The organism is Streptomyces sp. NPDC031426 (assembly GCF_055581585.1).
In genome coordinates, this window is the sequence record NZ_JBVIJE010000016.1 from 57,672 (window position 1) to 115,342 (window position 57,671).

Here is a 57,671-nt window from a genome sequence, read left to right on the forward strand (position 1 = left end):
TTCCGTCGCGGTGCGGGTGGGGTGGGCCGCGGTTCGGCCGGTCGCGGCGTGGTCGTCGACCCGGCGCAGGAGCTCCTCCGTGCGGGCCGCCGCCTGCTCGCGGTCGTAGGCCAGCAGCAGCCGGCAGTCCTGGCCGTGCCCCGGCCGCACATGCGGGAGCCAGCCCAGCCAGGACCACTCGGCCGTGCGCTCCTCCACGGGGCGCGAGCGGTCGGCGCTGATCAGCACGATCTCCAGCAGGTCGGGCGAGTGCAGCGCGGCCAGCTGGGCCAGCACCGCGCGGGTCAGCCCGGACAGCCGGGGGCGCGGACCGGCCAGGCCCAGCGCGCCCGCCTCGCGCAGCGCCGCCGTCACGGGCACCGCGGGCACCGGGCCGGAGCCGTCCGGCGCGCTCCGGTCCGCCGTGCCGAGCCGCACGGTCAGCGTCTCCGGATGACCGGGCCCGCGCTCCCACAGCCGGGACCCGGGACCGAGTGCCGCCAGCAGCAGTGCGGCCGGATCCGGCCAGGTCTCGGGCTGCTGCGGCGCGGTGGCCGCCGGGCCGGTGACGGCACGGGTGTCGGTGCCGTCGTAGGCCTCGGGACCGGTGGACTGCTCACCACGCGCACCGGCCAGCCGGCGCGCCCAGGCGCCGAGGCCACGCCGGCGTGCGCCCTGCGCGGCGTCGATGCCGCGGAGGGGAGTGGCCTTGCGCCCGCTGTCCAGCGGCTCCCCGTCCGCCTCCCCGACTCCGAAGCGCCCCGCGTGCGTGTCTCCGCCGGAAGCGGAACCGGACGCGTTCTCGATCCGGGGCGCCCCGCTCTGCCCCGGCACCACGGCCGACCCCCGCCGATGCTCCTGGCCCCCACTGCCCGAGGTCCCCCAGCCACCCGAGCCGTAGCTGTGCTGCCCGATCCCGGAGGCGCCTTCGGCACTTACGGACGTCGGTCCGCTCACACCACTGTCACCGGCAGTCGCCGAGGGCGCGTCACCCCCACCGGGGCCACCCGCACCCGGCAACGCGTCCCGCACGACCCGAAGGCACCCCTCACCGTCGGCGACCGTCCGTGCTCCCGGTCCCACGGACGGAGCAACCCGAAGCGCCGACTCCCCGATCCGCAGCAAGCCCCCGGCAGGGACCCGCACCGGACGCTCGCTCACCGGCACCCCGTCCAGCGTCGTGCCGTTCGTGGAGCCGAGGTCGGCGACCGACACGCGCCCGTCCGCGCCGACCGTGACCGCGCAGTGCAGCCGGGACACGTCGGGGTCGTCCAGCGGCACGTCCGCGTCGGCCGAGCGGCCCACCGTTATCCGGCCGCCGTGCAGGAGATGGACCCCGCCCGCGTCCGGGCCCGCGACGACATGCAGCTGGGTCGGCGCGTCGTCGAGTTCGGGATGCGGCTCGGCGGCCGCCGGGGCGCCCAGGGACAGCACCGCGCCGTCGACCAGCGGAGGCTCGCCGAGGGTGCGGCGGCGGGGGTCGAGCCGCTCGGTGCCGGCGTACAGCACCGGCGCGCCGCCGGTGTCGCGTCCCTCCCCGGTGACCGCGCCGGCCAGCGCCGACGCGACCGCGGCCAGGTCCGTGCCCGTGGGCGCCGTGACCAGCACGTCGCGGCTCGCGGCGCGGCCCCGCTGCGGGGGCGGGCCCAGCGGGTCTACGACGGTCAGCCGGATCTGCATCGGCGTCAGCGGTCCCTTCTGCGCGGGTCTGCGCGGGACGGACTTCCCCCCACCCCACACGAGCACGTCGGCCAGTACTGGAAGGCATCCTCGCACCTGCCACTGACAACGCGCCCGGGACCCGGCACGAAGTGATCTTGATTGGTCGGCTCTGCCCCCAAAAGTGCCTGACCAGTGGCGCACGGGCGATCACTTGAGATCGGTCACGTCCGGCTTCGGCAACCAGGAGACCGGGAAGCGCGTCTTTCCGTCGACACGTGGTGCCGACGAGGGCGGCACTACAGTGGTCCGGAGCAACCGGAACGACAACCGGAACGCAGGCAAGCAAGCATCAGCAAGCAGCAGGGAGCGCGTGACGTGCGGCCAGTCGGCAGCAAGTACCTGCTTGAGGAGCCGCTCGGACGCGGCGCCACAGGCACCGTCTGGCGTGCCCGCCAGCGCGAGACCGCGGGCGCCGAGGCGGCCGTACCCGGGCAGCCCGGCGAGACGGTCGCGATCAAGGTCCTGAAGGAAGAGCTGGCGAGCGACCCGGACATCGTGATGCGTTTCCTGCGCGAGCGCTCCGTCCTGCTCCGCCTCACCCACCCGAACATCGTCCGGGTCCGCGACCTGGTCGTCGAGGGCGATCTGCTCGCCCTGGTGATGGACCTCGTCGACGGCCCCGACCTGCACCGCTACCTGCGCGAGAACGGCCCCCTCACACCGGTCGCCGCCGCGCTGATGACCGCGCAGATCGCCGACGCGCTCGCCGCGAGCCACACCGACGGAGTCGTCCACCGCGACCTGAAGCCCGCCAACGTGCTGCTCATGCAGGCCGGCGGCCAGATGCACCCGATGCTGACCGACTTCGGCATCGCCCGCCTGGCAGATTCCCCGGGCCTGACCCGCACCCAGGAGTTCGTCGGCACGCCCGCGTACGTGGCGCCGGAGTCCGCCGAGGGCCGCCCGCAGACCTCCGCCGTGGACATCTACGGCGCCGGCATCCTGCTGTACGAGCTGGTCACCGGCCGCCCGCCGTTCGCCGGCAGCACCGCGCTGGAGGTGCTGCACCAGCACCTGAGCGCCGAGCCGCGCCGCCCCTCCACCGTCCCGGACCCGCTGTGGACGGTCATAGAGCGCTGCCTGCGCAAGAACCCCGACGAACGGCCCAGTGCCGAGAACCTGGCGCGCGGCCTCAGGGTCGTCGCCGAGGGCATCGGCGTGCACGCGAACGCGGCGCAGATCGCCGCCGCCGAGGGCGTGGGCGCGCTGCTCGCACCCGACCCGGCCCCGACCGCCGTCCCGGGCGTGCCCGGCGCCGCCGACCCCACCCAGGTGCTGCCGAACACCGGCCCCCAGGGCGCGTACGACCCCAACGCCGCGACCAGCGTGCTGCCGCACACCGGCGGCCCCGCCGGCGCCGCCGACCCCACCGCCGTACTGCCGAGCACGGGCGCGGCGGACCCGACGGCGGTGCTGCCGAACACCGGCCCGCAGGGGCAGCAGCCCGAGCAGCCGCACCCCTGGCAGACCCAGCTGCGCGCCGCCCGCGACCGCAACGAGCAGACGCAGATCCAGTACCTGTCCCCGGAGGACGACCCGCTGCACCACCGGCCCCAGCGGCAGGTGGCCCGTCCTCAGCAGCCGCCGCGGCAGGCCCCGCAGGCACGCCCGCAGCAGCCGCGTGGCCGGCAGCAGGGGTACCAGCAGGGGTACGGCTATGCGCCGCAGCAACAGCCCCAGCAGTACGCCCCGCCGCAGGCGCCGCAGCGGTACGCGCCGCCCGCGCCGGAGCCGCAACGGCCCGCGCGCGAGCCCCGGGCGCCCCGTCAGCGCAGCGCCAACCCGATGAAGATCCCGGGGCTCGGCTGTCTGAAGGGCTGCCTGTTCACGATCGTCATCCTGGTCGTGGCGAGCTGGATGATCTATGAGCTGACCCCGGTGCACACCTGGATCGGCCAGGGCCGGAGCTACTGGCACGAAGTGAGCCACTGGGTCGGCCAGGTGAGCAAGTGGGCCAAGGATCTCGGCGGTTCCTCAGGCGGCGGCAACTGACCGCACGCACGCGTGGCGGCCGATCGCGCGAACGCCCGGTGAACGACCGCGAGTTTGCGGATTTGTCGACACCTGGCGGGTGATTTCCGTCTCCGCGGTGAAGGTTGGCTCCTCGGACGCGTAGTTTTGTCGGCAACACGCGTCTGGTAGGAGCAGTCTTGGCACGGAAGATCGGCAGCCGGTACACCGCGAACCAGATCCTCGGGCGGGGCAGCGCCGGCACGGTGTGGCTGGGCGAGGGGCCGGAGGGTCCCGTCGCGATCAAGCTGCTGCGCGAGGACCTCGCCTCCGACCAGGAGCTCGTCGGACGCTTCGTCCAGGAGCGCACCGCGCTGCTCGGCCTGGAGCACCCGCACATCGTCACCGTGCGCGACCTGGTGGTCGACGGCAACGACCTGGCCCTGGTGATGGACCTCGTGCGCGGCACCGACCTGCGCACCCGGCTGGAGCGCGAGCGCCGGCTCGCCCCCGAGGCGGCCGTGGCGATCGTCGCCGACATCGCCGACGCGCTGGCGGCGGCCCACGCGGCCGGGGTCGTCCACCGGGACGTCAAGCCCGAGAACGTCCTCCTCGACATGCAGGGCCCGCTGGGTCCCGGTGGCTCCCACCCCGCCCTGCTGACGGACTTCGGCGTCGCCAAGCTGATCGACTCGCCGAAGCGGACCCGGGCCACAAAGATCATCGGCACGCCGGACTATCTGGCCCCGGAGATCGTCGAGGGCCTGCCGCCGCGCGCGTCCGTTGACATCTACGCCCTGGCGACGGTCCTGTACGAGCTGCTCGCGGGCTTCACCCCGTTCGGCGGAGGCCACCCCGGCGCGGTCCTGCGCCGCCATGTCACCGAGACCGTCGTACCGCTGCCCGGTATCCCGGAGGAGCTGTGGCAGCTGATCGTGCAGTGCCTGGCCAAGGCGCCCGCGTCCCGGCTGCGCGCCTCCGAGCTGGCGGCCCGGCTGCGGGAGCAGCTGCCGACGCTGGCCGGACTGCCGCCGCTGGACGTGGACGAGCCGGAGCTCTCCGAGGGCGCGGCGGAGGAGGAGCCGGGGCCGGCGCCTGCGCATGGTGAGCCGGCGCGACGGCGGGGCGCGGTGTCGCTGGTGCCGGGCGCCAAGCCGGACTCCAACCGGGACACGCACACCTCGATGCGGGTGCCGGGGCCGGACGAGCTCGCGGGCGGCGCGCACGGGACCGCTCGCGCCCCCCGGGCCAGCGGTGCGCCCCGGCCGGGGTCGGCCCGGCACAGGGCCGCGGTGCGGCGGCGCCGGGTGACTCTGGGAGTGGCCGGAGTGGTCCTGGCCGCCGTCGTGGGCGTCGGCGCGTGGCTGGCGTCCGCCGACGGGGACTCGGACACCCCGCAGAACACCCACAGCACGTCGACGCCGTGACCCACCCAGGGGGGCGACCGCGGTACCGGGTGCAGCCCGGCCGAGGTCGGTTGCCACAGCCGTTACGCTTGAAGGCGTGGCAGTCGTCGATGTATCCGAAGAGCTGAAGTCCCTCTCCTCGACCATGGAGTCGATCGAGGCCGTCCTGGACCTCGACAAGCTGAGGGCAGACATCGCCGTGCTCGAGGAGCAGGCGGCCGCGCCGTCCCTCTGGGACAACCCGGACGAGGCGCAGAAGATCACCAGCAAGCTCTCCCACCTCCAGGCCGAGGTCAGGAAGGCGGAGGCGTTGCGCGGCCGGATCGACGATCTCGCCGTCCTCTTCGAGATGGCCGAGGAGGAGGACGACCCCGACACCCGCGCCGAGGCCGAGTCCGAGCTGACCGCGGTGCGCAAGGCGCTGGACGAGATGGAGGTCCGGACGCTGCTCAGCGGTGAGTACGACTCCCGTGAGGCGCTCGTCAACATCCGCGCCGAGGCCGGTGGCGTCGACGCCGCCGACTTCGCCGAGCGACTCCAGCGCATGTACCTGCGCTGGGCCGAGCAGCGCGGCTACAAGACGGAGCTCATCGAGACGTCGTACGCCGAAGAGGCCGGCATCAAGTCGACCACCTTCGCCGTCCAGGCGCCGTACGCCTACGGCACCCTCTCCGTCGAGCAGGGCACGCACCGCCTCGTGCGCATCTCGCCCTTCGACAACCAGGGCCGCCGCCAGACGTCCTTCGCCGGTGTGGAGGTGCTGCCCGTCGTCGAGCAGTCCGACCACGTCGAGATCGACGAGAGCGACCTCCGGATCGACGTGTACCGCTCCTCCGGTCCCGGCGGCCAGGGCGTGAACACCACCGACTCCGCGGTCCGCATCACCCACCTCCCCACCGGCATCGTCGTCTCCTGTCAGAACGAGCGGTCGCAGATCCAGAACAAGGCGACGGCGATGAACGTCCTCCAGGCCAAGCTGCTGGAGCGCCGCCGGCAGGAGGAGCAGGCCAAGATGGACGCCCTCAAGGGCGACGGCGGCAACTCCTGGGGCAACCAGATGCGTTCCTACGTTCTGCACCCGTACCAGATGGTCAAGGACCTGAGGACGGAGCACGAAGTGGGCAACCCCGAGGCCGTGTTCAACGGTGAGATCGACGGGTTCCTGGAGGCCGGTATTCGCTGGCGCAAGCAGCAGGAGAAGTAGCTTTGTCGACATCACAACTGCCGCCCAGGAGGCGGCAGTTGTCTTTTGTCTGGGTTTTACATCACACTCACAGGCTTCAACTCGCTACAAACGCCCCCCGATGGGACATCACGCCCGCAACGGCCTTGACGTTGCTTTGAAAAATCGGAAGGGTGAAGTGCGGCATGCGTACTCAGGGGGCGCATGTGAACCGGGGGAATGAGTTGACGCGGACTTCGTCGCCGGCTGCCTCCCGTCGATCACGGCAACGCCCCATGCGCGCCTCATTGACGAACAGCTACTGGGGGTAGCAACCATATGACGAAGAAGACGCGGATCCGGGTCGCGCGGATAGCCGCCGGCGCCGTGATCGCGGCCGGTGCGTCACTGACCGCGGCCGGCGCGGCCTCCGCCCTGGACCTCAATGTCCAGGCGGGCCCGATCAGCCTGGGCGCGCACACGAACGGCGAGGGCGACGGCGGCACCGACGGCGGTGCCGGGGGCTGCGACCTCGGCGTCTGCACCACGACCGGCGGCACCACCACCGGCGGAACCGCGACTGGTGGCACCACCGCCGGCGGTACCACGACTGGTGGCACCACCGGCGGCGACGCCACCACTGGCGGTGACACCACCGGCGGTGACACCACCGGCGGTGACACCACCGCCACCGGCGGCGACAACGGCACCGGCGGTGACGTCACCATCGGCGGCGTCATCGGCGGCGGCGACTCCAACGGTGGTAACACGAACGGTGGCGACAACGGCACGGGCGGTGACAACGGCACCGGCGGCACCTCCACCACGGGTGGCGGCACCACGGGTGGCGGTAACGGCACCGGCGGCACCTCCACCACGGGTGGCGCCAGCACGGGCGGTGGCAACAGCACCGGCGGTTCCGGCACCACGGGTGGCGGCAACTCCGGCGGCTCCTCCAGCACGGGCGGCAGCGGCACCGGTGGCTCCTCCAGCACCGGCGGCAACAACGACACCCCGCAGGGCGGCGGCAACGACAATGCCTCGCAGGAGGAGGGGTCCTCGACCCTCACCGACACCGGCTCCGACACCCAGGCGCAGGGCGGCGGCAAGCAGCTCGCCGAGACCGGTGCCGGCCAGACCGCGTTCCTGGTCATCGGCGCCGCGACGATGATCGCCGGCGGTATCGGCTTCCGCGTCCTGCCGCGTCTGGTCAACGGCCGGGGCGGCGCGGCCGCCTGAGCGTAGCCGTACGGTCACGCAGCGCGCGCGATGCGCACACCGAAGGGCCCGGAGCCTGACGCTCCGGGCCCTGACGGGTTTCTGAGGCTTTTCTCACGCGGTCGTTCTGATGGCACGGCGTCTTACGCGGTCTGATGCGCCAGCAGCGCCACCGCGGCGATCAGCACCGCCAGCAGGGCGATCAGCGCCATCGGGTTCACCCCGCCGAGGAAACCCTCCTGCTGCAGCCGCTCGCGGTTGGCCCGGCACACCGGGCACCGGCCCTCGCTCACGGGCGCCGCGCAGTTCGCGCACACCAACCGGTCGTACGTCATGCGCTCGCCCTCCTCGCACCGGCCATCACTCGTACAACGCTCACGGGAACCAGAACGTTCCCCCCTCCACTGTGCCAGGTTCCCGACGAGCTTGCGCGGGGCCTCGGAGAGCCGAGAGAGAGCAGCTGTCGGTACAAAAACGTACAAGCCTTACCCAACCTCGACCTGCGACTGCACTTGCGCACCCGGTTCGCGTATGGTCACGCTCATCTACCCCCGGCGACCCGTGGTGCATCCGTGATCCGATTCGACAACGTCTCCAAGGTCTACCCCAAGCAGACCCGCCCCGCGCTCAGGGATGTCTCCCTGGAGGTGGAGAAGGGCGAGTTCGTGTTCCTCGTGGGGTCCTCCGGCTCCGGAAAGTCCACCTTCCTGCGGCTGGTCCTCCGCGAGGAGCGGTGCAGCCACGGACAGGTGCACGTGCTGGGCAAGGACCTCGCGCGCCTCTCCAACTGGAAGGTGCCCCAGATGCGCCGCCAGCTGGGGACGGTGTTCCAGGACTTCCGGCTCCTGCCGAACAAGACCGTCGCGGAGAACGTGGCCTTCGCCCAGGAGGTCATCGGCAAGTCCCGCGGCGAGATCCGCAAATCCGTGCCGCAGGTGCTCGATCTCGTCGGGCTCGGCGGCAAGGAGGACCGGATGCCCGGTGAGCTCTCCGGTGGTGAGCAGCAGCGCGTGGCCATCGCGCGGGCCTTCGTCAACCGGCCCAAGCTGCTGATCGCCGACGAGCCCACCGGCAACCTCGACCCGCAGACCTCCGTCGGCATCATGAAGCTGCTCGACCGCATCAACCGGACGGGCACCACGGTCATCATGGCGACGCACGATCAGAACATCGTGGACCAGATGCGCAAGCGCGTCATCGAGCTGGAGAAGGGCCGCCTCGTCCGCGACCAGGCCCGCGGCGTCTACGGCTACCAGCACTAAGCAAGTTCACGACGGAAAGGCTCGACAAGACGCCATGCGCGCCCAGTTCGTCCTGTCGGAGATCGGTGTCGGTCTCCGCCGCAATCTGACGATGACCTTCGCCGTCATCGTCTCCGTCGCCCTGTCCCTGGCGCTCTTCGGCGGCTCGCTGCTGATGAGCGACCAGGTGAGCACCATGAAGGGCTACTGGTACGACAAGGTCAACGTCTCGATCTTCCTGTGCAACAAGCACGACGCCGACTCGGACGTCAACTGCGCCAAGGGCGCGGTGACCGAGGACCAGAAGAAGCAGATCCTCTCGGACCTGCAGAAGATGCCGGTCGTCGAGAAGGTGGCGTACGAGTCGCAGGACGAGGCGTACAAGCACTACAAGGAGCAGTTCGGCAACTCCCCGCTCGCCAGTTCGCTCACGCCGGACCAGATGCAGGAGTCGTACCGGATCAAGCTCAAGGACCCGCAGAAGTACCAGGTGATCGCGTCCGCCTTCAACGGGCGCGCCGGTGTGCAGTCCGTGCAGGACCAGAAGGGCATCCTGGACAACCTCTTCCAGCTGCTGAACCTGATGAACCGGGGCGCGCTCGGCGTGATGGCGATGATGCTGATCGTCGCGCTGCTGCTGATCGTCAACACCGTGCGCGTGTCGGCGTTCAGCCGTCGGCGCGAAACCGGGATCATGCGCCTGGTCGGTGCCTCGGGCTTCTACATCCAGGCGCCGTTCATCGCCGAGGCCGCGGTCGCCGGCCTCATCGGCGGCGGCCTCGCCTGTGTGGCCCTGGTGGTCGGCCGGTACTTCACCATCGACCACGGCATGGACCTCGCCCACAAGCTGACTCTCATCAACTTCGTGGGGTGGGACGCGGTGTTGACCAAGCTGCCGCTGATCCTCGCAACGAGCGTTCTCATGCCGTCACTTGCCGCGTTCTTCGCGTTGCGCAAGTACCTGAAGGTGTGACGCATGCCAAGAGGGCCGTACGGGCATCCGCCCGTACGGCCCTTCGCGTTGTCCTAGACTCACCGCCATGTCGGGCCGAGGACTCACCGCAACGCCAGGCCGAGACCTGTTCGGTCAGCCCCGCCGCGTCAGCCGCGGGGCCGCCCTGACCCTGGTCTTCGCCGGCGTCCTGGTCACCGGCGCCGCCACCGGTTCCTTCCCGGAGCCCGACGCCACCGCGCGCAGGTCCGTCGCCGGGCCGGCGCCCACGGCCACCGGGCACGAGGACGTGCAGAAGGCAGCCGCCGAGGCGATGGCCGACGGCAAGTCCCCGATGGAGGCCGCCGAGCGGGCCGTCAGCCGCAGCGGGGACCGCTGGGGCGCGGTGTACTCGGAGGGCCAGTACCAGGAGTTCCAGGAGGCCCTCGACGGCCGCTACACCGGCGTCGGCCTGTGGGCGCGGCGCGAGCGGGACGGCCGGATCGAGGTGACCAGGGTGCAGCCCGGCTCGCCGGCCGCGGCGGCCGGGATCCGCAAGGGGGACCGGCTGCGCAGCGTCGACGGCAGCAAGGTCGACGGGCAGCCGGTCACCGAGGTCATCTCCTTACTGCGCGGCGACGCCGACGACGCGGCCGCGGGCACGCCCGTCACCCTGGGCCTGCAGCGCGGCACGCGCGCGTGGACCGAGACCTTGCACCGGGCCAGCCTGTCCACCGACTCGGTGACCGTGCGCCGGCTGCCCGGCGGGGTCACCGTCATCAGGATCGCCGCGTTCACCAAGGGCTCCGGCGCCGCCGTCCGCGCCGCGGTGCGGCAGACCCCGGCCGACGACGGGATCGTCCTCGACCTGCGCGGCAACTCCGGCGGCCTGGTCACCGAGGCGGTGGACACCGCCTCCGCCTTCCTCGACGGCGGCCTGGTCGCCACCTACGACGTCAAGGGCGCCCAGCGCTCGCTGCACGCCGCGCCCGGCGGCGACACCGCCCGGCCCCTGGTCACCCTGGTCGACGGCGGCACGATGAGCGCGGCCGAGATGCTCACCGGCGCCCTGCAGGACCGGGGCCGCGCGGTGGTGATCGGCTCGCGCACCTTCGGCAAGGGCTCCATCCAGATGCCGACGACGCTCCCCGACGGCTCGGTGGCCGAGCTCACCGTCGGCCACTACCGCACCCCGTCCGGCCACGCGGTCGACGGCCGGGGCATCACCCCCGACCTGGACGGGGGCCCGCAGGCCCTGACCCGGGCCGAGACGGTGCTCACCGGCCTGGGCGACGCCTCGTAGCCACTCGTAATCGGCTGTACGCACACCCCCTGTGTGGTGCGAAAATGGTCGGCACTATGGCTAAGGAAAAAGGGCGCAAGCTGATCGCGCAGAACAAGAAGGCGCGGCACGACTACCACATCCTCGACACCTACGAGGCCGGACTGGTCCTCATGGGCACCGAGGTGAAGTCGCTGCGCCAGGGCCGGGCCTCGCTGGTCGACGGCTTCGTGCAACTGGACGGTCACGAGGCGTGGCTGCACAACGTGCACGTCCCCGAGTACAGCCAGGGCACCTGGACCAACCACAGCGCCCGCCGCAAGCGCAAGCTGCTGCTGCACCGCGAGGAGATCGACAAGCTGGAGTCCAAGTCCCAGGAGACGGGTCACACGATCGTGCCCCTCGCCCTGTACTTCAAGGACGGCCGGGCCAAGATCGAGATCGCGCTGGCGAAGGGCAAGAAGGAGTACGACAAGCGCCAGACCCTGCGTGAGAAGCAGGACCGGCGCGAGGCGGACCGGGCGATGGCGGCGGTGCGCCGGAAGCAGCGGGGCTAGTCCCCCCGGCGAGGGGAATACGCTGGCGTCGACCTGCGTTGTTCCCGTACGATGGCACCAACACCGGACGGGGACGCCCGGTGTGCACATTGAGAAATCAACATGGGGATGATCGGTTTCGACAGCGGCTGTCGAAGCAGGGGAAGCGTGTCGAGGAAGCGGCCATGATCTCGTAAACCACAGGCCGAAAAAAATAATCGCCAACACCAAGCGCGATTCCTTCGCCCTCGCTGCCTAAGTAGCGACTTGCGAAGTGTCAGCCCGGGGCTGTTCCCGACCCGGATCCTGGCATCAGCTAGGGAACTAAACCTTGATCCCGGTCACGGGGTGAAGAGGGAAACCAAACAGTGACTGAGCCCGTCGGCGACTTGTTCGCGTGATCGCCGGGGCCGAGAAAAGCGAAGCGAACTGCACACGGAGAAGCCCTGATTCCGCACCGTTGGACGCGGGTTCGATTCCCGCCATCTCCACGACGTCCCTCCGGGGGCACCCCATGTGGGCAACGGCCCCGTCGCTTTCGAGCGGCGGGGCCGTTGTCATTCCGGCGGCACCCCGCCCGCGCGGGTGAGCGAAGCCAACCCGAGGGCAACAGCCGCGCCGGCCGCCGGTACGGCGTACGCGGCCGTGGGGGAGAGGCGCTCCGCCGCCCAGCCCCCCGCCGCCGAGCCGCACGCGATGCCCGCCAGCAGCCCCGTCACCATCAGGCTCATGCCCTCGTTCAGCCGGTCGGCCGGGGTACGCCGCTGGACCAGCGTCATCGCCGTCACCATGGTCGGCGCCGTCGCCATCCCCGCCACCAGCAGCGCACCCGCCAGCACCCACAGCGAACCGTCGACCCCGGCGGCAGCCCACGGCAGCGTCATCAGCACGGCCATCCCCGCCAGGCAGTGCCCCAGCCGCACTCCCGTCGGCTTCAGCGCGCCGTACCCCAGGCCCGCCGCGCACGACCCCGCCGCCTGCAATGCGAGCACCGCGCCGGCCGCCGTGCGGTGACCCTGCGCGTCGGCGTAGGCGATGGTGACGACCTCCATCGAGCCGAACACCGACCCGGTCGCGGTGAAGCAGGCCAGCAGCGGCGGGATGCCCGGGCTGCGCAGCGGCGAGGGCGCCTGGGAGCGGGCCCGCGGCGGCGGCTCGGTGGCCCGCTGGGCGGTGAACAGCAGCATGCCGGTGAGCAGCAGCACCGCGCCTGCCAGCGTGCCCGCCTCCGGGAAGAAGGTGCCGGTGAGGAAGGAGGCCAGCACCGGGCCGAGCATGAAGCACAGCTCGTCGGCGGCCTGTTCGAAGGAGTTCGCGGTGTGCAGCGCGCCGGGGTCGTCGCGCAGCAGATGGGCCCAGCGGGCGCGGGACAGGCCGCCGATGTTCGGGGTGGCCGCGGTGAGGGCGTAGGCGGCGAACAGGGTCCAGTCCGGGGCGTCGTAGCGCACGCACAGGAGCAGGGCCAGGCTGCCGAGCACGGAGACGAGCGTGGCCGGTACCGCGATCCTGGCCTGCCCTCGGCGGTCGACGAGCCGGGCGATCCAGGGCCCGGCCAGCGCGGTCGCCGCGAGGCCGGTCGCGGTGACGGCACCGGCCAGGGCGTACGAGCCCCGCGAGCCGGCGATCATCACGACGGCGCTCACGCTGAACATGCCCATGGGCAGCCGGGCGAGAAGGTTGCCGGTGGTGAAGGCGCGGGCGCCGGGGAGCGAGAGGAGGCGGCGGTAGCCGCTGGTGGTGGATATGACCGAGGACATGGGTCCACCCTCGCCGTGAGTGGATCACCCGGTCCAACACCTTCTCGGTGCCGATTCACGCACCTGCGTTGTAAGTTCACGGACATGCCCGTCCCCGCCGACATGGAGCCCCGTCTGCTGCGCGCCTTCGTCGCCGTGGCCGAGGAACTGCACTTCACCCGCGCCGCGGCCCGCCTGTACGTCGCCCAGCAGGCGCTGAGCCGGGACGTGCGGCGGCTGGAGCGGGAGTTGGGCGCCGAGCTGTTCGTGCGGACGACCCGGCAGGTGACACTGACCCCGGACGGCGAACGGCTGCTCCCGCATGCCCGGCGGGTGCTCGCCGCCCAGGACGACCTGCTCGCCGCCTTCGCCTCCGGCCGGTCCCGCCCGCTGCTGGTGGACCTCAACTCGCCGGGCCTGGCCACCGGCCGCCGCGTGCTGCACCGAGCCCGCGAGCTCGCCCCCGACTGCGAGCTGATGGCACGCTACGAGAGCGGCCTGACCCGGGCCGCCGCCGAAGTGCTGGCCGGCCGGCTGGACGCCTCCTTCGGCCGTTTCGCCGGCCTCGACCCGGCGCTGCGCTCCGGCCTCGGACAGCAGCCCGTCCGCTACGAGCCGATGGCCGTCGTACTGCCCGAGGACCATCCGCTGGCCGCCCGCGCCGAGGTGCCGCTGGCCGCGCTGGCCGGCGAGACCGTGTACGCCGGCGCCGGGAACCCGCGCACCCTGGAGTGGACCGACCTGGCGACCCGGCTCTTCGAGGGGCGCGGCATCCGGCTCGCCGCGCCGCTGCCGCTGGCCGTCGGGGACGAGGAGTTCGAGCGGATCATGGCCAAGAACCGGCATCCGGTGCTGGCTGTCGTGGATTTTCCAGCGCTGCCCCGCACGGTGCGCCGGCCGCTCGTCGATCCCGTCCCGCTGTCGCCGGTCTCCCTGGTGTGGCGGAAGGGGCTGGTCCATCCCGGGCTGGACGCGCTGCGCCGGGCGGCGGCAGAACTCGCGGCGGCGGAGGGGTGGCTGCGGCGGCCGGCCGGCGGGTGGATTCCGGCCACTGATGAGGGCGTGATGAGGGGGTGACCAGCGGCTGGAAGTGATGCCTGGCCGTCACCGGTGCAGCACGTGCGCTACATTCATGGCCCGAGCGCAGAGTGGTATTTGGGGGCGCTCGAACCAGGGTGGGGGCGTGTTTCGGTCGACGGTGCTCGGGCCGTCAGCGCACCCGGAACTGTCCCGTGGGGGGAAGTGCGCGCGTGAACAGGTGGCCAGAAGACGCCCAACCGGAGGGTCCGAGAACCGCACCCGCGGAGGCGCCCCCGAGGGCGGCCCGGGGCGGGACCCCGGCCGTGCCGGAGCCCGGCAGCGCTCAGGGCGAGGCGACCGTTCCGGACACCGATTCGCACACCGATGTGGTTCCGGGTGCCGGAGAGGCTCCAACGGGTGGCGCCGCCGACGGCGACGCGAAGTCCGAGTACACCGAAGCCGTGGAGACCGTGGACACCCTGGACGGCGAGCGGGTCGTCGAGACCGTGGGCGCCGAGGGTGCCGAGTGCGCTGTGGGCGGCGAGGTCGGTGAGGTCGGTGAGGTCGGTGAGGTCGGTGAGGTCGGTGAGGTCGGCGAGGACGCCGAGGAACCCGAGGACGCCGAGGAACCCGAGGACGCCGAGGAAGCCGAGGTCGGCGAGGAAGCCGAGGACGCCGAGGCCGCCCTGGTGAGCGCCGAGCGGCAGGATCCGGAAGCCTCCGCAGAGCCCCCGGCCCGCGAACCCGTGCACACCCTCCCCGACGTGACCGTCCAGTTGGCCCCGGTCGGGCCCGGAAAGACGTCGCCCGGATCCGCCACGAAAGCACCGAGTGCCGGCGGCGATGGCGGTGACGGGCCGGTCTTCGTCGACGCGTCCGGTCGCCGTGGACGGCGTTTCCGGCGGCTCGGCATGGCCGTCGCCGTCGCCTGCGCCGGCTACGCCGCCGTCATCGCCGCGACCCTGCTGTCCGGCAACTCCACCGCACCGTGGCTGCCGGTGCCCGGCCAGGGCGACGACAAGCCGGCCGGCCAGAGGCACACCTCGCCGCACCCCAGCGCCTCCTCCGCGCCGAGCCTGTCCGGTCCCCGCGCGGTGACCGGGACAGGTGTCCCCGCATCGGTGGGCGCCACCGCCGTACCCGCTGCCGGTTCGTCCAGCCCGGCGCCCGGTGGCTCGGCAGCCGCCACACCCACGGCCGGTGCCTCCGCCACCGCCATGCCGAGCGGTCCCGGGGACTCCCCGTCCGCGTCGGCTCCGTCGCCGGGCACCTCCCCGACCGCCTCCGGCCCCGGGTCCACCGCCGGCGCCTCCGCGTCCCCGACGCCCAGCAGGCGCACGCCTCCCGGTCGGGCCCGGCACTCGCACCCCCCGCTCCCGCTCTGACTCGCCAGGGAAACAACCTCTGATGGCTTCGCGTTTCCGCGACGGCCGTACCCCGTCATCGGTACGGCGCCCCCGACTGCCACTGCGCTATCTGCTCCCCGTCCTGGTGCTGTGCGCGACCCTGGCGATGCTCATGCTGCGTGGCTACGTGCACAGCGAGATCCTCGCGGACCACCGCATCCGGTCCGGGGCCGCGCAGGACAAGGTGCCGTCGAAGATCGTCGACGGCGGCCCGGTCATCGACACCCGGGACGGCGCCGTCACCAGCCTGCGGATACCGGACCACCGGATCGTGCTCACCTTCGACGACGGCCCCGACCCGACCTGGACGCCAAAGGTCCTCGACGTCCTCAGGAAGCACCACGCGCACGCGGTCTTCTTCGTCACCGGCACGATGACCTCGCGCTGTCCGGACCTCGTCCGGCGCATGGTGGCCGAGGGCCACGAGGTCGGCGTGCACACCTTCGACCACCCCGACCTCTCGTACCACTCCAGGCAGCGCATCGACTGGGAGCTGTCGCAGAGCCAGCTCGCGCTCGCCGGTGCGGCCGGCATCCGCAGCTCCCTGTTCCGGCCGCCGTACTCCTCCTTCGCGGACGCCATGGACGACGCGTCCTGGCCGGTGACCGAGTACGTCGGCAGCCGCGGCTATCTCACCGTCGTGGACGACATCGACAGCGAGGACTGGCGCAGGCCGGGCGTGGCCACGATCATCCGCAACGCCACGCCGCACGGCGGCAAGGGCGCGGTCGTCCTCATGCACGACTCGGGCGGCGACCGCCACCAGACGGTCCAGGCGCTCGACCGGTACCTGTCCCGGCTCCAGCAGCAGGGGTACGCCTTCCAGACCGTCACCGAGGCGCTGAAGGCGCCGAGCGCCGACACCCCGGTCACCGGCCTCGACCTGTGGAAGGGCAGGGCCTGGATCTTCCTGGTGCGGGCGTCGGACAGCGTCACCGGTGTCCTCGTCGCCGGTCTCGCGGTCGTCGGCGTCCTCGTCCTCGCCCGCTTCGCCCTGATGCTGCTGCTGGCCGGCGTCCACGCCCGGCGCACCCGGCGCCGGGACTTCCGCTGGGGCGGGGAGCCGGTCACCGAGCCGGTGTCGGTGCTGGTTCCGGCGTACAACGAGGCCAAGTGCATCGAGAACACGGTCCGTTCGCTGATGCGCAGCGAGCATCCGATCGAGGTGCTCGTCGTCGACGACGGCTCCACCGACGGCACGGCCGGGATCGTCGAGGCGCTGGACCTGCCGAACGTCCGGGTGATCCGGCAGGTCAACGCGGGCAAGCCGGCCGCGCTCAACCACGGCATCGACAACGCGCGGTACGACCTGATCGCGATGATGGACGGAGACACGGTCTTCGAGCCGTCCACGGTCCGTGAACTGGTGCAGCCCTTCGCCGACCCGTCCGTCGGCGCCGTCGCCGGCAATGCCAAGGTCGGCAACAAGAACCGGCTCATCGGCGCCTGGCAGCACATCGAGTACGTGATGGGCTTCAACCTCGACCGCCGGATGTACGACATCCTGCGCTGCATGCCGACGATCCCCGGCGCGGTCGGCGCGTTCCGCCGCTCGGCGCTGCGACGGGTCGGCGGGATGAGCGACGACACGCTCGCCGAGGACACCGACATCACGATGGCGCTGCACCGCGACGGCTGGCGGGTCGTCTACGCCGAGCGCGCCCGCGCCTGGACCGAGGCGCCCGAGTCCGTCCAGCAGCTGTGGTCGCAGCGCTACCGCTGGTCGTACGGCACCATGCAGGCGATCTGGAAGCACCGCCGGGCCCTGTTCGAGCGGGGTCCCTCCGGCCGTTTCGGCCGGGTGGGCCTTCCCCTGGTGTCCCTGTTCATGGTGGTGGCCCCGCTGCTGGCGCCGCTGATCGACCTCTTCCTCGTCTACGGCCTGGTCTTCGGGCCGACCGGGAAGACGATCGTGGCCTGGTTCGCCGTCCTCGCGGTGCAGGCGGTCTGTGCGGCCTACGCCTTCGCCCTGGACCGCGAGCGCCTCACCCCGCTGCTCTCGCTGCCCCTGCAGCAGATCCTCTACCGCCAGTTGATGTACGTGGTGCTCCTCCAGTCCTGGATCACCGCGCTCACCGGTGGCCGGCTGCGCTGGCAGAAGCTGCGCCGCATGGGCGGCGTGGCCGCGCCCGGTCCGCCGCGGGACCTCTCATCCCCGCTCCGGCCGGGGTGAGAGCAACGTTCCCTTCCGGTCACTCACAGCCACAGGGCCGGAAACGCGCCCTCCCTACCTTCGGGCTCAGTCGGTCGATGGCAGGTCGACGGCAGACCGAGCAGCCGGAGCCCCCGTGGAGGCGTGATGACAGCCCCAGCCCCAACAGCCCCAACCCGTCGCAGTGGCCGCTGGATCGAGCGCTGGGACCCGGAGGACGAGGGATTCTGGAAGGCGACCGGGCAGCGGACCGCCAACCGGAACCTTTGGTTCTCCGTCCTCTCGGAGCACATTGGCTTCTCGGTCTGGACCCTGTGGTCCGTCCTCGTCCTGTTCATGGGCCCGCAGTACGGACTCACGCCGGCCGACAAGTTCCTGCTGACCTCGATGGTCACCCTCGTCGGCGCGGTCGTGCGGGTCCCCTACACCTTCGCGGTGGCCGTCTTCGGCGGCCGCAACTGGACGATCATCTCGGCGAGCCTGCTGCTCATCCCGACGATCGCGGCCTTCGCGGTCATGACACCGGGCACGTCCTTCGGCACATTCCTCGTCGTCGGCCTGCTGGCCGGCATCGGCGGCGGCAACTTCGCCTCCTCCATGACCAACATCAACGCCTTCTTCCCGCTGAGGAAGAAGGGCTGGGCGCTCGGCCTGAACGCGGGCGGCGGCAACATCGGCGTGCCCGTCATCCAGCTCGTCGCCCTGGCGGTCATCGGCGCGAGCGGCGGCCCGCGGGTCCTGCTGGGCATCTACATCCCGCTGATCGTCGTGGCCGCGGTGCTGGCCGCCCTCTTCATGGACAACCTGGCTTCCGTGAAGAACGACACCGGCGCGGCCAAGGACGCCGCCAAGGACGCCCACACCTGGATCATGTCCTTCCTCTACGTCGGCACCTTCGGCTCCTTCATCGGCTACAGCTTCGCCTTCGGCCAGGTCCTGACGATCCAGTTCGGCCGCACCCCGCTGCAGGCGGCGTACCTCACCTTCATCGGCCCGCTGCTCGGTTCCCTGATCCGCCCGCTCGGCGGCCGGCTCGCCGACCGTTTCGGCGGCGCCCGCATCACCCTGTGGAACTACGTCGCCATGGCCGCCGCCACCGCCGTCCTCATCGGCGCGAGCCGGCAGAAGTCGCTGCCGCTGTTCGTGTCCGTCTTCGTCGTCCTGTTCGTGCTCAGCGGGCTCGGCAACGGCTCGACGTACAAGATGATCCCGGGCATCTTCCAGGCGAAGGCCCTGGCCAAGGGCCTGGAGGGGGAGGCCGCGGTGGCCTACGGCCGCCGCCTCTCCGGTGCCTCCATGGGCCTGATCGGCGCGGTCGGCGCGCTCGGCGGGGTCGGCATCAACCTCGCCTTCCGCCAGTCCTTCCTGTCCTACGGCACCGGCACCGGAGCGTTCGTCGCCTTCCTCGCCTTCTACGGCCTCTGCTTCGCGGTGACATGGGCCGTATACCTTCGCCGCCCGGCGCGAGAGACCGCGACGGTGGCAGCTTCGGAGACAAAGGCGCAGCTCAGCTACGCCGAAGTGTGACGTAACACCGGTGCAATGAAGCCGAACCGAGCCTGTCATGCGCCGTTGACAGGCTCGATTCGCGCGCCGGTCAGCTAGGAGAGGCCTCCATGTACGACGAAGAGCAGCAACCCGGAGCCGTCGAGCACGGTCCGCTCGCGGGATTCACCGTGGGCGTCACCGCCGCGCGCCGGGCCGACGAGCTGGGCGCCCTGCTCCAGCGGCGCGGGGGCGCCGTCCTGCACGCGCCGGCCCTGCGCATCGTGCCGCTGGCCGACGACGGCGAACTCCTCGCCGCGACGAAGGAGATCATCGACCAGGTGCCCGACGTGGTCGTGGCCACCACGGCGATCGGCTTCCGGGGCTGGATCGAGGCCGCCGACGGCTGGGGCCTCGGCGAGCAGCTGCTCGGCGGGCTGCGCGGCGCCGAACTCCTGGCCAGGGGGCCGAAGGTCAAGGGGGCGATCCGCGCGGCCGGCCTGACGGAGGAGTGGTCGCCGTCCTCGGAATCCCTGGCCGAGGTCCTGGACCGCCTGCTGGAGGAGGGGGTGGACGGCCGCCGTATCGCCGTACAGTTGCACGGCGAGCCGCTCCCGGGCTTCGTGGAGTCCCTGCGGGCCGGGGGAGCGGAGGTGGTCCCGGTGCCGGTGTACCGCTGGATGCCGCCGGAGGACATCACCCCGCTGGACCGACTGCTGGACGCGACGGTCTCCCGCTCCCTGGACGCCCTCACCTTCACGAGTGCCCCCGCGGCCGCCTCGCTGCTCTCCCGGGCGGAGGACCGGGGCCTGCTCACCGACCTGCTGTCGGCCCTCGCCCACGATGTCCTCCCGGCCTGCGTGGGCCCGGTCACGGCGGTCCCCCTCCAGGTCCACGGGGTGGACACCATCCAGCCGGAGCGCTTCCGTCTGGGCCCCCTGGTACAGCTGCTGTGCCAGGAACTCCCGGCCCGCGCCCGCGCGTTGCCGATCGCCGGCCACCGGGTGGAGATCCGGGGCCACGCGGTCCTGGTCGACGGCGCGCTCAAGCCGGTCCCCCCGGCGGGCATGTCCCTGCTCCGGGCCCTGTCCCGCCGCCCCGGCTGGGTGGTGCCCCGGGCCGACCTCCTGCGCGCCCTGCCGGGTGCGGGCCGCGACGAACACGCGGTGGAGACGGCGATGGCGAGGCTCCGTACGGCCCTCGGCGCGCCGAAGCTGATCCAGACGGTGGTCAAGCGCGGCTACCGCCTGGCCCTGGACCCGGCGACGGACGCGAAGTACGCGGACGCGTGAACGCCGTTGCCCTTCGCCGCCCGGGCCCGACGAATCCAGCGGGCGCAGGGGGTGCCCCAGAGCCGCCATGCCGACAGCCCAGTCAGCAGCAGCGCGCGTGGCCGCCGCGGCGGTCGTGGTCGGCGTGGTCGTCCTGGCCGAGGCGCGCGTTCGCATACGCGTGCGTCCAGGAGGTACGAGGGGTTCCGGCCGGGCGCCCGGGCGGGCACTGTGAAGAGAAGAGCCCCACGCTTCCTGCCTAGGCGGTGACAGGCACATGGCACTGGGTACGGCCACACCCCCGTACGAGCCACGGTTCGACGCCGGACGGATCTGTCTCGATCTCCTCGCGACCACGCATCCGGCCGAACGCCTGGACGGCGTCGAGGCGCTGTGCGCGTGGATCGCCGGGACGGGACTCGTGCCGGAGGGTACGGCGCTCGGTCACGCCGACGCCTCCTGGCTCGTCGGGTTCCGGGAACTGCGCGCGCACATCGGGCAGTTGGTGCGGAACCCGCATGCGCCGGACACGCCGTCGTACGAGAGCGCGCTCCGGCGGGTCAACGAGGTCGCCCATGCCTCGACCCCCGTCCCGCGAGCCGTACGCGGTGAGCGCGGCGGACTCACCAGGGAGTTGGCCGATCCGCCGGCCTGCGCCGGGCTGCTCGCGCTCGTCGCGCGGGACGCCGTGGAACTGCTCACCGACCCCGTCGCACGGGCGGCCGTGCGGGAGTGCGAGGGTGACAACTGCCCGCTGGTGTACCTGGACACCTCCCGGGGGCGGCGCCGGCGGTGGTGTTCCAGTGAGGTCTGCGGGAACCGGGAGCGGGTGGCCCGGCACCGGCGGCGGGCCGCGCTCGCCCGGGCGTGATTTCCGTAACACCGGTTTTGGTTGGCCCGTACACGGGGATCCCGCACCCCTCCCCGCGATGTGTCTGAAATGTGAAGATCAACTGGTGGGATTGTGGTCGCATGTCCCGCTCGTCACGTCACCCGCGAGAAAACTGTCACCTCCGTTTGAACACCGCGCCACTTCCTTCCGTACGGGTGGGCGAGCGACCGACTGGGGGAACCCCCGGACACCGGAGGTGGGCGTGCGCAAGGATGCGGCCGTGGCCAATGAACGTGGATCGAGGGCCCGACATCGCATGTCCTCACAGCCCTCGGAACCCGATGAGGAGCTGATGCGTGCGCTGTATCGAGAGCACGCCGGCCCCCTGCTCGCCTATGTCCTGCGGCTGGTCGCCGGTGATCGGCAGCGCGCCGAGGACGTCGTACAGGAAACGCTCATCCGTGCCTGGAAGAACGCCGGTCAGCTCAATCGGGCGACCGGTTCGGTACGCCCCTGGCTGGTGACGGTCGCGCGCCGCATCGTCATCGACGGCCACCGCAGCCGGCAGGCCCGGCCGCAGGAGGTCGATCCGTCGCCGCTGGAGGTCATCCCCGCGGAGGACGAGATCGACAAGGCGCTGTGGCTGATGACGCTGTCGGACGCGCTCGACGACCTGACCCCGGCCCACCGGGAGGTCCTCGTCGAGACGTACTTCAAGGGGCGTACGGTCAATGAGGCGGCCGAGACGCTGGGCATCCCCAGCGGCACGGTGCGCTCTCGGGTGTTCTACGCCCTGCGATCGATGAAGCTGGCACTGGAGGAGCGGGGGGTGACGGCGTGATGAGCAGTGGTTACGGGGGAATGCAGGGATTCGGTGCAGGTGGTCCGGGTATGTCTGGGCCCATGAACCCCCAATCGGGATCTTCGGTGCCGAGCGAGCACGAGACCGTCGGCGCCTATGCCCTCGGGATTCTCGACGACGCCGAGGCAACCGCTTTCGAAGCGCACCTCGCCGGCTGCGAGTGGTGTGCCCAGCAGCTGGACGAGCTGGCCGGGATGGAGCCCATGCTGGCCGCCCTCGCGGACCTGCCGGGCTCCGGCAGCACCCCCGCGATCGGCGAGTCGCTGTCCGCCAGGCCCAGCCCGCGGATCGTGGAGAAGCTGGTCGACGAGGTCGCGGAGAAGCGCGCCCAGAAGCGCCGGCGCAGTTTCTACATGATCGCGGCGGCGGCCGCGCTGATCATCGCCGGACCGCTGGCCGCGGTGGCGGTGAACAGCGGCTCGGGCGGCGGGCAGGTCACCGCGTCCTCGGCGCAGACGACCTTCGAGGCCATGCCCGACAAGAAGTCGGCCACGGACCCGTCGTCCCAGATCAGCGCCACCGTCGCCATGGCCCGGAAGGACTGGGGCACCCAGACGGTCCTGCAGCTGAAGAACGCCAAGGGCCCGCTGAAGTGCTCACTGGTCCTCGTCGCGAAGAACGGGCAGCGCGTGACGATGTCGTCCTGGTCCGTGCCGGACTGGGGCTACGGCATCCCGAACGGGAAGACGCCGGAGTCCAGGAAACCGCTCTACATCGGCGGCGCGGCGGCCTTCAAGCCGAACGAGATCGACCACTTCGAGGTCGTCACCTTCCAGGGGAAGAAGCTGGTGCAAGTCGACGCGTAGCTTCCACGGGCCCCCTTCGCGTACGGTTGACGGCTGCCCAGCACGTCAGAAGGGGGCCCGGTGGCCGCTCAGGTTCAGCAGTCCGCGGTCGGCTCGGTACACGGCGCACACGACTCCGTCCGTGACCGAGAGATCAGCGTCGAGCAGGAACACCTGGACCGGGTGTACCGGCGGCTGGAGGAGAAGATCCACGAGGCCGAGTTCCTGATGCACGACGCGGCCAAGCGCGGACAGGTCGGCACGCCGGGTGCGCTGGCCGAGCGGGACGCGCAGGTCTTCCGGGCCGGCATCCACCTGAACCGGCTGAACAACGAGTTCGAGGACTTCCTCTTCGGGCGCATCGACCTCCTCCTCGGCAAGGACGGCAAGAAGGGGCCCGACGGCGCCTACACCGCCGTGGAGCCCGCCGAGGGCGCCGTGCGGGACGACAACACCGCCGACATCGCCGAGACCCTGCACATCGGGCGCATCGGCGTGCTCGACGAGGACTACGCGCCGCTGGTCATCGACTGGCGGGCGCCCGCCGCCGCGCCCTTCTACCGGGCCACTCCGGTGGATCCCGGGCGGGTCGTACGGCGCCGGGTCATCCGGTCCAAGGGGCGGCGGGTGCTCGGCGTCGAGGACGATCTGATGCGGCCCGAGCTGACCGCCCACCTCGACGGCCGTGAGCTGCCCGTGATCGGCGACGGCGCCCTCATGGCCGCCCTCGGCCAGGCCCGCAGCCACACCATGCGGGACATCGTCTCCTCCATCCAGGCCGAGCAGGACCTGGTCATCCGCGCCCCCGCCGCCTCCATCACCCATGTCGAGGGCGGCCCGGGCACCGGCAAGACCGCGGTCGCCCTGCACCGCGCCGCCTACCTGCTCTACCAGGACAGACGCCGTTACGCGGGCGGCATCCTGATCGTCTCCCCGACCCCGCTGCTCGTGGCCTACACCGAGGGTGTGCTGCCCTCGCTCGGCGAGGAGGGCCAGGTCGCGATCCGCGCGATCGGCTCCCTCGCGGTGGACGCCGTCGGTGCCGAGGCCACGCTGTACGACTCCCCTTCCGTGGCCCGGGCCAAGGGCTCGTACCGGATGCTGAAGGTGCTGCGGAAGGCGGCCCGGGGCGCCCTGGAACTGGGGCCCGCCCCCCGCCCCGCCGCCGCCGACGACGCCGGGCCGCGGGCCTTCGACGGGCCGCCGTCCCGCCTGCGCGTCGTCGCCTTCGGACGCCGGCTGGAGCTGGAGCGGGAGGAGCTGGAACGCATCCGCCGCACCGCCCTCGGCGGCACCGCGCCGGTCAACCTGCTGCGCCCGCGCGCCCGCAAGCTGCTGCTGGACGCGCTGTGGGCCAAGTCCGGCGCCGGCGCCCGGCACACCGACCCGGAGCTGGCCGCCGAGCTGCGCTCCTCCTTCGACGAGGACGTCACGAGCGAGGACGCCTTCCTCGCCTTCCTCGACGTCTGGTGGCCCGAGCTGACCCCGAAGGCCGTGCTCGCCGCCATGGCCGACGAGAAGCGGCTCGGCCGCTGGGCCCGCCGGATCCTCAACCCCGGCGAGATCCGCAGGGTCGCCCGCTCGCTCCAGCGGGACGGGTACTCCGTGCACGACATCGCCATGCTGGACGAGCTGCAGGCGATCCTCGGGGCTCCGGCCCGGCCGCGGAAGAAGCGCGATCTCGACCCGCTGGACCAGCTCACCGGCCTGGAGGAGCTGATGCCGGTGCGCGAGGAGTCCCAGCGGGAGCGGGCCGAGCGCCTCGCGCAGGAGCGCACCGAGTACGCGCACGTCATCGTGGACGAGGCGCAGGACCTCACGCCGATGCAGTGGCGCATGGTCGGCCGCCGCGGCCGGCACGCCACCTGGACGGTGGTCGGCGACCCGGCCCAGTCCTCCTGGTCCGACCCGGACGAGGCGGCCCAGGCCCGCGACGAGGCCCTCGGCAGCCGGCCCCGGCGCCGCTTCCAGCTCACCGTGAACTACCGCAACCCCGCCGAGATCGCCGAGCTGGCCGCCAAGGTGCTCGCGCTCGCCATGCCCGGCTCCGAGGCGCCCAGCGCCGTGCGGTCCACCGGGGTCGAGCCGCGCTTCACGGTCGTACGGGATTCCCTGGGGCGGACCGTGCGGGCGGAGGCCGAAAGGCTGCTCAACCTGGTGGACGGCACGGTCGGCGTGGTCGTCGCAATGAACCGGCGCGAGGAGGCCCGGCGCTGGCTGGCCGGGCTCGGCGACCGGGTCGTCGCGCTCGGCAGCCTGGAGGCCAAGGGCCTGGAGTACGACGCGACGGTCGTCGTCTCGCCGGCGGAGATCGCCGACGAGTCCCCGGCCGGCCTGCGCGTGCTCTACGTGGCGCTGACCCGGGCCACCCAGCAGCTGACGGTGTTGTCGGGGGACCGGGACGAGCCGGACGCGGCCGGGGTACCGGACCTGCTGCGGGACTGAGTTTTCTGTGAACTCGTCGCAAGGGGAATGGTCCTCGGCAGGTGTTTGTTAGCCTGGATGCGGCACCGGCTCGATCCAAGCCCCCGGGCCCAACCTTTGTCCCTGCGAGGGACCACTTGCCGCGAGGCGAGCATGGCGGGTCGGTGTCCCAAGCGTGAAAGAGACCCACGTCCGTGTGACGTGGGTCTCTTTCTTTGCCTGATCGCCTCTCGTATGGTGGAAATGTTTTTCCGAAACCAACCACCGCTCATGAACACAACGTCCGCAATCCGGGGCGACTACCGCGTACTCCGCGGTAGGTGCGACGATCGGACAGCACAATTCGCGACACGGTGAAAGCAGAGGAAGTCGGCCATGGCAACGGCGCCCAGCGTCTCCTACTCGATGACCATCCGGCTGGAGGTGCCCGCGAGCGGAACCGCCGTCTCGCAGCTCACCACCGCGGTGGAGTCCTCCGGAGGCTCGGTGACCGGCCTCGACGTCACCGCGTCCGGCCACGAGAAGCTCCGTATCGACGTCACCATCGCGGCCACCTCCACGGCCCACGCCGAGGAGATCGTCGAGAAGCTGCGCGGGATCGAGGGCGTCACCCTCGGCAAGGTCTCCGACCGTACGTTCCTGATGCACCTCGGCGGCAAGATCGAGATGGCGTCGAAACACCCCATCCGTAACCGTGACGACCTGTCCATGATCTACACGCCGGGCGTGGCCCGCGTCTGCATGGCGATCGCCGAGAACCCCGAGGACGCCCGCCGCCTCACCATCAAGCGCAACTCCGTTGCGGTCGTGACGGACGGCTCCGCCGTGCTCGGCCTCGGCAACATCGGCCCCAAGGCCGCGCTGCCGGTCATGGAGGGCAAGGCGGCCCTCTTCAAGCGCTTCGCCGGCATCGACGCCTGGCCGATCTGCCTGGACACCCAGGACACCGACGCGATCGTGGAGATCGTCAAGGCGATCGCCCCCGGGTTCGCCGGCATCAACCTGGAGGACATCTCCGCGCCGCGCTGCTTCGAGATCGAGGCCCGGCTGCGCGAGGCCCTCGACATCCCGGTCTTCCACGACGACCAGCACGGCACCGCCATCGTCGTCCTCGCCGCCCTGACCAACGCACTTCGCGTCACGGACAAGGCGATCGAGAACATCCGGGTCGTGATGTCCGGCGCCGGCGCCGCCGGTACGGCCATCCTCAAGCTGCTGCTCGCCGCTGGTGTGAAGAACGCCGTCGTCGCCGACATCCACGGTGTCGTCCACTCCGGCCGCGAGGACCTGGTGAACGCCCCCGCCGACTCGCCGCTGCGCTGGATCGCCGACAACACCAACCCCGAGGGCCTCACCGGCACCCTCAAGGAGGCCGTGCGCGGCGCCGACGTGTTCATCGGTGTCTCCGCCCCGAACGTGCTCGACGGCGACGACGTGGCCGCCATGGCCGACGGCGCCATCGTGTTCGCGCTCGCGAACCCGGACCCCGAGGTGGACCCGGCAATCGCCCGCCAGACCGCGGCCGTTGTGGCCACCGGCCGCTCCGACTTCCCGAACCAGATCAACAACGTGCTGGTCTTCCCGGGCGTCTTCCGCGGCCTGCTGGACGCCCAGTCCCGCACGGTCAACACCGACATGATGCTGGCCGCCGCGAAGGCCCTCGCCGACGTGGTCAGCCAGGACGAGCTGAACCCGAACTACATCATCCCGAGCGTCTTCAACGACAAGGTCGCGGGCGCGGTCGCCGGCGCGGTCCGCGAGGCCGCGAGGGCGGCGGGCGCGACGGCCTAGTCTGCTCCACGCCGCTCCGTCGGGTGACGGCGGAGCGGCACCCGGGCGACGTCCCGGTGACGCCGTGCCGTACTGTGCAGGGGCTGTGAGGATCACCACGGCGGCCCCTGCACCGGCGCGTCGTGGAACCAGCCGAGGCCGGGCGCCCTCTAGGGTGACGCCGAGCGGGCGCTTTTCGTGTGACTCCCCAGGGTGTTCTCACGACTCCTACGGGTGCCGGATTGGCTTTACCGCCGCAGGTAGGGGCAGGATGCGTCCCTGGGCGCGAGCGCATCGGCATCGCAGTGCCTCGGGCGGATCCGCCGCGTGGCACACCCCAACGGCAAGAAAAACACGGGAGTAACAACATGAACCGCAGTGAGCTGGTGGCCGCGCTGGCCGACCGCGCCGAGGTGACCCGCAAGGACGCCGACGCCGTGCTGGCCGCGTTCGCCGAGACCGTCGGCGAGATCGTCGCCAAGGGCGACGAGAAGGTCACCATCCCCGGCTTCCTGACCTTCGAGCGCACCCACCGTGCCGCTCGCACCGCGCGCAACCCGCAGACCGGCGAGCCGATCAACATCCCCGCCGGCTACAGCGTGAAGGTCACCGCGGGCTCCAAGCTCAAGGAAGCGGCGAAGGGCAAGTAAGCGCTCCGCTTCGAGCGCCGGTCCCACTGGAGCGCCGTGGGCCGTGTCGTCCGTAGCCACCCGCGCCCGCGCGGCGGAGCCGGAGATCGACACAGCCCCGCGCCCCTTCGGGGCGCGTCCACAGCGGGCGTGGACAACGACAATGGGGCGGCCCCTTGGCCAAGGGGCCGCCCCATTGTCGTAACAGCTAACCGAGCGCCTTGCCGGGCAGCTCGACCTTCGCGCCGAGTTCCACGAGCTTCTCCATGAAGTTCTCGTAGCCGCGGTTGATGAGCTCGATGCCGTGGACGCGGGACGTGCCCTCGGCCGCCAGCGCCGCGATCAGGTACGAGAAGCCGCCGCGCAGGTCGGGGATGACCAGGTCGGCGCCCTGGAGCTTGGTGGGCCCCGAGACGACCGCGGAGTGCAGGAAGTTGCGCTGGCCGAAGCGGCAGTCGGAGCCGCCCAGGCACTCGCGGTAGAGCTGGATGTGCGCGCCCATCTGGTTCAGCGCGGAGGTGAAGCCCAGCCGGGACTCGTACACCGTCTCGTGGATGATGGACAGGCCCGTCGCCTGGGTCAGCGCGACCACCAGCGGCTGCTGCCAGTCGGTCTGGAAACCGGGGTGTACGTCCGTCTCCAGCGCGATGGACTTCAACTGGCCACCGGGATGCCAGAAACGGATGCCCTCGTCGTCGATCTCGAAGGCACCGCCCACCTTCCGGTAGGTGTTCAGGAACGTCATCATCGAGCGCTGCTGGGCGCCGCGGACGTAGATGTTGCCGTTGGTCGCGAGGGCCGCGGACGCCCAGGACGCGGCCTCCAGGCGGTCCGGGAGGGCGCGGTGGGTGTAGCCGCCGAGCTTGTCCACACCGGTGATGCGGATCGTGCGGTCGGTGTCCATCGCGATGATCGCGCCCATCTTCTGCAGCACGCAGATGAGGTCCTCGATCTCCGGCTCGACGGCCGCGTTGGACAACTCCGTTACGCCCTCGGCGAGCACGGCCGCCAGCAGCACCTGCTCGGTCGCGCCGACGGACGGGTACGGCAGCCGGATCTTCGTGCCCCGCAAGCCCTTCGGCGCCTCCAGGTACTGCCCGTCCGCGCGCTTCTCGATCGTCGCGCCGAACTGCCGCAGCACGTCGAAGTGGAAGTCGATGGGCCGGCCGCCGATGTCACAGCCGCCGAGGCCCGGGATGAACGCGTGCCCGAGGCGGTGCAGCAGAGGCCCGCAGAAGAGGATCGGGATACGGCTGGAGCCCGCGTGGGCATCGATGTCAGCCACGTTGGCGCTCTCGACGTGCGTCGGGTCGAGCACCAGCTCGCCCGGCTCCTCGCCCGGGCGGACCGTCACGCCGTGCAGCTGCAGCAGGCCGCGGACGACCCGCACGTCACGGATGTCGGGGACATTGCGCAGGCGGCTCGGCGCGCTGCCCAGCAGGGCGGCGACCATGGCCTTCGGCACGAGGTTCTTCGCACCGCGGACACGGATCTCGCCCTCCAGCGGGTTTCCGCCGTGGACAAGCAGGACATCGTCGTTGACGGTCATGTATCTCGCGTTCCGATGAGTTGGGCAGGGGCCGGCCGGATCACTGTGCGCGGGGGCCGGGAAGACAGGGTAATCGCCGATCACCCCCCGTCCGTAAGTCCAAGGACCACTCAGTCGCGTCATATGTGTGTCACAACACGAACCGTGCGCTATCGGGCACATGGGGTCACCGGCTCCGGGCCTGCGCCCGCAGCGCTCCCGTACACCCTGAGCTGCGTTCACTCCCGCACCCCGATTGGCTCCCCACCGAAGGGGAAGATGCGGGATCATGTCTGGCATGACCGAGGTGTCCTCGCTCACAGGGCGGCTGCTCGTGGCCACTCCCGCCCTGGCGGACCCGAACTTCGACCGCGCTGTGGTGCTCCTTCTCGACCACGACGAGGAGGGCTCCCTCGGTGTCGTCCTCAACCGCCCCACCCCGGTGGACGTGAGCGACATCCTGGAGGGCTGGGCCGATCTCACCGGCGAGCCCGGCGTGGTCTTCCAGGGCGGGCCCGTCTCGCTGGACTCGGCGCTCGGCGTCGCGGTCATCCCGGGCGGCGCGAACAGCGACCTGGCCCCGCTGGGCTGGCGCCGGGTGCACGGCGCGATCGGCCTGGTCGACCTGGAGGCCCCGCCGGAACTGCTTGCCTCGGCCCTCGGTTCCCTCAGGATCTTCGCCGGGTACGCCGGCTGGGGCCCCGGCCAACTGGAGGACGAGCTGGTCGAGGGCGCCTGGTACGTGGTCGAGTCGGAGCCCGGGGACGTCTCCTCACCGGCCCCGGAGCGACTGTGGCGCGAGGTGCTGCGCCGCCAGCGCAACGAGCTGGCGATGGTGGCCACGTATCCGGACGACCCTTCGCTCAACTGATACCTGTGCACTTCAGTACCCTGGGCGGTATGAGCACTCTTGAGCCCGAGCGCGGGACTGGTACGGGGACCCTCGTAGAGCCGACGCCACAGGTGTCCCACGGCGACGGTGACCACGAGCGCTTCGCCCACTACGTCCAGAAGGACAAGATCATGGCGAGCGCCCTCGACGGCACCCCCGTCGTGGCGCTGTGCGGCAAGGTCTGGGTGCCGGGCCGCGACCCGAAGAAGTACCCCGTGTGCCCCATGTGCAAGGAGATCTACGAATCCATGGGCAGCGGCGGCGAGGACAAGGGCGGCGACAAGTAGGCGTCCGTCCGAGTTCGTGAGGTCCCCCGGTGCGTGTGCGGTGCGCGCGCCGGGGGCTTTCGCGTTCTCTGGTCAGGAGTGGTCGAGACCTGTAGCCTCCGTCTTCGGTTGTGCGTAGCGGAACGGGCGTTGCACTGAGCACAACGCAGGCGCGGAGGTGCGGCGGCACATGAGCGACACACCCCTCTACCCGGACCCCGATGTGGCGCTGATCCCCGCGCCCAGCCGCGTTTCGGCCTCGCTGCCGGGCGGCGGCACCGGATTCGTCATCGACGCGGACACCGAGATCGAGGCCACCCAGGGCACCGAGCGGGTCGCGCGCTGGCTGCGGACGACCGTCGGCGCGGCGACCGGGCTGCCGCTGGCCCCGCACCGCGACAGCGGCTTCCGCGTCCTACTGCGGATCGCCCCCTCGCTGGAGGAGGAACTCGGCAGCCCGGAGGCCTATCAGCTGTGCGCCGACGGATATCTGATCTGCATCGACGGCGCGAGCGAGGCCGGCCTGTTCTGGGGCGCCCAGACCTTCCGGCAACTGCTCGGTCCGGAGGCGTTCCGGCGCGCCCCGATCAGCGGGCGCACCGCGTGGGAGTTCCCGGCCGTCACCATTCGCGACGCGCCCCGATTCCGCTGGCGCGGTCTTCTCCTGGACGTGGCACGGCACTTCATGCCCAAGGAAGGCGTGCTGCGCTATCTCGACCTGATGGCCGCGCACAAACTCAATGTCTTCCACTTCCATCTGACCGACGACCAGGGCTGGCGGATCGAGATCAAGCGGTATCCGAAGCTGACCGAAACCGCCTCCTGGCGGTCACGGTCGAAATTCGGTCACCGGGCCTCCCCGCTGTGGGAGGAGAAACCGCACGGCGGTTACTACACCCAGGACGACATCCGGGAGATCGTCGCCTATGCCGCCGAGCGGCATATCACCGTCGTCCCGGAAATCGACGTACCGGGCCATTCGCAGGCCGCCATCGCCGCGTATCCGGAACTCGGCAACACCGACGTCATCGACACCACCGCCCTTGAGGTCTGGGACGACTGGGGAATCTCCTCCAACGTACTCGCCCCCACTGACACCACCCTGCGGTTCTACGAGGGGGTGTTCGAGGAGGTCCTGGAGCTGTTCCCGTCGCAGTTCGTCCATGTCGGCGGCGACGAGTGCCGCAAGGAGCAGTGGACCGAGTCGGTGACCGCCAAGTCCCGGATCGCGGACCTGTCTCTCGCCGACGAGGACGAGCTGCAGTCGTGGTTCATCGGCCACTTCGACGCCTGGCTCGGCGCGCGCGGGCGCCGGCTCATCGGCTGGGACGAGATCCTGGAAGGCGGGCTCGCCAAGGGGGCCGCCGTGTCGTCCTGGCGCGGTTACGGCGGCGGGATCGCGGCCGCGCGGGCCGGCCACGATGTCGTCATGTGCCCCGAGCAGTACGTGTATCTGGACCACCGTCAGGCCCCGGGCGAGGACGAGCCGGTGCCGATCGGGTTCGTGCGCACCCTGGAGGACGTCTACCGGTTCGAACCCGTTCCGCAGGGGCTCACCGAGGCGGAGGCTCGGCATGTGCTGGGCACTCAGGCCAACGTGTGGACCGAGGTGCTGGAGGACACCGCGCGCGTGGACTACCAGACCTTCCCCCGGCTCGCGGCCTTCGCCGAGGTGGCCTGGAGCCGGCTGCCCGCCCCCGCGGAACGGGACTTCGCCGGCTTCGAACGCCGTATGACCGCCCATTACGCGCGACTCGACGCCCTCGGCGTGGCCTACCGGCCGCCCACCGGGCCCCGGCCGTGGCAGAAACGCCCCGGTGTCCTCGGCCGTCCCATCGAGGGGCCTCCGCCGGACAGGTGACCGCCCGGTCCGGGCGACCGTTCCGAACAAGTGCTGGAAAACCGCGCCAAGCGTCACCGAAGAGTGTCAATCGGCGTGCACCGGCGATGCCGTACAAAAACGGACCATCTCCGCGATGAGGTGGGCGAATGCCCTCTACTGCCTCCTAGCGGACCCCCGTCCTCGGCCCTTGCGAAGATGTGCCAGAGTTGCCACGTCCGCCCTGTGAGCACGTACCGTACGGCCACACAGGTGGGACCAGGTGGGGCAGCGGGAAGGGGCAGCCGGTTTTGACCACGCACGCACCGCAGGCGGAGCAGGCCGTCACGCTGCCCACGACGCTGGACGAGGCCGTGGCGGCCCTCGGGGCCATGCCCACCGCCGTGCCCGTCGCGGGCGGCACCGACCTGATGGCCGCCGTCAACTCCGGCCAGCTCAGGCCGGCTGCCCTGGTGGGCCTCGGGCGGATCAGCGAGATCCGCGGCTGGCAGTACCAGGACGGCCACGCGCTGCTCGGCGCGGGCCTCACGCACGCGCGCATGGGCCGCCCCGACTTCGCGGCCCTGATCCCGGCGCTCGCCGCCGCCGCGCGCGCCGCGGGCCCGCCGCACATCCGCAACGCGGGCACCCTGGGCGGCAACATCGCCTCGGCCGCCCCCACCGGGGACGCACTGCCGGTGCTGGCCGCCCTGGAGGCGACGCTGATCATCGCGGGTCCGGACGGAGCCCGCCGCGAGGTTCCGGTGTCGCACCTGCTGGCCGGCATGGAGATGCTGCGCGGCGGCGAACTCATCGGCTACGTGCGCGTGCCGCTGCTGCACGCCCCGCAGGTCTTCCTGAAGGCGACCGGCCGCACCGGCCCGGGCCGCGCGCTGGCCTCCGTGGCCCTGGTCCTCGACCCCGCCCGGCGCGGAGTGCGGTGCGCCGTCGGTGCCATAGCGCCGATGCCGCTCCGGCCCCTGGACGCCGAGCAGTGGGTCGCCCAGCTGATCGACTGGGACAACGACCGCGAGCTCGTCCCGGAGGCCCTGAACGCCTTCGGCGAGTACGTCGCCGCGGCCTGCATCCCGGATCCGGCACCGGAGCCCGACGGCTCCGTGGCCCCGCTTCCGCCCGCCGTACTGCACCTGCGGCGCACCGTTGCCGCACTGGCCCGACGAGCACTGGGGAGGGCGCTGTCGTGACCGACGACCAGCACGGACAGGGCACGCCCCAGGGCGGCGGACGCTGGGACCCGCTGCCCCAGGGCGACTACGACGACGGCGCCACCGCCTTCGTCAAGCTCCCCGAGGGCGGCATCGACGCCCTGTTGTCCGGCGACAGCCCGCTGGCCGCGCCGGGTCATGGCTATGTGCCGCCGCAGATAGCGGTCGCCCCCGGCACCGGCGACCCCGCCCAGGCCGGCACCTGGGCAGCGCCCGCGGGCGGCGCGGAGTGGCCCGACCCGAACGCCACGCCCCAGACGCGGGCCGACGACCGGTTCACGTACAGCCCCGGTGCGACCCAGCACTGGACCTTCGAGGAGCCCGCGGCGCCGGCCGCGGCCGGGCACGACGTCACCGGGCAGTGGTCGATCCCGGTCGCCGACGGCGATCTCCCGGACGATTCGGGCGAGTTCACCACGTCGTCCCTGGTCGAGCAGTGGGGCGGGACCCCGCCGGCCACCCTGCCCGGCGGCGCGCCCGCGCCCTGGGCGACGGAGGAGACCGGCCGCTCCTGGGACCGGCCCGCCGAGACCGGCCATCCCGGCCTGCCCGACCACACCGACGCCCACCCGGGGGGCGGTCCGGCCGGCCCGGCGGCGCCGGGGTACGCGCCCGCACCGGACGAGCGGTACGGGCCGGGCCCGGCCGGCCAGGCCCCGGCCGCCCACGAGGAGACCGGGCCGGCGGAAGCCGGCCCCGGGGGCCCCGGGCACGCGTCGGCCGGTGGGTCCGCGGAGCCTGCCGAGTTCGAGTACGGGGACTTCGGCGAGTCCGCGGAGCCGGACAGCGACGGCCACGGCCCCGAGCAGGCCCCTGAGCGCCCCGCTGGCGGCCCGGCAGGTCATGAGGGACCGGCGGCCCGCGCCGACGTCCGGCAGGCAGCCACAGCCCCCACAACGCCCACGAGCCCCACCGCGGCCGACGCGGCGGCGGCCGGGCACCCGGCACCGCGGACCCCGGCCTCCGCAGCCGTACCCGAGCACTCCTCCGACGCGCCCGAGGCCGACGACGCACCCGAGGGCGCCGCCGAGGACACCGCGCCCCGGCCGCAGGAAGCCGCGGCAGAGGAACACGCGGAGCACACCGCCCCCCTCCCGCCGCACGACGACCACCCGCTCGCCTCCTACGTCCTGCGCGTCAACGGCGTCGAGCGGCCCGTCACCGACGCCTGGATCGGCGAGTCGCTGCTGTACGTCCTGCGCGAGCGGCTCGGGCTCGCGGGCGCCAAGGACGGCTGCTCGCAGGGCGAGTGCGGGGCCTGCAACGTCCAGGTCGACGGCCGGCTGGTGGCCTCCTGCCTGGTCCCGGCGGTCACCGCGGCCGGCAGCGAGGTGCGCACGGTCGAGGGCCTGGCCGCCGACGGACAGCCCTCCGACGTGCAGCGCGCGCTCGCCCGGTGCGGTGCCGTGCAGTGCGGTTTCTGCGTGCCCGGCATGGCGATGACCGTGCACGACCTGCTGGAGGGCAACCCGGCGCCGACCGAGCTGGAGACCCGGCAGGCGCTGTGCGGCAACCTGTGCCGCTGCTCCGGCTATCGGGGCGTTCTGGACGCCGTCAAGGAGGTCGTCGCCGAACGCGAGGCGTCGCACGCCGCCGACGCCGAGACGGACGCGGACGAGGCCCGTATTCCCCACCAGGCGGGCCCCGGATCCGGCGGCGTCAACCCGTCGGCGTTCGAGGCGCCCGGCGCGTTCGGCACCCCGCACGCCCCCGGTGGCTACGGCGACACGCCGCCGTACGGCACACCCGACCCGTACGGCACACCGCCGCACGGCATCCCGGGACCGCACGGCCCGCACGACCCGCACTACGGCCAGGACGGAGGCCAGGCGTGAGCAACGAAGCCGCCACGGCGACCACCGCCGCGGAACCCGCCCCCGAGGCCGAGGCGTTGCCGCACGGCCTCGGCGCCTCCCTGCCGCACGCCGACGCCCGCGCCAAAACCGAGGGCACCTTCCCGTACGCGGCCGACCTGTGGGCCGAGGGCCTGCTGTGGGCGGCCGTCCTGCGCTCCCCGCACGCGCACGCGCGCATCGTGTCCATCGACACCAGCCACGCGCGCGAGATGCCCGGCGTACGGGCCGTCGTCACGCACGAGGACGTGCCCGGCACCCCCCGCCACGGCCGGGGCACCCCCGACCGGCCGGTGTTCGCCTCGGAGGTCGTACGGCATCACGGCGAGCCCATCGCGGCCGTCGCCGCCGACCACCCGGACACCGCGCGGATGGCCGCGGCGGCCGTCATCGTCGAGTACGAAGTACTCGACCCGGTCACCGACCCCGAACAGGCCTTCGAGGCCGAACCGCTGCACCCCGACGGCAACCTGATCCGGCACATCCCGCTCCGGCACGGCGACCCGGAGGCGGTCGGCGAGGTCGTCGTCGAGGGCCTGTACCGGATAGGGCGCCAGGACCCGGCCCCCATCGGCGCCGAGGCCGGCCTCGCCGTGCCGCGCCCCGACGGCGGCGTGGAGCTGTATCTGGCCTCCACCGACCCGCACACCGACCGCAACACCGCCGCGGCCTGCTACGGCCTGTCCCCGGATCGGGTGAAGATCGTCGTCACCGGGGTGCCGGGCGCCACCGCCGACCGCGAGGACCAGGGCTTCCAGCTCCCGCTCGGCCTGCTCGCCCTGAAGACCGGCTGCCCGGTGAAGCTCACGGCGACCCGCGAGGAGTCCTTCCTCGGCCACGCCCACCGCCATCCCACGCTGCTCAGGTACCGCCACCACGCCGACGCCGAGGGCAGGCTGGTGAAGGTGGAGGCGCAGATCCTGCTGGACGCGGGCGCGTACGCCGACACCTCCTCCGACGCCCTGGCCGCCGCCGTCTCCTTCGCCTGCGGCCCGTACGTCGTCCCGAACGCCTTCATCGAGGGCTGGGCCGTGCGCACCAACAACCCGCCCTCCGGCCATGTGCGCGGCGAGGGCGCGATGCAGGTGTGCGCCGCCTACGAGGCCCAGATGGACAAGCTGGCCAAGAAACTCGGCCTGGACCCGGCCGAGGTGCGCCTGCGCAACGTCCTCGCGACCGGTGACGTCCTCCCGATCGGCCAGACGGTGACCTGCCCGGCGCCGGTCGCCGAACTCCTGCAGGCCGTCCGGGACTTCCCGCTCCCGGCCCTGCCGAAGGACACGCCCGAGGAGGAGTGGCTGCTGCCCGGCGGCCCCGAGGGCGCCGGCGAACCGGGCGCGGTGCGCCGGGGCGTCGGCTACGGCCTGGGAATGGTGCACATGCTCGGCGCGGAGGGCGCCGACGAGGTGTCCACGGCGACGGTCAAGGTCCACGACGGTGTCGCCACCGTGCTCTGCGCGGCCGTCGAGACCGGCCAGGGCTTCACCACCCTCGCCCGGCAGATCGTCCAGGAGACCCTCGGCATCGAGGAAGTCCACGTGGCGCCGGTCGACACCGACCAGCCCCCGGCCGGCGCGGGCTGCCGCGGCCGCCACACCTGGGTGTCGGGCGGCGCGGTGGAACGCGCGGCGAAGATGGTCCGCACCCAGCTCCTGCAGCCGCTCGCCCACAAGTTCGGCATGTCGACGGAGCTGCTCCAGATCACCGACGGCAAGATCACGTCGTACGACGGCGTGCTGTCGACCACCGTCACCGAGGCGATGGACGGCAAGGAGCTGTGGGCGACGGCGCAGTGCCGGCCGCACCCGACCGAGCCGCTGAACGCCTCCGGCCAGGGCGACGCCTTCGTGGGCCTGGCCTTCTGCGCGATCCGCGCGGTGGTGGACGTCGACATCGAGCTGGGCTCGGTGCGGGTGGTGGAGCTTTCGGTCGCCCAGGACGTCGGCCGGATCCTCAACCCCACCCAGCTCGCGGCCCGGATCGAGGCGGGCGTGACCCAGGGCGTGGGCATCGCGCTCACCGAGAACCTGCGCACCCCCCGCGGCCTGATCCGCCACCCCGACCTGACCGGCTACGCCCTCCCCACCGCGCTGGACGCCCCGGACATCCGGATCGTCAAACTGGTCGAGGAACGGGACGTGATCGCCCCCTTCGGGGCCAAGTCCGCCAGCGCGGTCCCGGTCGTGACGGCACCGGCCGCGATCGCCTCCGCGGTCCGCGCGGCCACCGGCCGCCCGGTCAACCGGCTCCCCATCCGGCCACAGGCGGCGGTGGTCACGGGACAGTGAGCGCCCGGAGGCTCACCCCGCGGCGGAGACGGTCCTCGTCCGCCCGCGACGTGCCCCGGTGCCGCGCGCAACGCGTCCCCGTGATCCGACGTCCTTCCCGGTGAGGGCCGTTGTCAGTGGTGCGGCGTAGTGTTCTGAGCGGTGGGGGCACTCGCACTCACGGACTCACGTGCGGACCGACGCGCGTGGGCACCGACGGGGAAGATCGCGGGGGAGCGATGAGCACGACCGACGCCGGGATTGCGGCGATCACGCTGACCGAGGCGGAGCTGGACCGCTATGTCACCCACGGGCCGACGCGCGGCCTGCTCAGCGGCACCGGACTGCCCGCGGACACCGACCTGCTGACCTTCTCCCCGCTGCGCACACACGGCCTGCGCACGCTCGCCGACGCCGCGGACGGCCCGTTCCGGGTCGCGGACGAGCTGCGGGACCGGCTGGTGATAGGCGAACTCCTCAACCCGGCGGGCATGGACCGCGAGTCGATCCTGCTCGACGGCGGCACCGGCGAGCTGACGACGGCGTACCTGTTCGACCCGTCCGAGCCCCGCCCCTTCGCGCCCTCCCTGTCCACGCTGCTGCGCTTCGCCGCGGTCACCGAGGAACTGGCGGGCCTGCGCGGCCGTTTCGCGTCCCTGGCGGGTCAGTACGGCCCCAGGACGGCCACCGAGGCGACCCGCCGCCTGCTCTCCCTCTTCGAGGAGGGCGCCGACGGCGAGGTCCCGCCGTACTGGAAGGCGGCGGCCCTGATCCGCCCGCTCGCCCTCGTCGTCGGCCCCGGCATCGCCTCCGGCCTCACCCTGGACGTCCCCGCCCGCGTCCTGGACCAGGAGTTCGGGCACGGCAGGGTGACCCGCTTCGAAGAGGTCGACTTCCCCGCGACCCTCACGCACGGGCCGACCCGGCGCTTCCTGCGCGAGACCGGGCTGCCGGAGGAGGCGGTCCTCTTCCACGCCGACACCGACGTCCCGCTGCCGACGCTCCGGGAGTACTTCACGGAGGAGCACGCCGGCGACTACCCCCTGGACGAACTCCCGGCCCACGCCGACCACTTGATCCGCCTGGGCCACCTCATCGAGGACAACAGCCTGGTGGTCGACGGCAGAACCGGCGCGGTGCTGACCTTCAGCGAGCCGGAGGCCACGCTCTACCCCCTCAACACCGACGTCTCCACCCTCGCCTTCACGCTCTGGCTCCTCCACCACGAGCGCACCATCGACGAACACCTCGCCAACGAACTGACGACGGACGCGTACGACCAGCTGGCCGCGGCGATGATCCACACCCTGTCGACCGTCGACCCCACGGGCACGGCCCCCGGCACCCACTGGCACTACTGGACGGAACTGTTCCAGGACGAGGCGGGCGGGGTGCTCTGAAACACCGACGGACGACCGAAGGGGCGGCACCCCTCCCGGGGTGCCGCCCCTTCGTACTGCCTGCTCAGGCATGCAGAGGCCGTGGCGGGATTCGAACCCACGTAACTCGCTTTGCAGGCGAGCCCCTGAACCACTCGGGCACACGGCCGTGTTGAATCGTTGCTCTCGGCCGTGGTGGGATTCGGACCCACGTGACTCCCCGCGAGCGGAGCTCGCTGATGGATGCAGCGCAGGCGAGCCCCTGAACCACTCGGGCACACGGCCATGTTCGTGGGAATGACGTTATGGCGAGCTGCTGCAAGGGCTCAAGGGAATCGGTGGCGTCGCAATGCGACTGCCACACGGCGTTCATGAACGGCCCGGCGGCGTACGACCAAGGTCGCAGGGCGAGCGGGACCACCGACAGGGGTCAAACCGTGCTGTGCGCCTTACGCTGGCGGCCATGAGTGCCCTTGAGTCGCGTGACGCCGATGTCGTGAGCCCCGTCGAGCAGGGCGACGGTGTACTGGGCAGGGCTTATCGGGCGCTCAGTGTCGGGATCGTGTCCGTCGTGCTGCTGATCGCCTTCGAGGCGACCGCCGTCGGCACCGCCATGCCGGTCGCCGCGCGGGAGCTGGACGGCGTGGCCCTGTACGCGTTCGCCTTCTCCGGGTACTTCACGACCAGCCTGTTCGGCATGGTGCTGGCCGGTCAGTGGTCCGACCGGCGGGGGCCGCTCGGGGCGCTGACCACGGGGATCGGCGCCTTCGCCGCCGGGCTCGTCGTGGCCGGGACCGCACAGGCCATGTGGGTGTTCATCCTCGGCCGGGCCGTGCAGGGGCTCGGCGGCGGACTGGTCATCGTCGCGCTGTACGTCGTCGTCGGCCGCGCCTACCCCGAGCGGCTGCGGCCCGCGATCATGGCGGCGTTCGCGGCCTCCTGGGTCGTGCCGTCCGTCGTCGGCCCGCTCGCCTCCGGCGCCGTCACCGAGCACCTCGGCTGGCGCTGGGTCTTCCTCGGCATCCCGGTCCTCGTCGTCTTCCCGCTCGCTCTCGCCCTGCCGCAGATACGGCGCAGGGCGGCGGCCCCGGTGGACGAGGAGGCCGGCGCCCTCGCCCTCGACCGGCGGCGGATCCGGCTCGCCTTCGGCATCTCCGTCGGCGCCGGCCTCCTCCAGTACGCCGCGCAGGACCTGCGCCCCCTGTCCCTGCTCCCGGGGCTGGCCGGCACCGCCCTGCTGGTTCCCGCCGTCCTCGGCCTCCTCCCGCACGGCACCTACCGGGCGGCCCGCGGCCTGCCCTCCGTCGTGCTGCTGCGCGGGCTGTCCGCCGGTTCCTTCATCGCCGCCGAGTCCTTCGTGCCGCTGATGCTGGTCACCCAGCGCGGGCTGTCGCCGACGCTCGCCGGGTTCTCGCTGGCGGCGGGCGGCGGCACCTGGGCGCTGGGCTCGTGGGCGCAGTCCCGGCCGCGCGTGCGGCCGTACCGGGAGCGGCTGATGACCGTCGGCATGGTGCTGGTCGCCGCCGCGATCACGGCCGCGCCCAGTGTGCTCCTGCACGCCGTGCCGGTCTGGATCCTCGCCGTCGCCTGGGCCTTCGGCTGCTTCGGCATGGGCCTGGTGATCTCCTCCACCAGCGTGCTCATGCTGAAGCTGTCCGCCCCGGAGGAGGCCGGCGCCAACTCCGCCGCACTCCAGATCTCCGACGCCCTCTCCAACGTCGTCCTCCTCGCCGCGACCGGCGCCGCCTTCGCGGCCCTGGGCGGCGGCAGCACGGCGGCCGCCACGGCGGCCGGCCCGGCCACGGCCACCGACGGGACCCACCCCGCCGCCTTCGCCGCCGTCTTCCTGCCGATGGCGGGGGTGGCACTGGTGGGGGCTTGGGTGACGACGCGGTTGCGGGAGCGGAGTCCGGTGGCACCGATTGGTACTACTTAGTACCGTCGACGCATGGCTGGACTGAACCTGCGGTTTACGGACGAAGAGCTGGATGCCCTGCGGGAGCGCGCTGCGGCCGAGGGGCGTAGCATGCAGGCCTTTGCGCACGACGCGGTGATCGCAGCCATCAACGAGCACTCACGACTGTTCAACGAGGCGGCCGAGCACGTCCTGAAGGCCAGCGCCGAGCTGAACCGGAGGCTCGCCTGATGCACTACCTCACGCTCCCCGAGCTGCTGAACCTCGCGCAGCGGCTCCGAGCGGATGAAGTGCGCGACTACGGGCTCCTGGACTCGGCGCTGGCACGTCCGCAGTCGAGCGTGTTCGGGCAGGACGCATACCCGGACGTGTGGCAGAAGGCCGCAGCCCTCATGGAGTCCCTCGCCCGCAATCGCGCCCTCGTGGACGGCAACAAGCGCCTCTCCTGGTACGCGACCTGGGTCTTCCTGCACATGAACGGGCATCCACTGGACCCGGACTTCGACGTCGACGAGGCCGAGCGATTCGTGCTGGACGTCTGCCAGGGAGCGCTGGACGTTCCCAAGATCGCGGCGCAACTGCCGCGCTTCGCGCGCTGACTGTGACGTGGCTCCCACCCACGGGCGACCCGGCCTCGTTCGCGCGTTGACACCACCGGGGCGCCGGTAGGGTGGCCCGGTTGTCATACGTAGCCGAGCCGCCCGACCCGCAAGACATACGGAGACCGTGACTACTACCGCCGCTTCCTCCGCTCACTCCCACCACCTGTCGCCCGCCTTCCCGGGCCGCGCGCCCTGGGGTACCGCCAGCAAGCTGCGTGCCTGGCAGCAGGGGGCGATGGAGAAGTACATCCAGGAGCAGCCGCGTGACTTCCTCGCCGTCGCCACGCCCGGCGCCGGCAAGACCACCTTCGCGCTGACGCTGGCCTCCTGGCTGCTGCACCACCACGTCGTGCAGCAGGTGACCGTGGTCGCGCCGACCGAGCACCTGAAGAAGCAGTGGGCCGAGGCGGCCGCCAGGATAGGGATCAAGCTCGACCCCGAGTACAGCGCGGGGCCGCTCGGCCGGGAGTACGACGGCGTCGCCGTCACCTACGCCGGCGTGGGCGTGCGCCCGATGCTGCACCGCAACCGGGTCGAGCAGCGCAAGACCCTCGTCATCCTCGACGAGATCCACCACGCCGGTGACTCCAAGTCCTGGGGCGAGGCCTGCCTGGAGGCGTTCGAGCCCGCCACGCGCCGGCTCGCCCTGACCGGTACGCCCTTCCGCTCCGACACCAACCCCATCCCCTTCGTGACGTACGAGGAGGACAACGCGGGCATCCGGCGGTCCGCCGCCGACTACACGTACGGCTACGGCTCCGCCCTGTCGGACGGGGTCGTGCGGCCCGTCATCTTCCTCTCCTACAGCGGCAACATGCGCTGGCGCACGAAGGCCGGCGACGAGGTGGCCGCCCGGCTCGGCGAGCCGATGACCAAGGACGCGGTCAGCCAGGCCTGGCGTACGGCGCTCGATCCGCGCGGTGACTGGATGCCCAGCGTGCTGCGCGCCGCCGACCAGCGGCTGACCGAGGTCAGGAAGGCCATCCCGGACGCCGGTGCCCTCGTCATCGCCTCCGACCAGGACTCGGCACGCGCGTACGCCAAGCTGATCCGTGAGATCACCGGCACCAAGGCCACCCTCGTGCTGTCGGACGACGCGGGCGCCTCGAAGAAGATCGACGAGTTCAGCGACAGCAACGACCGGTGGATGGTCGCGGTGCGCATGGTGTCCGAGGGCGTGGACGTGCCCCGGCTCGCGGTCGGCGTGTACGCGACGACGATCTCCACCCCCCTCTTCTTCGCTCAGGCCGTCGGGCGTTTCGTACGGTCCCGGCGGCGCGGCGAGACCGCGTCCGTGTTCCTGCCGACCGTGCCCGACCTGCTGACGTTCGCGGGCGAGATGGAGAAGGAACGGGACCACGCCCTCGACAAGCCGAAGAAGGAGGGCGAGGAGGACCCGTACGCCGAATCCGAGAAGGAGATGGAGGAGGCGAACAAGCAGCAGGACGAGGACACCGGCGAGCAGGACATGCTGCCCTTCGAGGCGCTGGAGTCCGACGCCGTCTTCGACCGGGTGCTGTACGACGGCGCCGAGTTCGGTATGCAGGCGCACCCGGGCAGCGAGGAGGAGCAGGACTACCTCGGCATTCCGGGCCTGCTGGAGCCCGAGCAGGTGCAGCTGCTGCTGCAGAAGCGGCAGGCCCGGCAGATCGCGCACAGCCGCAAGAAACCGGACAGCGAGGCCGACCTGCTGGAGCTGCCGGCCGAGCGGCGGCCGGTGGTCAGCCACAAGGAGATGATGGAGCTGCGCAAGCAGCTCAACACGATGGTCAGCGCGTACGTCCACCAGAGCGGCAAGCCGCACGGGGTCATCCACACCGAGCTGCGCCGGGTCTGCGGCGGACCGCCCAGCGCGGAGGCCACGGCGGGGCAGCTGCGGCAGCGGATCGCCAAGGTGCAGGAGTGGGCGACCCGGATGAGGTGACCCGGTCCGCCACGTGTCAGTTCCTGGGGCCTGTGCGTATCCGGACGAATTCAGGCAGGCCGGAACTGGTCTTGCCCGGATTCTGGACGGAGACTTCCGCTCAGCGAACCTGCTTCGCTACTGTCCGGCTACGCACACGCCCCGTGGCAGCGCCGCCGCGGAGCGCAGCCGTGAAGCGACATGGCCCGGAGCCGCCGGGCGTCCTGCCGATCGGCGGCCTCTGAAGCGCGTCGCCGACGGGACTCGGCGGCGCATCCGCCGCTCAGGGGGTCCGCCGACCTCACCGCCGAAGGAGTGGGCGTCGTGACCGCGGAGACCTCTCAGACGCTCGATCGGGGACTGCGTGTCCTCAAGCTGCTGGCCGACACCGACCACGGGCTGACCGTCACGGAGTTGTCCACGAAACTGGGCGTGAACCGTACCGTGGTGTACCGGTTGCTCGCCACCCTGGAACAACACGCGCTCGTACGGCGTGACTTGGGCGGGCGAGCCCGGGTCGGGCTGGGGGTGCTGCGGCTCGGCCGGCAGGTGCATCCGCTGGTGCGGGAGGCCGCGTTGCCGGCGCTGCGGTCGCTCGCCGAGGACATCGGGGCGACGGCGCATCTGACGCTGGTGGACGGGACGGAGGCGCTGGCCGTCGCCGTCGTCGAACCGACGTGGACCGACTATCACGTGGCGTATCGCGCCGGGTTCCGGCATCCGCTGGAGCGGGGGGCGGCCGGCAAGGCGATCCTCTCCGCGCGGCAGTCGTCGTCCGCGGATCCCGGGTACACCCTCACGCACGGGGAACTGGAGGCCGGGGCGAGCGGGGCCGCTGCGCCGCTGGTGGGAGTCACGGGCGTCGAGGGCAGCGTGGGCGTCGTGATGCTGGCCGACTCCGTGCCGGAGCGGGTGGGGCCGAGAGTGGTGGAGGCGGCGAAGGAGGTCGCCGAAGCGTTGCGCTGACGCCGGCCGCGCCGAGCGGTGCGATGAGTGTCCGGCCGCCCGGCGGCACGACTGCCCGCAGCTGCGTTTGCTCATCCGGCCAACCCTCGCCACACACCTTTGGCCGATCCGCACACCCCGCCATCCCTGCCCCTCCGCATCATCAAGGGCCATACACGCCGAGGCGGAGGGAACAGCGCGGTGGACACAGTGGGCACCCGGCCGGAGGCCACAGCACACGAAGCAAGCGGCACACATCGGCTCACCCGGCGCCAGCCGGTGCAACGCCTCGTCGGGGAGGCCGCCGGCAGCCCGCTGAAGCGGACCATGGGCGTGGCCCAGCTGACGCTGCTCAGCGTGGGCGCCACCCTCGGCACCGGCATCTTCGTGGTGCTCGGGCAGGCCGTGCCGGAGGCGGGACCCGCCATCGTCGTCTCCTTCGTCCTCGCCGGTGTCACCGCCCTGTTCTCGGCGCTGTCGTACGCCGAGCTGGCCGGCATGATTCCCGGCTCCGGGTCCTCGTACAGCTACGCCTACGCCACCCTCGGCGAGCTGGTCGCCTGGGTGTGCGGCTGGTGTCTGATCCTGGAGTACGGGGTGTCGGTCGCCGCCGTCGCCGTGGGCTGGGGGCAGTACGTCAACGAGTTGCTCCAGCTCACCTTCGGCGTCACGCTGCCCGACTCGCTCAGTGCGCCGCCCGGGGCCGGCGGCACCCTCAACATCCCGGCCGCCCTCATCGTCGTACTCGCCATGGTCGTCCTGCTGCGCGGGGCCAAGGAGAGCGCCGTCGCCAACACCATCATGGTCGGCATCAAGATCGCCGCCCTCGTGCTGTTCTGCGCCGTCGCCTTCACCGCCTTCCGGGCCGGGAACTTCCACCCCCTCTTCCCGCTCGGCGCCGCCGGCATGAGCGCCGGAGCCGTCTCGCTGTTCTTCTCGTACATCGGGTTCGACGCCGCCTCCACCGCGGGTGAGGAGGCACGCAACCCGCAAAGGGACCTGCCGCGCGCCATCATCCTGTCGCTGATCCTGGTCACCGCCCTGTACGTGCTCGTCGCCGTCGCCGCGCTCGGCGCCATGCCGTGGAAGCAGTTCGCGGGGACCGAGGCCACGCTCAGCGAGGTGCTCGTACGGTCCGTCGGCGGCGGCAACCTGTGGCCGATCCTGCTGTCCATCGGCGCGGTCGTCGCCACCACCAGCGTGGTGCTCACCGTGCAGTACGGGCAGATCCGCATCCTCTTCGCCATGGCCCGGGACGGGCTCGTGCCGCCCCTGTTCGCCAAGGTGCACCCGCGCACCGGCGTGCCCCGCGCCAACACCGTGATCGTGTCGGCGTTCATCGCCGTCCTCGCCGCCCTGGTCCCGCTCGGCAGCCTCGCCGACGCCACCAGCATCGGCACCCTCTTCGCGTTCATGCTGGTCAACCTGGCGGTCGTACTGCTGCGCCGGCGCAGCCCCGACACCCCGCGCTCCTTCCGGGTGCCGTTCTCGCCCGTCACGCCCCTGCTCGGCGTCGTCTTCTGCGTCTACATGCTGGGCAGCCTGGGCGCCGACACCTGGATCGCCTTCGGGGCATGGATGGCGGCCGGGCTCGTCATCTACGGCTTCTACGGCATCCGGCACTCCAAGCTCGCCCAGATCTCCCCGGAAGACCTCGCATGACCGCCCTCGACCTCACCGCCGGCGTCGTCAACCTCACCCGCGCCCTGGTCGACCTGCCCTCCGAGAGCGGGCGGGAGGCGGAGATCGCCGACGCCGTCCACACCGCCCTGCGCGCCCTGCCCCATCTCACCGTCGACCGGATCGGCAACTCCGTCGTCGCCCGCACCCACCTCGGGCGGGGCGAACGCGCCCTGATCGCCGGGCACCTGGATACCGTCCCGGCCGCCGGGAACCTGCCCTCCCGGCTCGCCGACGACCGCGTGCACGGGCTCGGCGCCTGCGACATGAAGGGCGGGGTGGCCGTGGCGCTCCGGCTGGCGGCCACCGTGACCGCGCCCGTGCGCGATCTCACCTACGTCTTCTACGAGTGCGAGGAGGTGGAAGGGGACCGCAACGGCCTCGCCCGGATCGGGGCCGAGCGGCCGGAACTGCTCGCCGACGCCGGGCTCGCCATCCTCATGGAGCCCTCCGACGCGGGTGTGGAGGCCGGCTGCCAGGGCATCCTCACCGCCGACATCGTGGTCGAGGGTGCCCGCGCCCACACCGCCCGCGCCTGGCGGGGCGTCAACGCCGCCCACAAGGCCGGCCGGGTCCTCGAACGGCTCGACGCGCACCGGCCCGAGCGGATCCTCGTCGACGGGCTGGAGTACCGGGAGGGGCTCAGCGCCGTCGCCGTGCGGGCCGGGGTCGCCGGGAACGTGGTGCCGGACGAGTGCGTCGTCACCGTCAACTGCCGTTTCGCGCCGAGCCGTTCACCCGAGCAGGCCGAGGCGTACGTGCGCTCGCTCTTCCCGGAGTACGAGGTGCGGGTCACCGAGGTCGTCGGCGGAGCCCTGCCGCACCTGGACCGGGTCGGCGGGCTCGTCGCCGCGCTCGGCGCCGAGCCCAGGCCCAAGCTGGGCTGGACGGACGTCGCCCGGTTCGCCGCGCTGGGCGTGCCCGCGCTCAACTACGGCCCCGGGGACCCCTCCCTCGCCCACACGGCGGGGGAGTACGTCCCCGTGGAGCACCTTCGGCGGTGCGAGGACCGGCTCAGGCAGTGGCTCCTCTGAGTCCCGCCAGCACCCGCAACTGGAGCCACAGCACCAGCCGTTCGTCGGGGTCGTCCAGGTCGACCCCGGCGTGCTGCTGGAGCTGCCTCAGGCGGTAGCGGCAGGTGTTGGGGTGCACGGCGAGGAGCTTCGCCGCGCCCGCCATGTCGCAGCCCGCGTCGAGCCAGCAGACCAGGGTGCGGGCGTACTCCGTGCCGTGCGCGGCGTCGTACGCCAGCACCCGCCGCCAGGCGCCCGCGCTCAACTCCCGTCGCTCACCCATCACTTCGGCCAGCCGCAGCAGCGTCACCCGAGGCCGTACCTCGTCCACGACCGCCACCGGCAGGCCGGCGTCCAGCACCCGCAGCACCAGATCCGCGTCCGCCCGTGAGTCCGCCAGCCCCGCCGCGTCCGGCACGACCTCGCCGAGCGCCGCCCGCACCGGCACCCGCAGCGCCTGCCCGGCCCGCGCCACGATGTCCTCGGCCAGCCGCTTGTGCCGCTCACCAGGACCGGGCAGCACCGCGTACACCACCCCGTCCACCAGCACGCCCGCGTGCCGCCCGTAGCGGGCCTCGCACTGCAGCCGTACGACGTCCAGCAGGCGCAGCGCCGTGCGCTCGGCGTCCGGGACGCTCGCGGCGGAGTCCAGTACGAAGGCCGCCACCCGGACGGGACCGGCGAGGCCCAGGCGCTCGGCGGCCGTGGCCGGGTCCGTCGCCGTGCCGTCCAGCAGCCGGCGCAGCAGCTCGCTGCCCCGGTGCCGGGCCAGTTCCCGGGCGGCGCGCGCCCGCAGCAGGAGCAGGGCGGCGGTGGAGGCGCCCTGGGCGAGGGTGTCCTCGGCGTCCGGCGCGAGCGAGCCGCCGTCGATCACCCACACCGAGCCGAGCGTCTCCCCGCCGGCCCGCACCGGCATCGCCAGGCGGGGCAGCTCCCCGTCGGTCAGCGAGGGCAGCCGGAGCGGGCGGTCGGCCGCGAACAGCCTGCGGTACTGCTCGGTGTTCTCGGCGCTGGCCGGCACCTGCCGGCCGAGGATGCCCTGCCGGCGGTCCTCGTCCACCGGCTGACCGGGGACGGTGGAATAGGCGAGGATCCGCTGCCGGGGGTCCTCGATGGCGGTGGCCCCGCCGGTCGCCGTCGCGATCGCGTCGGCCAGCGCGAACAGATCGCCGAGCCCGGTGTCGGAGGACACGGCGGCGGGCTGGGCGGCGATGGCCGAGGCCAGCAGCAGATGGACGTGGTGCCAGGCGGCGTCCTCGGCGACCGACAGCAGGGCCACGCCGTGCTCCTCCGCCTGGGCGACCGGGCCGTCCGCGCCGCGCACCACCACCCCGGTCAGCCCGGCCTCGGCGGCCGCACGCAGCAGCGGCCCGGACTCCGCGGCCGGGACACCGACCGCGAGCAGGAGTGCGCCGGGCTGCCGGGGGGACGGGGTGCGGCCGTCGTGGAGCACCACCTCGGTCACCGGGACGGCCTGCCCGGCGGGGGCCGCGTGCAGGCGCAGGGCGGGGCCGCCGACGACGTCCAGGAGGTCACCCAGGGTGCAGGCGTCCATGGCGGTCTCCAGCGGGCTGTTGGCGGATGGTGAAACGAACGTACGCGTGCGTTGGCCACTCGCACAACACAAGCGGAGCCGGCTCCTTTAAGACTCGTGCCATGACAGCAGGAGTCACCATCCGTACCGTCCACGACGTCGCCTCCCTCGCGGCCGTGGCCGACTATTTCAGCGACGTCTGGCAGACGCCCCGTACGGCCCCGCCCTACCCGGCCGAGGTCCTGCACAGCCTGGTGCACGCCGGCGGCGCGGTGCACGCCGCGTACGACGGGCAGCGGCTCGCCGGCGCCTCCGTCGCCGTCCTCGGCGCCGGCCGCGGCACGTACTCGCTGGTGGCCGCCGCCGACCGGGGGCTCGGGCACGCGGTGAAGCTGGCCCAGCGCGACTGGGCCCTCGGCCTGGGCGCCCGCACCATGCGCTGGACCTTCGACCCGCTGGTCGGCCGCAACGCCCGCTTCAACCTGGCCAAGCTGGGCGCCACCGGCACCGAGTACCTGGTCGACTTCTACGGCCCGATGACCGACGGCGTGAACGACGGCGACGAGAGCGACCGGCTGACGGTGACATGGGACCTGGGCGCGGACCCGGGCACGCCCGCGGTGTCGTACGACCTCGCACCGCGCGGACCGGTCACCGCCACCGCCCCCGACGGCGACCCCCTCGCCCGCCGCGACGAGCGGCACCTGTGGTGCCGGGTGCCGGAGGACATCGTCAAGCTGCGCGCCGCCGACCCGGCGCTGGCGCTGCGCTGGCGGCACGCGGTGCGCGAGGTGCTGCTGACGGCCTTCGAGGACCGGTTCCGGGCCACCGGAATGTCCCGCGACGGCTGGTACACCCTCACCCGCGAGGAGGCTGCGGCGTGAAGCTGGAGCGCGTCGAGATCGTCCACGTGGCGATCCCGCTGGTCACCCCGTTCCGTACGTCCTTCGGGACGATGACGACGAAGGACACCTTCCTGCTGCATGTCGTCACCGACTCCGCCGAGGGCTGGTCGGAGTTCGCCGCCGACCCCGAGCCGCTGTACTGCTCGGAGTTCGTCGCCGGCGCCGAGATCGTGCTGCGCGACTTCCTGATCCCGCGCGTCGCGGCGCTGGGGGAGGTCACGACCGCCGCCCTCGCCCCGGCCATGGCGAAGATCAAGGGCCACGAGCTGGCGAAGGCGGCCCTGGAGACGGCCCTGCTGGACGCCGAGCTGCGGTCGTACGGCATGCCGCTCGCGACGTATCTGGGCGCGGTGCGGGACCGGGTGCCCGCCGGGGTGTCGGTCGGCATCAAGAACTCGGTGCCGGAGCTGCTGGACGACGTCGAGCGCTATCTCGCCGAGGGGTACGCCCGCATCAAGCTCAAGATCGAGCCGGGCTGGGACGTGGAGCCGGTACGGGCGGTGCGCGACCGCTTCGGCGAGGCACTGCCCCTCCAGGTCGACGCCAACACCGCCTACACCCTGGCCGACGCCGAGCACCTGCGGCGCCTGGACGACTTCGGGCTGCTGCTGATCGAGGAGCCGCTGGCGGAGAACAACCTGCACGCCCACGCCCAGCTGCAGAAACGCCTGCGCACCCCCGTCTGCCTGGACGAGTCCCTGCACCACGCCGCCGACACCGCCGCCGCGATCGCGATGGACGCCTGCCGGGTGGTGAACGTCAAGCCCGCCCGGGTGGGCGGCTATCCGGAGGCCCGCCGGGTCCACGACGTCGCCCACGCGCACGGGGTACCGGTCTGGTGTGGCGGCATGCTGGAGACGGGCATCGGCCGCGCCCCCAACCTCGCCCTGGCCGCCCTGCCCGGCTTCACCCTGCCCGGGGACACCTCCGCCTCCTCCCGGTACTTCGCCGAGGACATCACCGAGCCGTTCGTCCTCCAGGACGGCCATCTGCCGGTCCCGACCGCCCCCGGGATCGGCGTCGAGCCCCTCCCGGAGGCCCTGCGCCGCTTCACCCGTCGGCGACGGGACCTGTACGCGGCATAAGGCACAGCCGCTGGTCACGTTAGATTGATCCCGTGCTCTCACGTCTCACGCGTCCCCAGGCCGTAGCCGTCTGCGCTCTGCCTGTCGTGGCCCTGCTCGCCACGGCGGCGTTCGCGCCGCTGCCGTTCTCGGTGGCGCAGCCCGGAATGACGGCGAACGTCCTGGGAGCGAACAAGGGCACCCAGGTGATCAGCGTCTCCGGCGCGCCGGTCCGCAACACCAGCGGGCAACTGCGGATGGTGACGATCGAGGCGACCGGTCCCGACGCCACGGTGACCCTCGGTGACGTGGCCGGCAACTGGTTCCGCACCGACCGGGCCGTCATGCCGCGCGACGCGGTCTACCCGAGCGGCAACACCGTCAAGGAGATCGAGAAGCACAACGAGGCGCAGATGCGGCAGTCCCAGGACGCGGCGACCGAGGCGGCGCTGAAGTACCTGGGGCTGAGCGCCGACAAGGTCAGGGTCACACTGAGGCTCGCCGACGTGGGCGGGCCGAGCGCGGGCCTGCTGTTCACGCTGGGGATCATCGACAAGCTGCACGGCGACGGCAGCGGCGGCGACCTCACGGGCGGCCGGACCATCGCCGGTACGGGCACGATCGACGCCTCCGGCACGGTCGGCGCGGTCGGCGGCGTGGCCCTCAAGACCCAGGCCGCCCGGCGCGACGGCGCCACGATCTTCCTGGTCCCGAAGGCCGAGTGCGCCGACGCCAGGGCGGAACTGCCCAAGGGCCTGCGCCTGATCCCGGTGACCAGGCTCAAGGGCGCCGTGAACTCCCTTCGGGCGCTGGAGAGCGGCAAGGGGTCCGTGCCGAGCTGCTGAGCCGGCCTACGTCCCTTCCCCGCTGTCCGCGGCCGCCTGCTCCACCAGCGGGATGATCCGCAGCGGAACCGGGTTCTCCATGACGATCGCCGTGGAGGCCCGGACGATGCCCTCGAAACCGACGACCCGGTCGATGACCCGCTGGAGATCGGCGTTGGAGCGGGCCACCAGGCGGCACAGCATGTCGCCGCTGCCGGTGGTGGTCAGCAGCTCCAGCACCTCCGGCACGGTCGCCAAGTGCGCCCGGACATCGGGGCCTTGGCCCTGGCGGATCTGCAGGGTGGCGAAGGCCGTCACCGGGTAGCCGAGGGCCGCCGGGTCCACCTGCGGGCCGAATCCCCGGATGACCCCGTTCGACTGAAGCCGGTCCAGGCGCGCCTGGACCGTGCCCCGGGCGACCCCGAGCCGCCGGGACATCTCCAGCACGCCGATGCGCGGCTCGCGGGCGAGGAGCACGATGATCCGCCCGTCCAGATGATCGATCGCCACGGCACCTCCAGGGATGGGCATCCTGTACAGAAAGACCGCCGATACGGCCATACTACTGAGCATATTGCCCAGCGAACACGGAAACTATTGCGCACCTTGCAGGGCGGGTCCACGCTTCCGCTATGACGCAGACCACTCACCACACTCCCGACACCGCCCGGCAGGCCGACCCCTTCCCGGTCAAGGGAATGGACGCGGTCGTCTTTGCCGTGGGCAACGCCAAGCAGGCGGCGCACTACTACTCCACCGCCTTCGGCATGAAGCTGGTCGCCTACTCCGGACCGGAGAACGGCAGCCGCGAGACCGCCAGTTACGTGCTCGAGAACGGCTCCGCCCGTTTCGTGTTCACCTCCGTGATCAAGCCGAGCAGCGCCTGGGGCCACTTCCTCGCCCGGCACGTGGCCGAGCACGGCGACGGCGTCATCGACCTGGCCATCGAGGTCCCGGACGCCCGCGCCGCGTACACGTACGCCGTCGAGCACGGCGCGCGGAGCGTCGTCGAGCCGTACGAGGTGAAGGACGAGCACGGCACCGTCGTCCTCGCCGCGATCGCCACCTACGGCGAGACCCGTCACACCCTGGTCGACCGCTCCGGCTACGACGGCCCGTACCTGCCCGGTTACGTCGCCGCCAAGCCGATGGTCGCCCCGCCCGCCCAGCGCACCTTCCAGGCCATCGACCACTGCGTCGGCAACGTGGAACTCGGCCGGATGAACGAGTGGGTCGGGTTCTACAACAAGGTCATGGGCTTCACGAACATGAAGGAGTTCGTGGGCGACGACATCGCCACCGAGTACAGCGCGCTGATGTCGAAGGTCGTCGCGGACGGCACCCTCAAGGTCAAGTTCCCGATCAACGAGCCCGCGATCGCCAAGAAGAAGTCCCAGATCGACGAGTACCTGGAGTTCTACGGCGGCGCCGGCGTCCAGCACATCGCGCTGAACACCAACGACATCGTGCAGACCGTCCGCACCATGCGCGCGGCCGGTGTCGAGTTCCTCGACACCCCCGACTCCTACTACGACACCCTCGGCGAGTGGGTCGGTGACACCCGGGTGCCGATCGAGACCCTGCGCGAGCTGAAGATCCTCGCCGACCGCGACGAGGACGGCTATCTGCTGCAGATCTTCACCAAGCCGGTCCAGGACCGCCCGACGGTGTTCTTCGAGATCATCGAACGCCACGGCTCGATGGGCTTCGGCAAGGGCAACTTCAAGGCCCTGTTCGAGGCGATCGAGCGCGAGCAGGCCAAGCGCGGCAACCTCTAGGTCCGTACGGGCTTCAGTCGGGCGGCGGCGCTTGCGTCCGTCGCCCGACGCCCGCGGGTTCACACCGATGGCCGTCAGTGCGAACCTGAGATCATGAGCCGCATCGAAGCGCCCCGCTCCGAAGACGCCGTGGACACCGGCAGCCTCACCGACCGGCTCCTGGCCGGCCTGCCCGCCGAGGCCGTTCTGACCGACCCCGACGTCACCGCCGCCTACGCCAACGACATGGCGAGCTTCTGCCCGGCCGGCACCCCGGCCGTCGTCGTCCTGCCGCGCACCGTCGAGCAGGTCCAGCACGTCATGCGCACCGCCACCGCACTGCGCGTCCCGGTGGTCCCGCAGGGCGCCCGCAGCGGCCTGTCCGGCGGCGCCAACGCCACCGACGGCTGCATCGTGCTGTCCCTCACCAAGATGGACCGCATCCTGGAGATCAGCCCCGTCGACCGGATCGCCGTGGTCGAACCCGGCGTGATCAACGCGACCCTCTCCCGCGCGGTCGAGGAACACGGCCTGTACTACCCGCCGGACCCCTCCAGCTGGGAGATGTGCACCATCGGCGGCAACATCGGCACCGGGTCCGGCGGCCTGTGCTGCGTGAAGTACGGGGTCACGGCCGAGTACGTGCTCGGCCTGGACGTGGTGCTGGCCGACGGCCGCCTGATGTCCACCGGCCGTCGCACCGCGAAGGGCGTCGCCGGGTACGACCTCACCCGCCTGTTCGTCGGCTCCGAGGGTTCGCTCGGCATCGTCGTACGGGCCGTGCTCGCGCTCAAGCCCAAGCCGCCGCAGCAGCTGGTGCTGGCCGCCGAGTTCCCGTCCGCCGCGGCCGCCTGCGACGCCGTGTGCCGGATCATGGCGGGCGGTCACGTCCCGTCCCTCCTCGAACTGATGGACCGTACGACCGTCAAGGCGGTCAACGACCTCGCCCACATGGGCCTGCCGGAGACCACCGAGGCGCTGCTGCTGGCCGCCTTCGACACCCCGGACCCGGCCGCCGACCTCGCCGCCGTCGGCGCCCTGTGCGAGGCCGCCGGCGCCACCGAGGTGGTCCCGGCCGAGGACGCGGCCGAGTCCGAGCTGCTGCTCAAGGCCCGGCGGCTCTCGCTGACCGCGCTGGAGGCGGTCAAGGGCACGACGATGATCGACGACGTGTGCGTGCCCCGCTCGCGGCTCGGCGCGATGCTGGAGGGCGTCGAGCGGATCGCCGCCAAGTACGACCTGACCATCGGCGTCTGCGCACACGCCGGCGACGGCAACACCCACCCCACGGTCTGCTTCGACGCCCAGGACGTGGCCGAGTCCCGGCGGGCCCGCGAGTCCTTCGACGAGATCATGGCCCTCGGCCTGGAACTCGGCGGCACCATCACCGGCGAACACGGTGTCGGCGTGCTGAAGAAGGAGTGGCTGGCCCGGGAGATCGGCCCGGTCGGGGTGGAGATGCAGCGGGCCGTGAAACAGGCCTTCGACCCGCTGAACCTCCTCAACCCGGGCAAGGTCCTCTGAGCCCTCGGTACGGCCCCTCACTGGGCGAGCAGCTGGTCGAGCGCGTCGTCGATGCCCAGCTGCCCGCCCTCCGTTCCCGGGGGCACGGCCCGCAGCGTCCGCTCCAGCCAGGCCGACACCTGCGGGACCGGCGCCTGAAGCAGCGCGTCCCCGTCCGGCGAGCTCAGCGCCAACAGCACGACACTGCGCCCCTCCACCTTCGTCGGCCACACCCGCACGTCCCCCTGCCCGGCGTACGGATCGTCGGAGCGGTAGCTCAGCCGGGCCGGCACCGGAATGCCGCGCTCCGGCGACAGGATGAGCCTCAGTTCCAGCTCCCGCAGGGGCCGGGCCATTATGCGGGTTCGGGGAAACCTTTTCCGCGGACGTGTGAGAGCCGGGCACGGAGTCGCCCGGAAAGGGGTGGGTCCTGCGGGACTGGCGCTGCGGGCTGCCGCGGTCTGATAGATGTGGAGGCTCCCATCCCACCCCCGAGCAGATACGGGACGACGGACATGAGCGCCCCAACCCCGGCCCCAGGTGACGACCGGCCCCGCGAGGGCTACTACCCGGACCCGTCCATCCCCGGATACGTCCGGTACTGGAACGGCGCCTCCTGGGTGCCCGGCACCAGCCGCCCGGCGCCCAAGGACGGCGAACCGCTCATCCCGCCGCCCGGTGTCCGCGCCGCGCCTTCGGCGGTGGAGGAGACGGGCCCCCACTTCTTCGACGAGGACCCACAGCCGACGCCCTCCGGCCAGGAGGCCGGTGCCGGTGACGGGCGGACCGCCTGGAGTGCCGATCCGCGGGTGCCCGCGGAGGGCTCGGCCGGGTCGGCCGGACAGGTCGGCCGCACCGACGGAGGCCCGGCCGAGGGCGAGGACCAGGACCCCGGCGGCACCTTCCTCTTCCGCCGGCCGGTCCCGGGGCCCGCGGCCGTCACGGACGACGGCACGATGACGTTCCGCCCGGTACCCGGCCAGGGCCGGCGGGGCCCGCGGTCCGGGTCCGGACCGCAGGCCTCCGGCGCGGAAGCCGGGCCGGGCTCCGGCCTCGGACCGCAGGGCGCGGCCCAGGGCTCCGGCTTCGGCGCGCCGGCGTCCGGCGCGCAGGCGCCGGCCTCCGGTGGTCCCGGGGCGGATGCGGCCGGTTCGTCCGGCTACGGCCCGCAGGTCCCCGGCGCCGGCCCCGGGGCCGGCGCCGGCTTCGGACCGCAGGGCCCCGTCGGCGCGCCCACCCCGCCCTCCGCCGCGTCCTCCCCGAACCCCGCCTCCGCCTCCCCGGCCGGCGGCCCCGGCTTCGGGGCCGGCAAGGCCGCCGCCGCCCGCGCCGCCGCGCAGACGCCGCAGGCCCCGTCCGCGCAGCCCGCTCAGGAGGCCGTGGCCCCCTCGGTGCCGGCGCAGAGCGGTGCCCCGGTCACCCCGGTGACCAGCGGGCCCGGCGGCGGGCAGGCGTCCTGGGCGCAGCAGGTGCACCAGCTGGCCGGCGGCGCGGACGGGCAGCCCGTGGCGCCGTGGAAGCCGCCCGTCGAGGACCTGTTCCAGGCGGCCGCGCGCCGCCAGGCCGCCGCCCGTCCCGCCGGACTCGGCAAGCGGTTCGCCGCCCGGCTGATCGACACCCTGGTCGTGGGCGCCGTGACGGCCGCCGCGGCCGTACCGCTCGGCACCAAGGCCGTCGACCACGTCCAGCAGAAGATCGACGCGGCCAGGCTGTCCGGCCGCGAGGTCACCGTCTGGCTGCTCGACGGCACGACCGCCACCAGCCTCGGCATCGTGCTCGCGGTCCTGCTCCTGGCCGGCGTCGGGTACGAGGTGCTGCCCACCGCCAAATGGGGCCGCACCCTCGGCAAGAAGCTGCTGGGGCTCGAAGTGCGGGACATCGAGGCGCACGAGCCCCCCACCTTCGGCCTGGCGCTGCGCCGCTGGCTGGTCTACAGCGTGCCCGGCCTGCTCGGCATCGGGATCGTCGGCGTGCTGTGGTGCCTGTTCGACCGGCCCTGGCACCAGTGCTGGCACGACAAGGCGGCGCACACCTTCGTCGCGGGCTGAGCGCGGGGCACGGACGTACTCCGTACGGCCGTCCGCCGGATGCGGAACCGGGGCGTTCGCGGTCCACTCGGGCCATGAGCAGCCAACCGCCCCCCGGCTCCGGAGAGGAGCCCCCCGAGGACGACCCGTTCAGGAAGCGGCCCCCGTCGGACCAGGGGCCGGGCTCGCCGTACGACACCCCGTACGGCGGCGCCCAGCAGCCTCCGCCACCGGGTGGCGGGCAGCCTCCGGGCGGCGGCCAGCCACCCCCGTACGGAAGCGGTGAGCCCCCGCCGCCGTACGGCAAGCAGCCCCCGCCCCCGTACGGCGGAGACCAGCCTCAGCCCCCTCCCTACGCGGGCGGCCCCTACGGCGCGGGTGCCGGCGGTTACCCCGAGGACCCGCTCGCCGGTATGCCCCCGCTCGCCGACAGCGGCAGGCGGACACTCGCGCGGATCGCCGACATGATCCTCGTCGGCATCGTCGTCTGGCTGCTCACCTGGGCGTTCGGAGTGCGCGAGTACCAGGTCAACGGCGACCACGTCACGGTCGGCAAGTCCGTGGGGCAGGCCTTCATCGCGGCCGTGCTGTACATCGCGTACGACACCTTCATGATGAGCAAGTACGGCCAGACCCTTGGCAAGAAGTGGCTCAACATGCGGGTGGCGAACCTGGACAACGGCGCCACCCCCTCGGTGCAGACCAACCTGATCCGCGCCCTGGTGCTGTGGCTGCCGTTCGCCTTCTGCTGTGCCTGCATCTGGACGGCGATCTGCGGCGGTTGGAGCTACTTCGACAAGCCCTACAAGCAAGGGCTGCACGACAAGGCGGCCAAGACGGTGGTGGTCAGCACCGGTTGAGCGAGGCGTCAGGGGCGCCCGTACGAAAGCGGCGGGTCCGTGGGATCACGGGCCCGCCGCTTTCGTACGGACTGCTCACAGGGCCGTGGAGACCGGCTGCTCCTGGGGCG

Annotated in this window: 48 protein-coding genes, 2 tRNA genes and 1 other RNA gene (2 of these 51 cut by a window edge); 41 read left to right on the forward strand and 10 right to left on the reverse strand. The window is 72.2% G+C overall.

The genetic code is table 11. The features are described 5' to 3' along the window. A protein-coding gene (locus tag ACZ5NH_RS29085; protein ID WP_468779346.1) for an FHA domain-containing protein crosses the window boundary here: on the reverse strand, window positions 1-1,659 show its start. It extends 1,866 nt beyond the left edge of the window; only the first 1,659 of its 3,525 coding nucleotides appear in the window; it begins with the start codon at window positions 1,657-1,659; the stop codon falls past the left edge of the window. Between the two features lie 357 nt (window positions 1,660-2,016). Between ACZ5NH_RS29085 and ACZ5NH_RS29090 the strand changes: the two genes are divergently transcribed. The 4 genes from ACZ5NH_RS29090 (at window position 2,017) to ACZ5NH_RS29105 (ending at window position 7,458) form a co-directional block, all read left to right on the forward strand. Beyond that, window positions 2,017-3,693, forward strand: a complete 1,677-nt coding sequence (locus tag ACZ5NH_RS29090) for a serine/threonine-protein kinase (protein ID WP_468779348.1) — start codon at window positions 2,017-2,019, stop codon at window positions 3,691-3,693. A gap of 158 nt (window positions 3,694-3,851) precedes the next feature. Beyond that, on the forward strand, window positions 3,852-5,078 hold the full coding sequence (locus tag ACZ5NH_RS29095; protein ID WP_451551603.1) for a serine/threonine-protein kinase: 1,227 nt from the start codon (window positions 3,852-3,854) through the stop codon (window positions 5,076-5,078). A gap of 76 nt (window positions 5,079-5,154) precedes the next feature. After that, window positions 5,155-6,261: a peptide chain release factor 2 gene (prfB, locus tag ACZ5NH_RS29100; RefSeq protein WP_388627299.1), complete on the forward strand. Its 1,107-nt coding sequence runs from the start codon at window positions 5,155-5,157 to the stop codon at window positions 6,259-6,261. A gap of 297 nt (window positions 6,262-6,558) precedes the next feature. Continuing rightward, window positions 6,559-7,458, forward strand: a complete 900-nt coding sequence (locus ACZ5NH_RS29105; protein WP_468779351.1) for a hypothetical protein — start codon at window positions 6,559-6,561, stop codon at window positions 7,456-7,458. 122 nt (window positions 7,459-7,580) lie between these two features. Here ACZ5NH_RS29105 and ACZ5NH_RS29110 read toward each other — a convergent pair whose 3' ends face one another. After that, entirely contained in the window at window positions 7,581-7,772 is a 192-nt protein-coding gene (locus ACZ5NH_RS29110) for a hypothetical protein (protein WP_023550109.1), read from the reverse strand. A 237-nt stretch (window positions 7,773-8,009) separates the two neighbouring features. Here ACZ5NH_RS29110 and ftsE point away from each other — a divergent pair, with 237 nt between their 5' ends. From ftsE to ssrA, 5 genes are all read left to right on the forward strand, one after another. After that, window positions 8,010-8,699, forward strand: a complete 690-nt coding sequence (gene ftsE / locus ACZ5NH_RS29115) for a cell division ATP-binding protein FtsE (RefSeq protein WP_031159396.1) — start codon at window positions 8,010-8,012, stop codon at window positions 8,697-8,699. A gap of 34 nt (window positions 8,700-8,733) precedes the next feature. Further along, the gene (gene ftsX / locus ACZ5NH_RS29120) at window positions 8,734-9,651 is read left to right on the forward strand and encodes a permease-like cell division protein FtsX (protein ID WP_388627305.1); all 918 of its coding nucleotides are present in this window, start codon (window positions 8,734-8,736) and stop codon (window positions 9,649-9,651) included. A gap of 67 nt (window positions 9,652-9,718) precedes the next feature. Beyond that, window positions 9,719-10,912: a S41 family peptidase gene (locus tag ACZ5NH_RS29125; RefSeq protein WP_468779354.1), complete on the forward strand. Its 1,194-nt coding sequence runs from the start codon at window positions 9,719-9,721 to the stop codon at window positions 10,910-10,912. 56 nt (window positions 10,913-10,968) lie between these two features. Then, window positions 10,969-11,448 carry an SsrA-binding protein SmpB gene (smpB, locus tag ACZ5NH_RS29130; RefSeq protein WP_388627309.1) on the forward strand — a complete coding sequence of 160 codons (480 nt, stop codon included), beginning with the start codon at window positions 10,969-10,971 and terminating at the stop codon, window positions 11,446-11,448. A gap of 104 nt (window positions 11,449-11,552) precedes the next feature. Continuing rightward, window positions 11,553-11,921: a transfer-messenger RNA gene (gene ssrA / locus ACZ5NH_RS29135) on the forward strand. A 63-nt stretch (window positions 11,922-11,984) separates the two neighbouring features. On the opposite strand, the gene ACZ5NH_RS29140 is transcribed toward ssrA, so the two are convergent. Further along, window positions 11,985-13,184 carry an MFS transporter gene (locus ACZ5NH_RS29140; RefSeq protein ID WP_468779356.1) on the reverse strand — a complete coding sequence of 400 codons (1,200 nt, stop codon included), beginning with the start codon at window positions 13,182-13,184 and terminating at the stop codon, window positions 11,985-11,987. Window positions 13,185-13,268: 84 nt separating this feature from the next. Between ACZ5NH_RS29140 and ACZ5NH_RS29145 the strand changes: the two genes are divergently transcribed. The 11 genes from ACZ5NH_RS29145 to ACZ5NH_RS29195 all read left to right on the forward strand — a co-directional run bounded on the left by ACZ5NH_RS29145 (window position 13,269) and on the right by ACZ5NH_RS29195 (window position 27,820). Then, the gene (locus tag ACZ5NH_RS29145; RefSeq protein ID WP_468779358.1) at window positions 13,269-14,240 is read left to right on the forward strand and encodes a LysR family transcriptional regulator; all 972 of its coding nucleotides are present in this window, start codon (window positions 13,269-13,271) and stop codon (window positions 14,238-14,240) included. 266 nt (window positions 14,241-14,506) lie between these two features. After that, entirely contained in the window at window positions 14,507-15,568 is a 1,062-nt protein-coding gene (locus ACZ5NH_RS29150; RefSeq protein WP_468779360.1) for a hypothetical protein, read from the forward strand. 22 nt (window positions 15,569-15,590) lie between these two features. After that, window positions 15,591-17,762 (forward strand): bifunctional polysaccharide deacetylase/glycosyltransferase family 2 protein, encoded by a 2,172-nt coding sequence (locus ACZ5NH_RS29155; protein ID WP_468779362.1) that lies wholly within the window; start codon window positions 15,591-15,593, stop codon window positions 17,760-17,762. Window positions 17,763-17,888: 126 nt separating this feature from the next. Further along, complete coding sequence (locus ACZ5NH_RS29160; protein ID WP_468779364.1) at window positions 17,889-19,268, forward strand: nitrate/nitrite transporter; 1,380 nt, start codon at window positions 17,889-17,891, stop codon at window positions 19,266-19,268. Window positions 19,269-19,357: 89 nt separating this feature from the next. Continuing rightward, complete coding sequence (locus ACZ5NH_RS29165) at window positions 19,358-20,518, forward strand: uroporphyrinogen-III synthase (protein WP_451551594.1); 1,161 nt, start codon at window positions 19,358-19,360, stop codon at window positions 20,516-20,518. 256 nt (window positions 20,519-20,774) lie between these two features. Further along, window positions 20,775-21,368 carry a CGNR zinc finger domain-containing protein gene (locus ACZ5NH_RS29170; RefSeq protein ID WP_451551593.1) on the forward strand — a complete coding sequence of 198 codons (594 nt, stop codon included), beginning with the start codon at window positions 20,775-20,777 and terminating at the stop codon, window positions 21,366-21,368. Between the two features lie 217 nt (window positions 21,369-21,585). Beyond that, window positions 21,586-22,170 carry a sigma-70 family RNA polymerase sigma factor gene (locus ACZ5NH_RS29175; protein WP_030167252.1) on the forward strand — a complete coding sequence of 195 codons (585 nt, stop codon included), beginning with the start codon at window positions 21,586-21,588 and terminating at the stop codon, window positions 22,168-22,170. A gap of 62 nt (window positions 22,171-22,232) precedes the next feature. After that, complete coding sequence (locus ACZ5NH_RS29180; protein WP_388627322.1) at window positions 22,233-22,997, forward strand: anti-sigma factor family protein; 765 nt, start codon at window positions 22,233-22,235, stop codon at window positions 22,995-22,997. Between the two features lie 60 nt (window positions 22,998-23,057). Continuing rightward, complete coding sequence (locus ACZ5NH_RS29185) at window positions 23,058-25,421, forward strand: HelD family protein (RefSeq protein ID WP_468779368.1); 2,364 nt, start codon at window positions 23,058-23,060, stop codon at window positions 25,419-25,421. Between the two features lie 354 nt (window positions 25,422-25,775). Then, complete coding sequence (locus ACZ5NH_RS29190) at window positions 25,776-27,191, forward strand: NAD-dependent malic enzyme (protein WP_388627325.1); 1,416 nt, start codon at window positions 25,776-25,778, stop codon at window positions 27,189-27,191. A 347-nt stretch (window positions 27,192-27,538) separates the two neighbouring features. Then, window positions 27,539-27,820, forward strand: a complete 282-nt coding sequence (locus ACZ5NH_RS29195; protein WP_023550134.1) for an HU family DNA-binding protein — start codon at window positions 27,539-27,541, stop codon at window positions 27,818-27,820. Window positions 27,821-28,007: 187 nt separating this feature from the next. On the opposite strand, the gene murA is transcribed toward ACZ5NH_RS29195, so the two are convergent. Further along, on the reverse strand, window positions 28,008-29,348 hold the full coding sequence (gene murA / locus ACZ5NH_RS29200; protein WP_451551591.1) for a UDP-N-acetylglucosamine 1-carboxyvinyltransferase: 1,341 nt from the start codon (window positions 29,346-29,348) through the stop codon (window positions 28,008-28,010). A 277-nt stretch (window positions 29,349-29,625) separates the two neighbouring features. Here murA and ACZ5NH_RS29205 point away from each other — a divergent pair, with 277 nt between their 5' ends. The 7 genes from ACZ5NH_RS29205 (at window position 29,626) to ACZ5NH_RS29235 (ending at window position 39,050) form a co-directional block, all read left to right on the forward strand. Next, entirely contained in the window at window positions 29,626-30,198 is a 573-nt protein-coding gene (locus tag ACZ5NH_RS29205) for a YqgE/AlgH family protein (RefSeq protein WP_388627329.1), read from the forward strand. Window positions 30,199-30,227: 29 nt separating this feature from the next. After that, window positions 30,228-30,506, forward strand: coding sequence for a DUF3039 domain-containing protein (locus ACZ5NH_RS29210; protein WP_069780555.1), 279 nt, complete (start codon window positions 30,228-30,230; stop codon window positions 30,504-30,506). 169 nt (window positions 30,507-30,675) lie between these two features. Then, on the forward strand, window positions 30,676-32,346 hold the full coding sequence (locus ACZ5NH_RS29215; RefSeq protein WP_468779372.1) for a beta-N-acetylhexosaminidase: 1,671 nt from the start codon (window positions 30,676-30,678) through the stop codon (window positions 32,344-32,346). A 269-nt stretch (window positions 32,347-32,615) separates the two neighbouring features. Next, window positions 32,616-33,509, forward strand: coding sequence for an FAD binding domain-containing protein (locus tag ACZ5NH_RS29220; protein ID WP_388627332.1), 894 nt, complete (start codon window positions 32,616-32,618; stop codon window positions 33,507-33,509). Further along, a complete protein-coding gene (locus ACZ5NH_RS29225) occupies window positions 33,506-35,365 on the forward strand; it encodes a (2Fe-2S)-binding protein (RefSeq protein WP_468779374.1) in 1,860 nt (619 codons plus the stop codon). The genes ACZ5NH_RS29220 and ACZ5NH_RS29225 overlap by 4 nt, the downstream gene beginning before the upstream one ends. Further along, on the forward strand, window positions 35,362-37,671 hold the full coding sequence (locus tag ACZ5NH_RS29230; RefSeq protein WP_468779376.1) for a xanthine dehydrogenase family protein molybdopterin-binding subunit: 2,310 nt from the start codon (window positions 35,362-35,364) through the stop codon (window positions 37,669-37,671). Before ACZ5NH_RS29225 ends, ACZ5NH_RS29230 begins: the two co-directional genes overlap by 4 nt. Window positions 37,672-37,889: 218 nt before the next feature. Continuing rightward, window positions 37,890-39,050 (forward strand): SUKH-4 family immunity protein, encoded by a 1,161-nt coding sequence (locus ACZ5NH_RS29235; protein ID WP_468779378.1) that lies wholly within the window; start codon window positions 37,890-37,892, stop codon window positions 39,048-39,050. A gap of 76 nt (window positions 39,051-39,126) precedes the next feature. On the opposite strand, the gene ACZ5NH_RS29240 is transcribed toward ACZ5NH_RS29235, so the two are convergent. Beyond that, window positions 39,127-39,198: transfer RNA gene (locus ACZ5NH_RS29240), tRNA-Cys, on the reverse strand. An 18-nt stretch (window positions 39,199-39,216) separates the two neighbouring features. Further along, window positions 39,217-39,314: transfer RNA gene (locus ACZ5NH_RS29245), tRNA-OTHER, on the reverse strand. A 178-nt stretch (window positions 39,315-39,492) separates the two neighbouring features. Between ACZ5NH_RS29245 and ACZ5NH_RS29250 the strand changes: the two genes are divergently transcribed. From ACZ5NH_RS29250 to dapE, 7 genes are all read left to right on the forward strand, one after another. Then, window positions 39,493-40,965 carry an MFS transporter gene (locus ACZ5NH_RS29250; RefSeq protein ID WP_468779380.1) on the forward strand — a complete coding sequence of 491 codons (1,473 nt, stop codon included), beginning with the start codon at window positions 39,493-39,495 and terminating at the stop codon, window positions 40,963-40,965. A 12-nt stretch (window positions 40,966-40,977) separates the two neighbouring features. Continuing rightward, entirely contained in the window at window positions 40,978-41,175 is a 198-nt protein-coding gene (locus tag ACZ5NH_RS29255; RefSeq protein WP_124441851.1) for a hypothetical protein, read from the forward strand. Beyond that, window positions 41,175-41,543, forward strand: a complete 369-nt coding sequence (locus tag ACZ5NH_RS29260; RefSeq protein ID WP_468779382.1) for a type II toxin-antitoxin system death-on-curing family toxin — start codon at window positions 41,175-41,177, stop codon at window positions 41,541-41,543. The genes ACZ5NH_RS29255 and ACZ5NH_RS29260 overlap by 1 nt, the downstream gene beginning before the upstream one ends. 127 nt (window positions 41,544-41,670) lie before the next feature. Next, complete coding sequence (locus ACZ5NH_RS29265; protein ID WP_468779384.1) at window positions 41,671-43,470, forward strand: DEAD/DEAH box helicase; 1,800 nt, start codon at window positions 41,671-41,673, stop codon at window positions 43,468-43,470. Window positions 43,471-43,773: 303 nt separating this feature from the next. After that, the gene (locus tag ACZ5NH_RS29270; RefSeq protein ID WP_388627360.1) at window positions 43,774-44,415 is read left to right on the forward strand and encodes an IclR family transcriptional regulator; all 642 of its coding nucleotides are present in this window, start codon (window positions 43,774-43,776) and stop codon (window positions 44,413-44,415) included. Window positions 44,416-44,595: 180 nt separating this feature from the next. After that, the gene (locus ACZ5NH_RS29275) at window positions 44,596-46,056 is read left to right on the forward strand and encodes an amino acid permease (RefSeq protein ID WP_468779387.1); all 1,461 of its coding nucleotides are present in this window, start codon (window positions 44,596-44,598) and stop codon (window positions 46,054-46,056) included. Continuing rightward, window positions 46,053-47,108 (forward strand): succinyl-diaminopimelate desuccinylase, encoded by a 1,056-nt coding sequence (dapE, locus tag ACZ5NH_RS29280; protein ID WP_468779389.1) that lies wholly within the window; start codon window positions 46,053-46,055, stop codon window positions 47,106-47,108. The genes ACZ5NH_RS29275 and dapE overlap by 4 nt, the downstream gene beginning before the upstream one ends. On the opposite strand, the gene ACZ5NH_RS29285 is transcribed toward dapE, so the two are convergent. Continuing rightward, entirely contained in the window at window positions 47,089-48,642 is a 1,554-nt protein-coding gene (locus tag ACZ5NH_RS29285) for a PucR family transcriptional regulator (RefSeq protein ID WP_468779391.1), read from the reverse strand. The genes dapE and ACZ5NH_RS29285 overlap by 20 nt on opposite strands. Before the next feature lie 101 nt (window positions 48,643-48,743). Here ACZ5NH_RS29285 and ACZ5NH_RS29290 point away from each other — a divergent pair, with 101 nt between their 5' ends. From ACZ5NH_RS29290 to ACZ5NH_RS29300, 3 genes are read left to right on the forward strand one after another with little or no spacing between them, the layout of a single operon-like run. Then, a complete protein-coding gene (locus tag ACZ5NH_RS29290) occupies window positions 48,744-49,505 on the forward strand; it encodes a chorismate synthase (protein ID WP_468779393.1) in 762 nt (253 codons plus the stop codon). Beyond that, window positions 49,502-50,611: an o-succinylbenzoate synthase gene (menC, locus tag ACZ5NH_RS29295; RefSeq protein WP_468779395.1), complete on the forward strand. Its 1,110-nt coding sequence runs from the start codon at window positions 49,502-49,504 to the stop codon at window positions 50,609-50,611. Before ACZ5NH_RS29290 ends, menC begins: the two co-directional genes overlap by 4 nt. A 32-nt stretch (window positions 50,612-50,643) precedes the next feature. Further along, the gene (locus ACZ5NH_RS29300; RefSeq protein ID WP_468779397.1) at window positions 50,644-51,435 is read left to right on the forward strand and encodes a S16 family serine protease; all 792 of its coding nucleotides are present in this window, start codon (window positions 50,644-50,646) and stop codon (window positions 51,433-51,435) included. Between the two features lie 6 nt (window positions 51,436-51,441). Here the strand turns inward: ACZ5NH_RS29300 and ACZ5NH_RS29305 are convergent, their stop codons facing one another. After that, a complete protein-coding gene (locus tag ACZ5NH_RS29305) occupies window positions 51,442-51,924 on the reverse strand; it encodes an Lrp/AsnC family transcriptional regulator (RefSeq protein WP_388627372.1) in 483 nt (160 codons plus the stop codon). Window positions 51,925-52,046: 122 nt separating this feature from the next. Between ACZ5NH_RS29305 and hppD the strand changes: the two genes are divergently transcribed. Together hppD and ACZ5NH_RS29315 are read left to right on the forward strand one after the other, a co-directional pair. Beyond that, window positions 52,047-53,192 (forward strand): 4-hydroxyphenylpyruvate dioxygenase, encoded by a 1,146-nt coding sequence (gene hppD / locus ACZ5NH_RS29310; protein WP_388627373.1) that lies wholly within the window; start codon window positions 52,047-52,049, stop codon window positions 53,190-53,192. A 93-nt stretch (window positions 53,193-53,285) separates the two neighbouring features. Beyond that, on the forward strand, window positions 53,286-54,695 hold the full coding sequence (locus ACZ5NH_RS29315) for an FAD-binding oxidoreductase (RefSeq protein ID WP_468779400.1): 1,410 nt from the start codon (window positions 53,286-53,288) through the stop codon (window positions 54,693-54,695). Window positions 54,696-54,712: 17 nt separating this feature from the next. Here ACZ5NH_RS29315 and ACZ5NH_RS29320 read toward each other — a convergent pair whose 3' ends face one another. Beyond that, entirely contained in the window at window positions 54,713-55,030 is a 318-nt protein-coding gene (locus ACZ5NH_RS29320) for an SsgA family sporulation/cell division regulator (RefSeq protein WP_468779402.1), read from the reverse strand. Window positions 55,031-55,189: 159 nt separating this feature from the next. Here ACZ5NH_RS29320 and ACZ5NH_RS29325 point away from each other — a divergent pair, with 159 nt between their 5' ends. Further along, the gene (locus ACZ5NH_RS29325; protein WP_468779404.1) at window positions 55,190-56,722 is read left to right on the forward strand and encodes an RDD family protein; all 1,533 of its coding nucleotides are present in this window, start codon (window positions 55,190-55,192) and stop codon (window positions 56,720-56,722) included. 74 nt (window positions 56,723-56,796) lie between these two features. Next, complete coding sequence (locus ACZ5NH_RS29330; protein ID WP_388627381.1) at window positions 56,797-57,561, forward strand: RDD family protein; 765 nt, start codon at window positions 56,797-56,799, stop codon at window positions 57,559-57,561. A gap of 75 nt (window positions 57,562-57,636) precedes the next feature. Here ACZ5NH_RS29330 and ACZ5NH_RS29335 read toward each other — a convergent pair whose 3' ends face one another. After that, on the reverse strand, window positions 57,637-57,671 hold the 3' portion of the coding sequence (locus ACZ5NH_RS29335; RefSeq protein WP_468779406.1) for a hypothetical protein. 223 nt of this gene lie beyond the right edge of the window; the window shows 35 of its 258 coding nt (coding positions 224-258); its start codon lies off the right edge, out of view; it ends in the stop codon at window positions 57,637-57,639.

Excerpts from the sequence above, each read along its gene's own strand:
- ACZ5NH_RS29105 (WP_468779351.1), top strand. The coding sequence starts at position 6,559 with ATGACGAAGAAGACGCGGATCCGGGTCGCGCGGATAGCCGCCGGCGCC.
- ACZ5NH_RS29110 (WP_023550109.1), bottom strand. The coding sequence starts at position 7,772 with ATGACGTACGACCGGTTGGTGTGCGCGAACTGCGCGGCGCCCGTGAGC.
- ftsX (WP_388627305.1), top strand. The coding sequence starts at position 8,734 with ATGCGCGCCCAGTTCGTCCTGTCGGAGATCGGTGTCGGTCTCCGCCGC.
- ACZ5NH_RS29125 (WP_468779354.1), top strand. The coding sequence starts at position 9,719 with ATGTCGGGCCGAGGACTCACCGCAACGCCAGGCCGAGACCTGTTCGGT.
- smpB (WP_388627309.1), top strand. The coding sequence starts at position 10,969 with ATGGCTAAGGAAAAAGGGCGCAAGCTGATCGCGCAGAACAAGAAGGCG.
- ACZ5NH_RS29140 (WP_468779356.1), bottom strand. The coding sequence starts at position 13,184 with ATGTCCTCGGTCATATCCACCACCAGCGGCTACCGCCGCCTCCTCTCG.
- ACZ5NH_RS29145 (WP_468779358.1), top strand. The coding sequence starts at position 13,269 with ATGCCCGTCCCCGCCGACATGGAGCCCCGTCTGCTGCGCGCCTTCGTC.
- ACZ5NH_RS29155 (WP_468779362.1), top strand. The coding sequence starts at position 15,591 with ATGGCTTCGCGTTTCCGCGACGGCCGTACCCCGTCATCGGTACGGCGC.
- ACZ5NH_RS29160 (WP_468779364.1), top strand. The coding sequence starts at position 17,889 with ATGACAGCCCCAGCCCCAACAGCCCCAACCCGTCGCAGTGGCCGCTGG.
- ACZ5NH_RS29165 (WP_451551594.1), top strand. The coding sequence starts at position 19,358 with ATGTACGACGAAGAGCAGCAACCCGGAGCCGTCGAGCACGGTCCGCTC.
- ACZ5NH_RS29170 (WP_451551593.1), top strand. The coding sequence starts at position 20,775 with ATGGCACTGGGTACGGCCACACCCCCGTACGAGCCACGGTTCGACGCC.
- ACZ5NH_RS29180 (WP_388627322.1), top strand. The coding sequence starts at position 22,233 with ATGAACCCCCAATCGGGATCTTCGGTGCCGAGCGAGCACGAGACCGTC.
- ACZ5NH_RS29190 (WP_388627325.1), top strand. The coding sequence starts at position 25,776 with ATGGCAACGGCGCCCAGCGTCTCCTACTCGATGACCATCCGGCTGGAG.
- ACZ5NH_RS29195 (WP_023550134.1), top strand. The coding sequence starts at position 27,539 with ATGAACCGCAGTGAGCTGGTGGCCGCGCTGGCCGACCGCGCCGAGGTG.
- murA (WP_451551591.1), bottom strand. The coding sequence starts at position 29,348 with ATGACCGTCAACGACGATGTCCTGCTTGTCCACGGCGGAAACCCGCTG.
- ACZ5NH_RS29205 (WP_388627329.1), top strand. The coding sequence starts at position 29,626 with ATGACCGAGGTGTCCTCGCTCACAGGGCGGCTGCTCGTGGCCACTCCC.
- ACZ5NH_RS29210 (WP_069780555.1), top strand. The coding sequence starts at position 30,228 with ATGAGCACTCTTGAGCCCGAGCGCGGGACTGGTACGGGGACCCTCGTA.
- ACZ5NH_RS29215 (WP_468779372.1), top strand. The coding sequence starts at position 30,676 with ATGAGCGACACACCCCTCTACCCGGACCCCGATGTGGCGCTGATCCCC.
- ACZ5NH_RS29235 (WP_468779378.1), top strand. The coding sequence starts at position 37,890 with ATGAGCACGACCGACGCCGGGATTGCGGCGATCACGCTGACCGAGGCG.
- ACZ5NH_RS29250 (WP_468779380.1), top strand. The coding sequence starts at position 39,493 with ATGAGTGCCCTTGAGTCGCGTGACGCCGATGTCGTGAGCCCCGTCGAG.
- ACZ5NH_RS29255 (WP_124441851.1), top strand. The coding sequence starts at position 40,978 with ATGGCTGGACTGAACCTGCGGTTTACGGACGAAGAGCTGGATGCCCTG.
- ACZ5NH_RS29260 (WP_468779382.1), top strand. The coding sequence starts at position 41,175 with ATGCACTACCTCACGCTCCCCGAGCTGCTGAACCTCGCGCAGCGGCTC.
- dapE (WP_468779389.1), top strand. The coding sequence starts at position 46,053 with ATGACCGCCCTCGACCTCACCGCCGGCGTCGTCAACCTCACCCGCGCC.
- ACZ5NH_RS29285 (WP_468779391.1), bottom strand. The coding sequence starts at position 48,642 with ATGGACGCCTGCACCCTGGGTGACCTCCTGGACGTCGTCGGCGGCCCC.
- ACZ5NH_RS29290 (WP_468779393.1), top strand. The coding sequence starts at position 48,744 with ATGACAGCAGGAGTCACCATCCGTACCGTCCACGACGTCGCCTCCCTC.
- hppD (WP_388627373.1), top strand. The coding sequence starts at position 52,047 with ATGACGCAGACCACTCACCACACTCCCGACACCGCCCGGCAGGCCGAC.
- ACZ5NH_RS29315 (WP_468779400.1), top strand. The coding sequence starts at position 53,286 with ATGAGCCGCATCGAAGCGCCCCGCTCCGAAGACGCCGTGGACACCGGC.
- ACZ5NH_RS29320 (WP_468779402.1), bottom strand. The coding sequence starts at position 55,030 with ATGGCCCGGCCCCTGCGGGAGCTGGAACTGAGGCTCATCCTGTCGCCG.
- ACZ5NH_RS29325 (WP_468779404.1), top strand. The coding sequence starts at position 55,190 with ATGAGCGCCCCAACCCCGGCCCCAGGTGACGACCGGCCCCGCGAGGGC.
- ACZ5NH_RS29330 (WP_388627381.1), top strand. The coding sequence starts at position 56,797 with ATGAGCAGCCAACCGCCCCCCGGCTCCGGAGAGGAGCCCCCCGAGGAC.